The organism is Bradyrhizobium sp. HKCCYLRH1034, from assembly GCF_051168375.1.
GTDB lineage: Bacteria > Pseudomonadota > Alphaproteobacteria > Rhizobiales > Xanthobacteraceae > Bradyrhizobium.
Genome location: NZ_JBNPUW010000012.1, coordinates 113,343 through 169,708, shown reverse-complemented (window position 1 = coordinate 169,708; position 56,366 = coordinate 113,343). Strand labels below are relative to the sequence as shown.

Here is a 56,366-nt window from a genome sequence, read left to right as displayed (position 1 = left end):
GCTCTCTACCCAACTCGGGCTCCGACCGGTCACGAACGCGCCCGTGCCTTGCAAGATCTGTGACGGTCCTGCCTCGCTCTACGGCGTGGTCGACATGAACCGCCCCTGCCAGACGGCCCATGCCCATCGCCCGCCGCTGGCCGGCGTACCAATCTACTACCGGCGCTGCGCGGATTGCGGCTTCCTGTTCACGGACGCCTTCGACGACTGGAGCATCGAGCAGTTCAAGACCCACATTTACAACGACGGCTACGAAGCCGTGGATCCGGACTATCGGATCAAGCGGCCAACCGACAATGCGGCGGCCGTGGCCCGCTTCTGGGCGCCACACAAGGCCGGAATGCGGGTGCTCGACTTCGGCGGCGGCAACGACTTGTTCTGCACCGGCCTGCGCGCTCAAGGCTTCGCGGAAGCGGTCACCTATGATCCGATGGTGGCCGAGCACGCAACCCAACCCGATCGCAAGTTCGATCTCGTCACCTGCTTCGAGACGCTGGAGCACGTGCCCGATCCGCTGGCGACGATCGGAGCCATGGCAGCCTGCGTGGCCGAACCGGGCGCGGTATTCTACTCGACGTTGACCCAGCCGGACGACTTCGAAAGCCAGGGCATGTCCTGGTGGTACATCGCGCCGCGCAACGGCCACATCTCGATCTACACCCAGCATGCGCTGGCGCTGGCCTGGCACCGGTTCGGCTTCAAGACGGCGCCGCTGAATGCCGGCACGCATCTGGCGTTCCGCACGCTGCCGCCGGAATGGGGATTGGCCGAGGCACCGACCGCGGCGTAGGCCGTCCGCAGCACGACGGCCGATGCCGGAGATCAGGAAGCGGGTGGGCGCAGGGAGGCTGAGCGGCGATGATGGCCACATCATCACATCAGGTTCCTCTTCATGACTCCCTCGCCCGCCCTGCCCGCCGCCTTCCACCGCCTCGCCTGGTCGAACCTCACCGCGCAATCGGCCGAGCAGATCGCGCTCGCCGCAGCGCCGATCGTCGCGGTGCTCGCGCTCGGTGTCGGCGAGGGCGAGACTGGACTCTTGCAGACGGCGCTGACCGCGCCCTTCGTGCTGTTCGCGATCCCTGCGGGGCTGCTCGCCGACCGGATGTCGCGACGGCTGCTGATGGCGCTGGCAGAGATGCTTCGCGCGCTGGCGCTGCTCGCGATCCTCATCGCCTTCGCGGCCGGCGCGCTCACGCTGCCGTTGCTGGCGGCGCTTGGATTCGCAGCGGTGTGCGGCACGGTGGTGTTCAGCGTCGCCGCGCCGGCCCTGGTGCCGAGCCTGGTCGCCCCCGCCCAGTTGGCGCCTGCGAATGCGCGCATCGAGCTTGCCCGTACCGTCGCCTTCGCCGCGGGGCCCGCGCTCGGCGGCGTGCTGGTCGGCTGGATCGGCGGCGCGCCCGCCTTCGGCTGCGCCGCTGCGCTCTCGCTGGTCGCAGCCGTCTGCCTGGCCGGCATCGCCGAGCCCGCCCGCGCGCCCGTGCCGCGCCGCCATCCGCTGGCCGACATCAGGGAAGGCGCCGCCTTCGTGCTGCATCATCCGCTGCTGCGGCCGGTGTTCGCAACCCAGTTCATCTTCAACACGGCCCATTTCCTGCTGCTCGCGGTGTTCGTGCCCTATGCAGTCCACCGGCTCGGCCTGTCGGCAGGAGGCGTCGGCTCGGTGCTGTCGATGTTCGGCGTCGGCATGGTGTGCGGCGCGCTGCTGGCGACGCGCATCATGCGGCTTCTGCCGTTCGGCACCGTCATCGGGCTCGGCCCCGTCACCGGCTTCGCCGCGGCGCTCGTGATGGCACTGACCACGTTCGTTCCCTCGCCTGTCCTTGCCGGGCTCAGCTTCTTCCTGCTCGGCGCCGGGCCGATCCTCTGGGTGATCTCGACCACGACGCTGCGGCAGTCGGTGACCCCGGCCGGCCTACTCGGGCGGGTGTCGGCCATCAACATCCTGAGCTACGGCGCCCGTCCGCTGGGCTCGCTGCTCGGCGCGGTCGTCGGCGGCCGCTACGGCGCCGACACGTGTCTCTACCTCGTCGCCGCCATCTTCGGCCTGCAGGCGCTCGTCATCCTCGCCTCGCCGGTCGTCGCGATCGCGCGCCAGCCGGAGCCGCAGCCCGCCTAGCGATAGACCAGGATCGGCACGGTCGAATGCGTCAGCACCTTCAAGGTCTCGCTGCCCAGGATCGCCGAGACGCCGCGCAGCCCATGCGAGGCCATCAGCACCAGATCGCAATGCTGCTTGCGGGCGGTCTCGACGATCGCCTCATAGGGCTTGTCGTGCTCGACGCAGAGCGTGGCGCAGGCGACGCCGGCCCGCTCGGCATCGTCCTTCACATGATCGAGATATTTCGCGGTCTGATCGGCCACCAGCGACTTGTATTGCGCGAGCGCCTTGGTCGCAGCGTGAGGATCGACGACCAGCGAATGCAGCGGCGTCGACACCACCAGCGCCGTGACCTTTGCGCCGGTCGCCTTGGCGAGCGCAATGCCGTGCTTGATCGCGGCCTTGGACAGATCGGAGCCATCGGTCGGCAGCAGAATATGTTTGTACATGAGCTTTCATCTCCCGGCAGAGGGATGCTGGGCAGACTCGCTTCGGCTGGGCATTGACGTGGGTCAAGGGTGCGACATCTCGTCCGCCAAGTAGTTCTCGTAGGCCCGCGTGGCCGAGGCGCTGCCGGCAATTTCCGGATCGAGCGTGAAGAGATCCTGCGCGCGGCCGATGCCGCGCAGCGCGTAGCGGCCGGTCGACACCAGGTAGCGGCGACCTTCGTCGTCGAGCCCCTCGCAGAATTCGGCGGACGCCAACAGTTCGCGATCGACCGAGCGGCACATCGAGGCGATGCGGCTGACCTCGTTGACGGCCGGTCCCACCACGGTGAAGTCGAGCCGGTCCTCGCTGCCAATATTGCCGTAGAACACCTCGCCGACATGCAGGCCGACATAGGCCGAGGTGACGGGCCGTCCCTCGCCGGCGCGCCGTGCGTTCAGCTTCAGGATGTTCAGCCGAAAGCGATGCTCGGCACGCAGCGCAGCCCGGCGGGCCGAGGCCATGTCGCCCCCGGTGAAGATCGCCAGCACGCCGTCGCCGATCAGCTTCAGCACGTCGCCGCCGGACTCGTAGATCGCGTCGATCGAGGCTTCCGCATAGTCGTTGAGCAGCGGGATGATCTCGTCCGGCGATATGCTCTCACTGATCGCGGTCGAACTGCGCAGGTCGGAGAACCACAACACCGCATTGATGCGCTCGGTGACACCGCGGGAAATCCGGCCGCGCAGCACCTGTTCCGACGCATCGCGGCCGAGATAGACGCGGCCAAGGGTTCGCACGATGTCGACCTGCTGCGCGGATTTGATCGTCAGCGCGAGCAGCGGGACCAGGTCGCGCAATGCGCCGACCTGCGTGTCGGTGAAGCCGCCGTCACGCCGCGTCAGCCAGTTCGAATAGAAGCAGTCCATCTGGCCGAGCGTGCCGGCTTCCCCGAACCGGTGCACGAAGGCGAGATAGTGCCGATGTCCCTGTGCGGAAAGCTCCTCGATGATCGGAAAATCGAGATGCGCACAATTCATGAAGTCAATGCTGAACTCGTCATGGCCGTTCTCCAGCATGTGGTGGAAGACCGAGCGCCGCCAATTCTGTGCCGCCTCTCCCTCATTGCTGGAGCCATATTCAAAGCTGTCGGCTTCGTTCGTGTCGAAATCGTTCCAGCGGAAGCCGCGCCCCTCGAAAATCGGATGCAGCGTATCGATGATCGCAAGGCTGCGCGACAGTTCAAGCCCGGCCGCGCGACAGCGCTCGCAGAAGCCGCGCAGGATCTCGTTCTCCGGCATTCCGGTCAGGCTCTGACCTACGAGCCAGTTCGCCACTTCGAGACGGGTCGCCGTATCCATGGTTTCAACTCACCAACGCGTCACGATCCGGAAAGCTTCAGGCAGGCCGGCTCACCACCTCGCCGTCCTCCTTGGTGAAGGAGGAGACGGGATGATCGAGCAGGTCGAGCACAAGTTCGGACGGGCGGCAGAGCCGCGCCCCCCTGCTGGTCACCACGATCGGCCGGTTGATCAGGATGGGATGCGCGAGCATCGCCTCGATCAGCTGGTCGTCGGTCCATTTGGGATCGCCCAGCCCAAGCTCGGCATAGGGCGTGCCCTTCTCACGCAGCACGTCGCGCACCCTGACGCCCATCGCGTTGATCAGCGCAATCAGCTGTTCGCGGCTCGGCGGCGTCTTCAGATATTCGATCACCTCAGGCTCCTCACCCGAGGCGCGGATCATCGCGAGCGTGTTGCGCGACGTGCCGCAGGCCGGATTGTGAAAGATCGTCACGGGCATGGGCTGTCCAGTCGTTGCGTTCCGAAGGCACATTCCCGTGCCGTGCGTCTCACCCCAGACATCGTGTCCCTGATGGTGCGGCCGCGATGCGGGAGATGGTCACTGTTATCACGGCGCCGCCGCCGGCCGGAATGGGAACTCCGCCGGTCGAGGGAAATCGCCAGCGCGATGTGCAGACTGGCAGGAAGGAGCTGCCCCATCGCGGCTCACACCACGTCGGCAGGAGCGAGCTTGCAGGCGCAGCCATCGGCCTCGATCTGCAGGGTCGGATGCTGGATGTTGAAGCGATGTGACAGCTCGGCGCAGACGCGATGCAGGAACGCATCATCCGTTCCGCCTGCCCGGACCAGATGCGCCGTCAGCGCGGTCTCGTTGGTGCTCATCGCCCAGATGTGAAGGTCGTGCACCTCGCTGACGCCGTCGAGCGAGGCGAGATAGTCGCGCACCTCCGGCAGCGCGATGTCGCGCGGCACGGCGTCGAGCGCCAGATTGACGCTGTCGCGGGCGAGATCCCAGCCGCTCAGGAGCACGACGAGCGCGATGACAAGGCTGACCACCGGATCGACCCACAGCCACCCGGTCCAGATCGTGACCAGTGCCGCTACGACGACGCCGAACGACACCGCGGCGTCGGCGGCCATGTGCAGGTAGGCGCCACGGATGTTGAGGTCGGTGTCGCGGCCGCGCATGAACAGCAGCGCGGTGGCGCCGTTGATGGCAATGCCGAGCGCGGCGACCCACAGCACGGTGATGCCGGCCACTTCGCCCGGATTGCGCAGGCGATCGAACGCCTCGACGGCGATGCCGCCGACCACCAGCAGCAGCAGCCCCGCATTGATCAGCGCCGCCAGGATCGAGGCGCGGCGATAGCCGTAGGTATGGCGGTCGGTCGGCCGCCGGCCCGACAGCCACAGGGCGCCCCAGGCCAGGAGCAGCGACATCACGTCGGACAGATTGTGGACCGCGTCCGAGATCAGGGCCAGTGAATGCGCGGCGTAGCCGAAAACGAGCTCGGCGATGACGAAGCCGGTATTGAGCGACACGCCGATCGCAAAGGCCGCGCCGAAGCTCGCCGGCGCATGGCTGTGGCCGGCGTGGCCATGGGCATGTGGGGGACCATGATCATGAGAATGGCCATGGACGTGATGATGAGAATGCGAGTGCGCCATCCAACGTGTCCCCGGGCGATCGCGCACCTCGCGATCGCCCGCTGTCTGATATAGACGGCCGCCGGACGGATACTATTACGTCGCTACTCGATCGGCCGGTTGAACTTGTTCGACTTCGGCAGCCCCTGCGCGATGCGGCCGGCGTCGGCGCGGTTGCCCCGGTAGTCGGCCAATTCCTTCCAGCTCAGGCCCTGATCGCGGCCGGCGGAATCCTTCCAGGCCAGCCCCTGCTTCTGCTCGAAGGTGGTGACGTCGGACAGCTGCGCGCTGGTGTATTTCTGCAGCCGGACGCCGCGGCCACGCGCCATCTCCGGCACCTGGTCGAGCCCGAACACCACCATCTTGTGGTTGGTGCCGATGACCGCGACCTGATCGCCCGCGACGGTGGTGATCGCGCGCGCTTCCGCTGGCGCGGTCACGTTGAGCACCTGCTTGCCCTTGCGGGTGTTGCTGACGCAGTCCTCTTCCTTGACCACGAAGCCCTGGCCGTCGGAGGCCGCCACGAGGAACTTGCGCTCGCCCTTGGCGACGAACATCGACACGATCGAGGCGTCCTGGTCGAGGTCGATGAACATGCGGATCGGCTCGCCATGGCCGCGGCCACCGGGCAGCTTGCCGACGTCGAGCGAGTAGAACTTGCCATTGCTGGCGAACAGCAGCACCTTCGAGGTGTTCTCGGCGAAGAACGCCTGGCCGAGCTGGTCGTCGGTCTTGAACTGCAGGTTCGACAGGTCGGCGACGTGGCCCTTCAAGGTGCGCACCCAGCCCTTGTCGGAGACGACGACCGTAACCGGCTCGCGCTCGATGAAGGCCTCCTCGATGGCGGCGAGATCGTGCTCGGGCGCGTCGGCGAAATTGGTGCGGCGCTTGCCGAGCGGCGTCTTCGGCCCGAACATGTCGCGCACCGTCTTGACCTGCTCGCCGACCTTGGCCCATTGCAGCTGCTCGGATCCCAGCAGCGCATTGATGCCCTTCAGCTCGCCGCGCAGGTTCTTGTCCTCGGTGCGGATCTCCATTTCCTCGAGCTTGCGCAAAGAGCGCAGGCGCATGTTGAGGATGGCCTCGGCCTGGACCTCGGTGAGCTTGAACGTCTTCATCAGGACCGGCTTGGGCTCGTCCTCGGTGCGGATGATCCGGATCACCTCGTCGATGTTGAGGTAGGCGATCAAATAGCCGCCGAGAATCTCCAGCCGGTTCTCGATCTGATTCTTGCGGTAGTTCGAGCGTCGCAGCAGCACGTCGCGCAGATGGTCGAGCCATTCGCGCAGGCACTCGGCGAGACCCACCACCTTCGGGATCTTGCCCTTGATCAGCACGTTGAGGTTCAGCGGAATCTTGCTCTCGAGATCCGTGAGCCGGAACAGCGATTCCATCATCAGCGCCGGATCGACGTTCTTCGACTTCGGCTCGATCACGAGCCGCACGTCCTCGGCGGATTCGTCGCGGACGTCGCCGACCAGCGGCAGCTTCTTCTCGTTGAGCAACTCTGCGATCTTCTCGACCAGGCGCGACTTCTGCACGAGATAGGGAATCTCGGTGATGACGACGATCCAGGTGCCGCGGTTGCCCTCCTCCTGCTTCCACTTGGCGCGGACACGGAACGAGCCGCGGCCGGTGGTGTAGGCCTCGATGATCGATTCCTTGGAGTCGATCACGGTGCCGCCGGTCGGGAAGTCCGGGCCCTTCACCCAGCGCAACAGCGCGCGCGACTTGGCATCGGGCTTCTCGATCAGATGCAACGCGGCGTCGCACAGCTCGGCGGCGTTGTGCGGCGGGATCGAGGTGGCCATGCCCACGGCGATGCCCTGGGCGCCGTTGGCGAGCAGGTTCGGGAAGCCGCCGGGCAGCACCACCGGCTCCTTCGACTGGCCGTCATAGTTCGGCCGGAACTCGACGCCGTCCTCGTCGATGCCGTCCAGCAGCAGACGCGCGACGTCGGTCATGCGCGCTTCGGTGTAGCGATAGGCCGCCGGATTATCGCCGTCGATGTTGCCGAAATTGCCCTGGCCGTCGACCAGCGGATAGCGCGAGGAAAAATCCTGCGCGAGGCGGACCATCGCGTCGTAGATCGCCTGGTCGCCATGCGGATGGAACGAGCCCATCACGTCGCCGACGATCTTGGCGGACTTCTTGAACGCGGTGCCGGGATCGAGCCGCAGCAGCCGCATGCCGTAAAGGATGCGCCGGTGGACCGGCTTGAGGCCGTCGCGCGCGTCCGGCAGCGCGCGGTGCATGATGGTCGAGAGCGCGTAGGCGAGATAGCGCTCCTCCAGCGCCTCGCGCAGCGCGACCTCGTGAATCTCCGCCGGCTCCGGCGGAATCAGTGATTTTCCCATTAGCGTTTAGCTTTCAGTGGGTTAGCCCAGGAGCTTGAGCTGGCGTGAACGATTTGGGAACAGGCTTTATGCGATGACGCGCCGGCGCGCAATGACGGCCCTGCCCGGTTCCAGAAGGAAAAGGCCGGGTGTCCGGCCGCGGAACCGCAAAGTAGCCCGCAAATCATGCAGATCACGCGCCGCAGATGCATGCGGCTCCGCTCACGGATTGAGCAGCCAACGCGGGTCCCGTTGAGGTGCAACGCTGTCGCACACGAGTCTGTGTTGCTGAGATCGTCACGCTCCGTCGCTAAGGTGGCAGCGGGCATCCTTCGTTGCGTACCGACGCGACGAGGCGCGCCATCACGCCGCGCCTTGAACGCGGCAGATTCCATCCAGTGAGAAAGGCAGACACTCCATGAGCTCAGGATTCGTGACGACATCGGACGGCACGCAGATCTTCTACAAGGATTGGGGCTCGGGCCAGCCGATCGTCTTCCACCACGGCTGGCCGCTGTCGTCCGACGACTGGGACGCGCAGATGCTGTTCTTCCTCGACAAGGGCTTTCGCGTCATCGCGCATGACAGGCGCGGTCACGGTCGCTCCAGCCAGACGGAGACCGGCAATGAGATGGACACCTATGCGGCCGATGTCGCCGCGCTCGCCGCCAAGCTCGACCTGCGAGACGCGGTCCATGTGGGCCACTCGACCGGTGGCGGCGAGGTCGCGCGCTACGTGGCGAAGCACGGCAAGGGCCGCGTCGCCAAGGCTGCCCTGCTCGGCGCGGTGCCGCCGATCATGCTGAAGACGGAGAGCAATCCCGGCGGGCTGCCGATCGAGGTGTTCGACGGCTTCCGCGCGGCGCTCGCCGCCAACCGCGCGCAATTCTTCCTCGAGATTCCGACCGGCCCGTTCTACGGCTTCAATCGCAATGGCGCCAAGGTTTCCGAAGGCGTGATCCGCAACTGGTGGCGCCAGGGCATGATGGGCGGCGCCAAGGCGCATTACGATTGCATCAAGGCGTTCTCCGAAACCGACTTCACCGAGGACCTCAAGGCGATCGACGTGCCGGTGCTGCTGATGCATGGCGAGGACGACCAGATCGTGCCCATCGACGACTCCGCGCGCCTCGGCATCAAGCTGCTGAAGCATGGGACGTTGAAGACCTATCCGGGCTTCCCGCACGGCATGGCGACGACGCATGCCGACGTGATCAATGCGGACCTGCTCGCGTTCGTCAGGGGGTAGCTCGATCATTGCACTTCGCCGAATGCGCATTCCGATGCCGATGAAGCGATAGATCTCAAATCTTGCTCGTCATGGCCGGGCTTGTCCCGGCCATCCACGCAGCACTGCACACGCCGAACGACGTGGATGCCCGGGACAAGCCCGGGCACGACGAGTTCGGGGCTACCATTGATCCACTATCTCAATTTCCGCGTTGGAGACGTCGTCCTGCCTTCTCGCGACGCGCTCCGCGCCCGAGCTATCAAGATCGATTACCCTCTTCGGACAGAGGGCACAGGGAAGGCCGGACCTCGACTGAGGCCCGTGGCCCGCCTGCTCAAAAAATGCAGGCGGCAGGTACCACAGGTTCAGCCGGACGACCCGGCCCTCCCTGTGCGATGGGCTTACGAGTTATACGCGGTCTCCCCGGTGTCCGGCTTGTGAGCCACCGTCGCCCCTGGGATCATCACCCACGGACTTGGCGCCAGCATCGGGGCGCCAGGACGCTGCGATTTCGTCGTCCTGCTGGACTCGTTCGTCCGCGCGCACATGCGCGCTGCGATCCGGCAGGCCACCGCTCCCCGCTTCCTACGTCTCGTGACGATCGCGATGCGCCCCTCCTGTGGAGGCGGGATGCCGGGAAACATCGTCCTGATTTGCCCGACGACACAAGGCGAGCCCCCTGCGGCAGATTGGCTCGACGGGCAATTGGCGCATGGGAGATCGCGCCATTCTGCATATCAGAAACCGGACCGGCTGAGGCTCGGCGCGACCGCGGGAACCGATGGCGCCCGAGGCGCGTTCTCTCCGCATCAACGTAATGCGTATGCGATATCAACCGAAGCACGACCTGCTGGCGGGCATCTTTGCATGAAGAATTTTTCCGATGCATCCTTTTCGCCTGATGTCATCGCGCTGATGACCGAAGCCCTCAACGCGTCGGTCGCCGCGCTGCCTGAGCCGGTGAGTTCGACGAACGTGAACCTGCTTGCGGAAGCCGTGCTGCGCGCCGCCAAGGCCGGCGAGCGCGACGTCACCGCGATGCAGCGGCTCGCGCTGCTCGAACTGCAGATCATGCCGCGCATGTAGAGCGGATCACAGGCTTTCCTACAGTCGTAGAGCATTCCCAACGCGCTCACTTCCGGACCTCCTGGTTCGAGATGCGCCGCACGCGGCGCTCCTCACCATGAGGATGTCGGATCGCGCCTGACGCGCCGCCGGCCTCCCGCGTCCATCCCCCCAGCCCCTGCGCCACGTCCCACCCGTTCGCAATTGACAAATCTATTCGTCAATGTCTAACTCCCGTCGCCGCCGACAGAGCGGAGCAAAACGGGGAGGATCTTCATGCGACGGCAGCTGCTCGCCTGCGCGTTCCTGGCAACGACATCATTCATCGCGACAGGCGCTTCAGCCCAGGTTTCTGACGACGTGGTGCGGATCGGCGTGCTCACCGATCTCTCGAGCTGGGGCCGCGACAACAGCGGCCCGGGCTCGGTCGAGGCGGCGAAAATGGCGGTCGAAGAGTTCGGCCCCACCGTGCTCGGCAAGCCGATCGAGATCATCAGCGCCGATCACCAGATGAAGACCGACGTCGGAACGACGGTCGTGCGCGACTGGTTCGACAACGGCAAGGTCGACGCGGTCGTCGACATCCCCAACTCCGGTATCGCGATCGCCGTGCACAACATGGTGCGGGAGCGCAACAAGATCGCGCTGCTGTCAGGGCCCGGCGCGAGCTCGCTGACCGACGAGCTGTGCAGCCCGAACACCGTGCATTTTACCTACGATACCTATGCGCTGTCCAAGGTGACGACCTCGGCCGTGATCGGCCAGGGCGGAAAATCCTGGTACTTCATCACCGCGGACTATGCCTTCGGCCAGCAATTGGAGAAGGACGCCACGCGCTTCATCAAGGAGCTCGGCGGCACCATCCTCGGCGGCGTCAAGCATCCGACCAACACTGCCGACTTCTCCTCCTTCGCCTTGCAGGCGCAGAGCTCGAAGGCCGACGTCGTCGCCTTCGCCAATGCCGGGCAGGACACCGACAACGCCATCAAGCAGTCCGGCGAGTTCGGCCTGGTCAAGGGCGGCCAGAAGCTGGTCGGCCTGTTGATGTTCGACACCGACGTGCATGCGATCGGGCTCGAGGCCGCGCAAGGCACCTACATGACCACGGCGTCGTACTGGAACATGGACGACAACACCCGCGCCTGGTCGAAGAAGTTCTTCGCCCGCGCCAAGGTGATGCCGACGATGATCCAGACCGGCGTCTATGGCTCCGTGCTGCACTATCTCAAGGCCATCAAGGCGGCCGGTACCGACGATCCGAAGGCGGTGATGGCGAAGATGCGCGAGCTGCCGATCGAGGATACGTTCGTTCACGGCGGCAAGCTGCGCGAGGACGGCCGCGTCATCCGCGACATGTATCTGGCCCGCGTCAAGAAGCCGTCGGAATCGAAGGAGCCGTGGGACTATCTGGAGATCGTCAAGACCGTGAAGGGCGAGGATGCGTTCCGGCCGGTCTCCGAATCCAAGTGCCCGCTGCTGAAGAAGTAGGAGCGCGCACATGAGCGGAGCAGATCACCCGGCCGGCGACACCCATGATTGCGACGTGCTGGTGGTCGGCTCCGGCTGCGCCGGGCTGTCGGCGGCGGTCACCGCCGCCCATGCCGGGCTGAAGGTCATCGTGACCGAGAAGGAGCCGCGCTTCGGCGGCACCACGGCGCGATCCGGCGGCTGGCTGTGGATTCCGGGCACATCGCTCGCCAAGGCCTGGGGCATCGATGAGCCGCCAGAGCTGGCACGCACCTATCTGCGCCATGAGGCCGGCAACAGTTTCGATGCGGCGCGCGTCGACGCGTTCCTGACCAAGGGGCCGGAGGCCGTCGACTTCTTCACCAGCAAGACCGCGCTGAAGTTCGACATGCCGCTGACCTTTCCGGACTACCACGCGGAGGCGCCGGGCGGCACCCAAGGCGGCCGCTCGATGGTGACCCGGCCGTTCGACGGTCGCGAGCTTGGGCGTCACATCGAGGATCTCGGCCAGCCGCTGCCCGAGCTCACCGTGTTCGGCATGATGCTCGGCTCCGGCAAGGAGATCATCCACTTCATGCGCGCGACCAAGTCGCTGGCGTCGGCGTTCTACGTCGCGAAGCGGCTGTCGAAGCATGCGCTGGACGTGCTGCGCCATGGCCGCGGCATGACGCTGACCAACGGCAATGCGCTGGCGGGGCGGCTGGCGAAATCCGCGTTCGATCTCGGCATTCCCCTGTGGCTGTCGTCGCCGGTGGCCGAGCTGATCCGCGACGGCGAGGCCGTGCGCGGCGCCGTGGTGACGCGGCAGGGCAAGCGTATCAGGGTCAATGCGCGGCTCGGCGTGGTGCTGGCCTGCGGCGGCTTCCCGCATGACGTCGAGAGGCGCAAGGCGATGTTTCCGCATGCGCCGACCGGACAGGAGCATGTGTCGCCCGGCCCCGTCGGCAACACCGGTGACGGCCTGCGGCTGGCGGAGGCCGTCGGCGGCCGGGTCGAGGACGGCCTGCCGCACGCGGCGGCCTGGGTGCCGGTCTCCGTCACCACGCGCAAGGACGGCAGCAAGGGCGTGATGCCGCACTTCATCGACCGTGCCAAACCCGGCGTGATCGCAGTGACCGCGGACGGCGTGCGCTTCGCCAATGAAGGCAATTCCTACCACGACTTCGTGCAGGCGATGGTCAAGGCGGCGAAGCCCGGCCGCGAGATCGCGGCCTGGCTGATCACCGATCACCGCTCGTTGCGCCGCTACGGCCTCGGCTGCGTGCCGCCGTTCCCGATGCCGCTCGGGCACCATCTGAGCACCGGCTATCTCAAGCGCGGCGCGACGCTCGCCGAGCTCGCGAGCACGACGGGCATCGATCCGCGGGGGCTCGAAGCAACCGTCGCCGCGTTCAACGCCGATGCCGCGCTGGGCCAGGATCCCACGTTCGGCAAGGGCTCGCGCGCCTACAATCGCTATCAGGGCGATGCGCTGCACGGGCCGAACCCGTGTGTGGCGCCGATCAAGGACGGGCCGTTCTACGCCATCAAGATGGTGATCGGCGATCTCGGCACCTATGCCGGCATCCGCACCGATGCGCATGCCCGCGCGCTCGACGCCCAGGGCCACCCGATCGAGGGGCTCTATGCCGCCGGCAACGACATGGCGAGCATCATGGGCGGCAACTATCCGGGCGCCGGCATCACGCTGGGACCGGCGCTGACCTTCGGCTACATTGCCGGCCGCCATCTCGCCGAACGCGCTGGCCAAAGGAGCGCCGCATGAGCGACAGTCAGATGTTGGCCGGCAAGCTTGCGCTGGTCACAGGGGCGGCGCACGGCAATGGCCGCGCGATTGCGCTCGGCCTCGCCGGCCGCGGCGCCGATGTCGTCATCACCGACATCGACTTGGAGGGTGCCGAGCGTTGCGCCGCCGAGATCCGCGAGCACGGCCGCCAGGCGTGGGCGCATCGGCTGGATGTCACCGACGCCGCCGGATGCACCGCATTGGCGGCGCAATTGCGCGCCGAGGTCGGCGCCATCTCGATCCTCGTCAACAATGCCGGCATCATCATTCGCGAGAACATCGACTCGCCGCGTGCGCCACAGAACTGGCAGCGCGTACTCGACGTCAATCTCAACGGCGTGTTCAACGTCACCTACGCCTTCCTTGCCGCCTTGCGCGCGACGCGCGGCACGATCGTCAACATTGCATCCGTCGCCTCCTTCGTCGGCATCAGCAACACGCTCGGCTATTCGCCGTCCAAGGGCGGCGTGAAGTCGCTGACCCAGGCGCTGGCGCGCGAGCTCGCCGCGGACGGCATCCGCGTCAATGCCATCGCCCCCGGCGTGATCGCCACCGCGATGACGGAGTCGACCCGCAACGATCCCGAGCGGCTCGCCGGCTTCATGAGCCGCACGCCCCTCGGCCGCGTCGGCCAGCCCGAGGAGCTCGCTGGCCCGGTGGCGTTCCTGGTCTCCGACATGGCGTCCTACGTCAACGGCGTCACGCTGCCGGTCGACGGCGGCTTCCTGGCGGTGTAGGCACGGCGCCGGACCAGGGGCACAACAAGACATGGGACGAGAGAGCCGCGGCATCCAGTCGATCGAGGTCGGCGGCACCTTGCTGCAGGCACTGGCGCGCAGCGGCGAGCCGATGATGCTGCGCGACCTCGCGCGCGAGGCCGGGCTGCCGCCGGCCAAGGCGCATCCCTATCTCGTCAGCTTCTCGCGCATCGGTTTGATCGAGCAGGACGAAACCACCGGCCGCTACGAGATCGGCCCGCTGGCGCTCGAGCTCGGCCTGATCAGCCTGCGGCGGCTGTCGGCGGTCCGGATCGCCACCCCGAAGATCGCAGCGCTCGCCGGCGCGATCGATCACGCGGTATCGCTCGCGGTGTGGGGCACCAATGGCCCAACCGTGGTGCGGCTTGAGGAGCCGAGCCATCCGGTGCACATCGTGATGCGCGTCGGCTCGATCATGGCGCTGCTGGAGACGGCGACGGGCCGCGCGTTCGCGGCGTTCCTGCCGCCGAAGACCGTGAAGGCCGCGCTCGACACCGGCCTCGATCATCTCGGTGTCGGCTACAATCCGAAGCGCGCACCGAAGAGCCCGAAAGTGGCGGAGATGCTGGCCGAGGTGCGCGCACAGGGCCTGGCGCGCGCCATCGGCGATCCGCTGCCCGGCGTCAATGCCTTCGCCGCACCGGTGTTCGATCACGCCGGCCACGTCGCACTGGTCATCACCGCGATGGGCCCGGCCGGCACCTTCGACGCCGGTTGGCAGTCCCCGCTCGCCAACCGCCTGCGCGCGTGTGCGGCCGAGATCTCCAAGCAGCTCGGCCACGGCATCGCGCAGCCGTGACGCTCAGGCCGCGACCGAGCGTTTCTCCGGCCACGGCTCGGCCCACGCCGGCAGCCGCATCAGGCCATCGAGCCAGCGCACGATGTTCGGAAACGCCTCCATCGGCATCTCGGCCTCGCGCCAGTCGGTCGCCATCGAGGCGGCCGCGAAATCGGCGATGGTGAGCCGGTCGCAGGCGACGTGGCCGCGCGCCCGCAGATGCGCATCGAGCACGGCGGCGAAGGTCTTCAGGTTGGCGACCTTGCCGGCCAGCGCGGCACGGTCGGGCGCCCCGAGGCCGAACGTCTTGCGGACGATGTGCTCGAAATAGAACGGTCCGACCGCCGGCGCCCAGTGGCAGTCGTTCCACGCCAGCCAGCGCAGCACCTCGATCTGCTCCTGCGGATTGCGCGCCGGCCACATGTCGCAGCTCTCGCGGATGCAGAGGTGCGCCATGATGGCGGTCGACTCCCACAGCACGGTGTCGCCGTCGACCAGCACCGGCGCCTTCATATTCGGGTTGAGCGCGGCGAACTCCGGCGTCTTCAGGCCGCGGCTGATGTCGATGAACTCGGCGGGCACGCCGAGATGCTTGACCAGCGCCAGCACGCGGCGCGGCGCCTGGGCCTTGATCCAGTAGATCTTCATGACGGGTCTCCATCTCCTGTGCCTTGAAGACGAACGTCGCAGCACCGGATCGACAGTGACGGAGCAAAAATTCAGCGGCGGTTCCGCCGACTCCTACGGTTCCCGTAGCCGTCACATCGCGCGCACCGCCGCCCGTGCGGTGAGAATGCAACCCGGCAGGAACGTGCCCTCCAGCGAACGCTTGCCGGACGCGCCGCCGCCGCCGAAGCCGGCGGCTTCGCCGACCGCATAGAGCCCGCCGATCGGCGCACCCGTGGTGTCGAGCACCCGGCTCTGCAGATCGGTCTTGAGGCCGCCGAGGCTCTTGCGGGTAATCAGTTGCATATGAATGGCGATGTAAGGCCCGGCGCCCGGGGCCTGCAGCGGCGCAGGCTTGCAGGTGCGGAGCTTGTCGGGGCCCCATTGCCGCGCGTGCAGGATGCGGCGCAGCTGATCGTCATTGTGGAGCTTGTCGCCATTCCCAAAGTTCGCATCGAAGGCGTCGGCGGTGGCCTGCAGCACCTCCGGCTTCACGTCGCCGGTGCCGGTCAGCGCATTCATCTTGGCGGCAAGACCGGTCAGCGTCTCGTCGACCAGGAAATGCCGGCTCTCGCGCTGCATCTGCCTGACCAGGCGATGATTGCCGAGCAGGGTCTCCTTGAGGAACATCGGCATCTGCCGGTCGCGGATGCGCGGATTGTGCTCGGCGCCGGAGATGGCGAACTCCTTGGCGCCGATGCGCCAGTTCAACAGATGCCATGTATACGGCTTCTCCTGCGCCGCGACGCGCTGGCACAGATCATGGGTGTCGAAGCCGGTCACCAGCGGCTCGGGCCCGATGCGCTCGCCCCTGTGATTGAGCCACAGCGCCGATTTGCACGGCACCAGCGACAGGCCATGGCCCTCGAAATGCGGAAACGGATGCGGGATGCCGGCGGCGTAGTTCCACATCTCGCCGGCATGCGTGATCTCGGCGCCGAACACCTCGGCCGCGTGGTGATGCAACTTGCCGTCGGAGAACGGATGCGCGCCATTCAGCATCGCCGCCGGCAGCGGCCGGCCCTTGATCCAGTTGGCGCGGGCCTCCGCATGGCTGCCATTGAGGCCGCCCATCGCCAGCACCGTCAGCGGCGCGGCGATGCGGATTTCGGCGCCCGTCTCCTCGTTGACGGCGACCACGCCCGATACCGCGCCGGCAGCGCGATCGAGGCTGACAACGCGATGACGGTGCAGCACCGTCAGCCTGCCGCCACCGTCGGCCGCGCGCATCGCTTCGATCATTACGCGCGTGAGCCGCTGCGAGGTGCCCCAGACGATGTGATAGCGCGGCAGCGCATTGCCGTCGCCGTACCGGCCGCGCTCGACCCAGTTCACTGCCGGCATGAACGTCACGCCGTGCGCCAGCAGCCAGTCGTAGACCTCGCTGCGGGAATGCGCGACGTAGTAGCGCGCCCATTGCAGCGGCCAGTGCTCGGCGGCATCGAGCTCGCCGAACCTGATCCAGTCGCGCAACGCGATCTCCGGCGTATCCGGGATCTTCATGCGCGCCTGCAACGGCGTGCCGATCAGCGCCATGCCGCCGAATGCCCACAGCGCCAGCCCGCCGAGCCGCTCGGGCGTGTCCCGGTCCACGATCGTCACCGACTTGCCGGCGCGCAGTGCCTCCAGCGCGGTGACGATGCCGGCAAGACCGCCGCCGGCGATGACAACATCGGATTGCAGCGTCGCGCTCATGTCACGGCGCGATCTTGCGCTTGAGCATCCGCGCCACCGGCAACGGAACGCGGTCGAGCGATCCCAGGAGGTGCGGCAGGAGCTTCAGCTTGAGGCCGGTCAGCGCCGGCGGCACCATCGCCTCGATCAAATGGGGCCCCGGCCGCGCCAGCGCCCCCTGCAAGGCGCTGGTGAGTTCGTCCGGCGTGGTGACGCGGGTCGATCGCACGCCCATGCCGTCGGCGATCTGCGCGAGCTTGAGGACCGGCCCGTGCAGGTCGAGCTGCGCCCGCGCCTTCGGTCCGATCTCCTCGGCGCCGACACGTTCCAGCTCGACGTTGAGCACCGAGTAGGAGGCGTTGTTGAAGATGATGGCGGTGACGTTGAGCCGCTCGCGCGCGATCGTCCACAGCGACTGGATCGTATACATCGAGCTGCCGTCGCCGATCAGCGCGATGACCGGCCGGTCGGGACAGGCGATCGCCGCCCCGATGGCATTCGGCAGCCCCTGCCCGATGGCGCCGCCGGTCAAAGTGATCAGATCGTGGCGCGGCGCGCCCGCGGTGAATTTCGACAGCATCAGGCCGGAGCTGATCGCCTCGTCGATGATGATGGCGTTCTCGGGCAGGAGATGACCGACGGCCTTGCAGACCTTTTCCGCGGTCAGCTTCTTGCCGCGCGGACGCCCGGGCCGCGAGGCCGGCGACAATACCGGCGTGGCGCGCCCGGCCTCCAGGGCGGCGGCAAGCCTGGTCAGGCTGCACGCAGCGTGCTGCGCCGGCGTCGACAAGGTCAGCACCTTGCAGCCGTCATGTGGCAGATAGCTCTTCTTGCCGGGATAGGCGAAGAACGACACCGGCGCCTTGGCGTCGACCAGGATCAGGGTGTCGATCTCCTTGAGCTGGATCTGCGCCATCTCGGCGAGATAGGCGATCCGCTCGACGGCCGGCAGGCCCGTTCCACGCTGCATGCGTGTTGGAAACGTTTCGGCGTAGACTTTCACACCGCAGGTCGCGGCGATGCGCGCGGCCGCCAGCAGCGACTCCTCGTGCAGCGCCGTGCCTCCGAGTAGAAGAGCGCTGCGGCCGCCCGCCCTGATCGCCTCGGCGACGGCCTGCACGGTCGCATCGTCCGCAGGCGCCGGCGGCTCGATCACCGGCGCCGGCTCGGCGACGCCGCCCTCCCCCCAGGACACGTCGGCCGGCAGGATCAGCGTCGCGACCTGTCCGGGCCAGGAGCACGCCGCCTTCACGGCCGCCACCGCGTCGCGGCACAGCTCCGACGTCACCTGCGAGGTCCAGACGAATTCCGGCGAGACGTTGCGCGCGACGGTCTCGATATCGGACTGGAGCTGCGCGTCATAAGGGACATGATAGGTGGCGTGGTCGCCGACGATGTTGACGACGGGCACCTTGCCCTTGCGCGCATTGTGCAGATTGGCGAGGCCGTTGCCGAGGCCGCAACCGAGATGCAGCAGCGTTGCCGCAGGCGTGCCGGTCATTCGGGCGTAGCCGTCCGCCGCACCGGTCGCCACCCCTTCGAACAGGCACAGCACGGCGCGCATCTCCGGCGCGGAGTCCAGCGCCGCGACGAAATGCATCTCGGAGGTGCCGGGATTGGTGAAGCAGACCCGAATGCCGGAATTGACCAGGGTCCGTATCAGAGCTTGTGCGCCGTTGGGCATGAGAAAAGCCTGTTGCGGGGAAACTGCCGCAGCTCGGGGCGACTTGGCCGGCCCCGCCATGGCATTTCCCCTGTTTGTATTTGTGCCATTTTGGAATTGACGGTCTCAGAAATCCAATGAATTGTTATGCTTTGATCAATGAGCTGGGATCATCGATGCACACACCAACGTTGCGTCAGTTGCAGCAGCTGGTCTACCTCGCGGAAGAGCGGCATTTCGCCCGGGCCGCCAAGCGCGCCCATGTCACCCAGTCGGCGCTGAGCCGCAGCCTGCAGACCCTGGAGGACGAAGCGGGGATGCGGCTGTTCGACCGCAGCTCGCGCTCGGTGGAGATCACGGCGGTCGGCGAACGGCTGGTGGCGCGGGCCCGCTCGCTGTTGTCGGGCGCCGACGATCTCGGCCGCGAGATGCGGCTGTTGCGCTCGGGCGATGCCGGCCAGGTGACGGTGGGCGTCGGCGCGTTCACGGGCCTAGTGCTGCTGCCGGATGCGATGGCGCAGCTGTATGCCGAGCATCCATCCGTGCGCATCAAGCTGGTGCAGGACAATTGGCGCGCCCTGATGGACGTGCTGCAACAAGGCAAGCTCGATTTCTTCCTGGCGCACATCACCGACATCAGGACCGACGACAGCCTGGACCTCGAGCCGCTCGGAAGCCTTCCCGGCTACTTCTACTGCCGGCCGACCCATCCGTTGGCGGGGCGACGGGAGCTGTCGGCGCGCGATCTGGCCGGCCAGCACTTCGCCTCCGTCGCGCTGCCGCCGGACTTCAGCCGGCGGCTGGACGACCTGATCGCCGCGCCACGGGGACGCGGTTTCAATGTCGCCCTCGAATCCGAGAACGCCGGCCTGCTGGTGCAAATGGCGGTCCGCTCGGACGTCGTGCTCGTCGCGGGGGATGCGGTCGTCACCCACGAGCTGGCCTCCGGTCAGCTGGTCCGGCTCAATGTGGCCGAGCTGAAAGAGCCGCGCGCATCCGACCTGCTGCTGGCGCAGTTCGGCATCCTGCGCCTAAAGGGCCGCACCCTGTCGCCGGCGGCGATGATGCTGATGGACATGGTGCGCGCGCAAGCCGCGCAAATGCTGACCGGACCGCGCCGGCCGCCGGCTCCGCGCGCCGCACGCAACGCGCATCGATCTCGGCCGAGATCACGCAAGAAGCCGGGTGCACCCCAGCGCAACCGGTCGCGAAGTCATACCAGGAGCAAAGCCTGACCGGGGCGTGGCCCTGCGCCATCATCCGACGGCCGCGCGGCGCGACATCTCCTCCAGAACCCGCATTGCCTGCTCTGCCTGCGCTTCGGGTACGAACAGGTGATCATGATGAAAGGCCGAGACCGCGTTGACACTGATGCCAGCAGCAGCCAGCGCCGCTGTCACCCTGGCGAGGAAGCCCACCGCGTCGAGCGCTGATAGCACCGACAGCGTGATCAGGCGCGAGGTGAAGCGATACGCCAGCCCTGCCCGTTCGGCGTCCTCGCGCCGGACGATGAGAGTGTCACCCTCGCGCTCCCGGAACAGCATCAGCGGCGACAGCATCGCGGCCATCGCATCGCTGGCGCTGAGCGTGCAGAACACGAAGACGCCATCCTGCAGCTCCGGCGACATCGTGCGCAGCAGCGTGTCGAGATCGCGCTCGCCGGACATCGGAGCTCGTCAGGACCCGGCGAGGCGCGCACGGTCGTGCGGCGCGGTGAAATCCTGCCACGGCCCGACCGGGACGATGCCGGTCGGATTGATGGTGCGATGGCTCTCGTAGTAGTGCCGCTTGATGTGCTCAAAATTCACTGTCGCGGCGATCCCCGGCCATTGGTAGAGATCGCGCGTGTAGGCTGAAAGATGCCGATAGTCGGCGATGCGGCGGATGTTGCACTTGAAGTGGCCGACATAGACGGCATCGAAGCGGATCAGCGTCGTGAACAGCCGGATGTCGGCCTCGGTCATGGTGTCGCCGAGCAGGAAGCGGCGCGCCGACAGCCGCTCCTCCAGCCAGTCGAGCGTGGCGAACAGCGGGCCGATCGCCTCCTCATAGGCGGATTGCGTGGTCGCGAAGCCGCATTTGTAGACGCCGTTGTTCAGCGTATCGTAGACGCGCGCATTGATGGCGTCGATCTCATCGCGCTGGGCTTGCGGATAATAGTCGCCTTGCCTGGCGCCGACGCCGTCGAACGCCGAGTTCAGCATGCGGATGATCTCTGACGACTCGTTGTTGACGATGGTGCGGTTTTGCTTGTCCCAGAGCACGGGCACGGTGACGCGGCCGGAATAACGCGGCTCCGCGGCGGTGTAGACCTGATGCAGAAGGCCGGCGTGATTGACGCTGTCGGCCACGACGCCCGGACCCTCGGCAAACGTCCAGCCCTGCTCGCGCATCAGCCAGTGCACGACCGATACCGAAATCATGTCATCGAGCCCCTTCAGCGCGCGCATGATCAGGGTGCGGTGAGCCCACGGGCAGGCCAGGCTGACATAGAGATGATAGCGGCCCGCTTCGGCCTCGAAGCCGCCGGTGCCGGATGGGCCCGGACGGCCGTCAGCCGTGATGAAGCTACGGAACGCCGAATCCTTGCGGATGAAACGGCCGCCGGACGCCGCCGTGTCGTACCAGACGTCGTGCCATTGGCCGTCGACCAGGACTCCCATGACGCTCTCCTCTCACACCGTGGCCTGTGCGCAGGACTGCAACCTGCAGCCCCTTCGCCTGGGCCCTTACGTGACAGGAGTACACGTCACCCCGCCGCTGCGCCAGCAGAGAGCACGCTCCGAGAAGACGGCTCCGCCGAACACGCGGTCACGACTGGAACGGGATGGTGCGCCCCGGCTGCGCCGCCTGTTCCCGCGTATAGGAGACGCCGTGCACCTTCACGCCCGCGGCATTCAACAGCGTGATGATGCCGCCCCGGTTCGACAGCGCGACCGGCGCGACGATGGGCACCACCAGGGTGGCGCCGCGCCCGATCATGCCGCTCAGTTGCATGGCGTTCTTCTGCTTGTCCTTGATCTGCCAGCCGGTGAGATCGACGTCGACATCGGCGGTGTTCAGCAGCGTGACCGTCTCGTGCTCCGGCGTGCGCACGTCGTTGACATAGGCCGCGATGATCCGCACCAGCCCGTCGGGCACGTCGAGCGGCGGAATGTGGTCGCGGTCGGGAGGCGTATGCGGCGCGTTCGGGTAATCGGGATCGGGCGGAAGGATGACCCCTCCGCTGGCATCGTCCGAATGCCAGGCCTGGGTCTGGAATTTCAGGAAGATGGCGACCCATTGCTGCTGGTCGGGAAACTCGAAGAGCAGTCCGCCATCCTGCCAGGGACCGTTGTCCTTGGCATATTGGCCGGGCGGATTGCCCTGGTTGAAATGGATGTCGTGGATACCGCGGCCGGGCTTGAAGCCGAAATAGCGGTCCGCCTTCTCCTCCGGTCCCCATGCGACGCCGAAGGCATAGATGAGAGCCGTCTCGTCGGACATGGCGCGCTGAACGTAGGCGTCGATCTTCTCGTTGAGATCGTTGTCGGGGCCCGCGGCCGACAGCGGCAGCGGCTTCAGCTCCCATGGCTGCATCAGATTGCCCCGGATGAAATCGAGCGCCACGCCGCCGGGCTTGCTCTCCAACGGATGCAGCCCTTCCGAAAACGCCTTCAGGTCGTCGACGATTGGATGTTCGAAGCGCGAGCGAACCAGGAATTCGACCTCGCTGCCATCCTGGGAGCGGACATTGATGGCGATACGATAGAGCTCACCGCCGGCCGAGACCTGCACCTGATAGTGCGGACTGCTTCCCGTCGCCAGACGATTGTTGATGGGCCGCCCCTTGAGAAGCGAATAGTCATTCAATGGCATGGTCGTCTCCAACTCTGTCCGTAGCGATATCTAGGACGAGAACAGCAATCGATCGCGTTCAGCCTGCGACCCCTCGACATAGAAGCGCTCGAACCAGGCCGGCTTGCCGGACAATGCGGTCGGCTTGCGCAGCGTGATCGCGGCAGGCGCGGATGCAGCGCGCTGCCGCTCGGACTTGCCGTGGAACGCGTCGCGCATCCGGTTGCGAAACTGCAGGTGATCGAACACGCGGGTGGCCTCGATCGCATAGGACGTCGCGATCTTTCGGTCCTCGATCATGATGAGATGGTCGCCGTTGCCCTTCTCGCCGCTCGGCGAGAAGTTGCTCGATCCGGTGAACACTTTCGCGGTCGGCAGGCTGAAATCGGTCACCAGGAACTTGTGATGGATGTTGCGGCCCTTGCCGCCGGACCATTCGCTGCGGAACGGCTCCGGCGCCTTGCTCGCGAGATAGGCGAAATCGACGAGACCGATCGAGCCGTCGGGCTTGCGCAGCTCCAGGGCGCCGCGCTTGTCGACCGTGCCGTAGCTGAAGATCGGCCGCTCCATCACGCGGTCGAACGCCTCCTTGGTCGGACCGTCGCCGAGCTGGCTCAGAAACGCGACCGAGTAGAACACCGACGAGGAGGCCTGATCGATCGCGGCCCGGATCGGATTGAGCGAGAGATCGGTGGCCTGGTGCGGCGAGAAGCAGAGCTGCACGGTGGGCTTTCCCTCGGAATGGACGGCGTGCCATTTCTTGGAGAAATCATTCTTCCGGAAGAGCGAGGGGTCCTCGAAGGCGATGTCGAACATCTCGCCGAACAGCCCGGCGACATCAGGCGAATGAAAGACCAGCATGTTGTTGGCCTGAATATAGAGGCCGCGGAACGTGAAATTGGTCGAGCCGCACAGCACCTTCTCGGGCTTGCCGTTGCGGCGCGTGATCAGGACCTTGTTGTGCTGGAGATTGCTGAAATGCGTGCGCAGCACGGCAGCACCCGCCTGCTTGAAGCGCTTGGCGCTGCGCGATTCCGCGCTGCCGGGCAGCTTGTGGCTGTTATCCTTGGCGTTGGAGTCGTCGATGATCGCGCGCAGCCGCGGGCCGAACTGCTCCAGCAGGCCGATCACGTCGGGCTCATTGAGGTCATAGGCCATCACGTCGAGCGTGAGCCCGGGATCCGCCAGGGCGTCTTTCAAAAAGCCGAACAGGAGGTCGTAGGCCTCGAACCCCAGCCACTCATAGACGCTGTCGCCGGCCTCGTTGGCGAGGTCGAGCTTCTCGAAGCTCGGCCCGTCGCGGCTCTCGACGGGGATGATCTCGGCATTGTTGCCGAACTGATCGCGATAGGCCTGAGACGAGGCGAAGTTGCGGGTGAAACCGATGTCGATGAGGCCATCATAGGTGACCGCGCTCTGCGCAATGTCGAGCGTGAGGCTGGTCCCTGCCACGAGCGTGCCGTCGTTGCGCATGTGCTGCTTGGCGACGCGATACGTATAGACGCCATCCTTGGGCCGGTAGGGAAAGTGGATCCAGCGGAATTTCTGGAACGGTGCCTCGGTCGACGGGAAATTCCGGTTGCCGTCGACCTCCGCGCCGGCCCCGGCCGGATAGGAAAACGCGATCCTGTTGCGCAACTGGGAAAAATCCCGCGCGCCCGGCGACTTCACCTCGATCGAGAATCCGACAAGATCGGGTTCGGGCTCGGCGACGTCGAAGCCGATCATCGTCATGCGCTCTCCACGCCACAGCTTGGACGTGAACCCGTTGCTGGATTTGCTGTTCTCGAAATCGCTCATGATCGAAATGCCCCACGGTGATGAAAAAAGGCGCGCACGAAACGCATCTCGCCGAAGGGCTGCAATCTTCGCCATGAGCCGCGGACGACGCAACTTCAAAATGATGTGAAAATGTTCATCAACCAGGATTGTTGCATGATCCTACGTCGGTCATGTGAAGGCGGATGTGAATGACGTCACAGTCGGAGACGGTATCCGGATCAGCTTTGCCGTGATGCCGGCGCGTGTGTCGTCAGTCTCGACGTTGGCGAACGAGCGCGCGGGCGCATGACGACGAACGTCGAAAACGAGCCCTATCGCGAGGCGGGCCTTGCCCGCGTCACGGCGTTGATGAAGCCCTCGCGGGCGTCGGAATGGCCCTGCCCGCGCGGCTCCAACACGTGACGGAGAAGGAACATGCCGGTCAGCCGGAAACCGTCGAGCAGATCCTGCTGCGACCAGCCATGGCCCTGCTCGCTCTCGCGCAGGAAGGGCGGCAGCGGCAGCAGCCGGTCGGCCCATGGCGCCCCGGCCGTGCGCGACACCGCGCCGCCCGACTTCGGCGATACGTAGATCAGGTCCGAGGTCTCGCCGGTCGCAGCGCAAGAGTCGAGATCGAGCCCGAAGCCGAGTTCGGCGAGGATCGCCAGTTCGAAGCGCACGATGTGGGCGGCGGCGCCGCCCGCATCCTCGAAATCATCGAGCGCATGTTCGAGCCGCAGGTACATGTCTTCGTGCGGATCGCGCTCCGGCAACAGCCGGGCCAGCGAGGCAAGATGCGTCACGCCGTAGGCGCCGTGTTGCGCGGAGATCAGCCCCGCCGCCCGCAAGGTCAGCGCGTCGATGGCGTACATGCCGAGATGCTCGTCGAGCCGCGCGCGCCAGATAGCGCGCACCGTGTTGCCCGGCTGCAGCACCGGCCGCATGCGCTTGCCGCTCGCCCCGCGCACGAGACCGAGATGCCGGCCATGCTCGCGGGTCAGCAGCTCGACGACCGCCGAGGATTCGCCGTGCCGCCGCACGCCCAGCACGATGCCATCGTCGGTCCATTCCATGAAGCGAGCGGCCCCCCGGCAAACACCGTCATTGCGAGCGAAGCGAAAGCATCCAGCACGGCGCAGGACGTCTGGATCGCGTCACGCGCGAGGCGTCGCGCGCGGTCGCAAATTCCGCATGATCGGCGACATCAGCCCAGCCGTGTCACGCGTTGAACCAGCCGCGCGCATCGCCCGTGAACGAATAGTACAAGCCCATCGTCGTCAGCGCGCAGGAAATGACCTCGATGCCGGCATCGAGCGTCATGCCCTTCTGCCCGATCACCTGCACCAGGAAGATGTCGGACAGCACCAGCGCCCCCAGCAGCACCCAGCGCGGCCAGTTCCTGCGGCGCTGCGCCGCCAGATAGACGAAATAGAACAGCAGCAGGATGACCACCCCGTTGAGCACGGTCTGCGTGGTGATCATGTCCTCGGTTACGTCGAAGGTCGGCGTCCGGTCGGAGACGGCAACCGACAGCGCGTCCAGCATCAGCGAGATGTAGAGCAGCACTTCGAACCACAACACGTTGCGCGGCACGCTCATTGTCATTCCCTGGGGAACTCGAGCCCCATCTCCCGGTAGCGGTCGGGATCATCGCCCCAGTTCTCACGCACCTTCACGAACAGGAACAGGTGCACCGGCACGCCGGTGATCTCTGCGATTTCCTTGCGCGCCTGCGCGCCGATCGACTTGATCGTCGCACCGCCCTTGCCGAGCACGATCTTGCGCTGGCTGTCCCGCTCCACGAAGATCGTCTGCTCGATGCGGATCGAGCCGTCCTTGCGCTCGGTCCAGCTGTCGGTCTCGACCGTGGACTGGTAGGGCAGCTCCTGATGCAGATGCGAATAGATCTTCTCACGGGTGATCTCGGCCGCGAGGTGCCGCATCGGCGCGTCCGACATCTGGTCCTCGGGATAGTGGAACGGACCGGGCGGCACCATCTCCGCCAAGGCCCGCCTGAGATCGTCGACCCCGTCGCCGGAGATCGCCGAGATCATGAAGGTGCGCGCGAACGACAGCTTCTCGTTGGCAGCCGCGACCAGCGCCAGCAGCTTCTCGCGCGGCACCAGGTCGACCTTGTTGACCACCAGGATCTTCTCGTGCGCGACCGCAGCCGCCTTGTCGATGATGGCCTGCGCCTCATCGTCGATGCCCTTCTTGGCATCGAGCAGCACGCAGACGAGATCGGCATCATGCGCCCCGCTCCAGGCCGTCGTGACCATGGCGCGGTCCAGCCTGCGCTTCGGCGCGAAAATGCCGGGGGTGTCGACCAGGATGATCTGAGACGCGCCTTCGATGACGATGCCGCGGATCAGTGCCCGCGTCGTCTGTACCTTGCGCGAGACGATCGTGACCTTGGAGCCGACCAGCGCGTTGACGAGCGTCGATTTGCCGACATTGGGCGCGCCGATCAGCGCGACGAAACCGCAGCGGGTCCCGGCAGCCGGCACCGATTGTTGTTCAGCCGTCATTGCTGCCGCCGCTGACGCCTTCGCGCTCGATCATGACCGATGCCGCCACCTTTTCTGCCGCCCGCTTGGAGCCGCCGATGCCTTCGGCCGGCTCCAGCCCCGGCAGGTCGACGGCGACACGGAACTGCGGATCGTGATGCGGGCCGGTGCGCTCCACCTCCCGGTACACCGGGGTCGGCAGGCCCTTGCCCTGCGCCCATTCCTGCAGCACCGTTTTCGGATCGCGGAGCGGGCGCCGCGGCTTGTGCATGCGCTCGGTCCAGTTGCGCTCGACGAATCCAGCGGCGGCCGTGTAGCCGCCGTCGAGGAAGATCGCGCCGATCACCGCCTCGCAGACGTCGCCCAGCACCGACTTGCGCAACCGCGCCCCGGCGCCGGCGCCGACCGCGCCGAGCTTGATGTCGTCGAGCAGGCCGAGCGACTTGGCGACGTCGGCACAGCTCTCCTTGCGCACGAGATCGGCGAGCCGCTTCGACAGCTCGCCCTCGTCCGCGCTCGGAAACGAGCGGTACAGCATGTCGGACACAATCAGGCCGAGCACGTGATCGCCGAGAAATTCGAGCCGCTGATAGCTGTCGCCGCGCTTCTTGGACGATTTCAGCGCCGAGACGTGGGTAAAAGCGGTGCTGAGCAGCGACGGATCGACAAAGTGATGGCCGATGCGCGCCTCGATCGCGGCATTGGCGGCCTTGTCCGCGGCCTTGGCGCCCTTGGCGGCGCTGGTCCCCGCGCTCTTGGTACGGCGACCGCCCTTCGCCTTGCTGCGCGGCTTGCCGTCGGAATCGGCCTCGGCAACGAGCGCGGTCGGGTCCGCCCCATCCTCGGTCGGGCGAGCGGGCACCGATTCGGACTCGACGGTCTTCATGTCTGGCTTGGAGACCGGCTTCGCGTCGGTCTTGGAATCGGCCTTTGGCTCGGTCTTGGGCTCGGCCTTGGGCTCGCTCTTCTGCTCAGGCTTGATCTCGGACTTCGGCCGCGACGCGGCCTTGGGCGTTGCCTCCAGCGCACCCGTGCCGGGTTGCGGGCTCGATGCGGCAGCCTGCGTGGTCTGGATTTCGGGTGAGTCGTCGATCATCGCACGAATTTGAAGATTCGATTCCAGCGCACCGATACCGGCCAGCGCCAGAACGCCCAGGCATGCTCGCCTTCGGCAATGGAAAAGAAGATCAGCTGCGCACGGCCGACGATGTTCTCGAACGGCACGTAGCCGACCTGGCTGAGGAAGCGGCTGTCGGTCGAGTTGTCGCGGTTGTCGCCCATCATGAAGAAGTTGCCGGCCGGCACGGTATACACCGCGGTGTTGTCGACATAGCCATTGTCGACGCAGTCCAGCGTCTCATAGCTGACGCCGTTCGGCAGGGTCTCCTTCCAGCGCTTGACGCGCGCGGTCGAGTCCGGCTGCCCGCAGGGATCCTCGCCGATGAAATCGGAGAGCCGCTCGCGCTGCACCGGCTTGTCGTTGATGTAGAGCAGCCCTTCGCGCACCTGGATGCGGTCGCCAGGCAGGCCGATCACCCGCTTGATGTAGTCGGTGGTGTCGTCCTTGGGCAGACGAAACACGACGATGTCGCCGCGGTTCGGCTCCGAGCCGAAGATGCGGCCCGAGAAAATCGGGGGCGACAGCGGAATCGAGTAGTGGCTATAGCCGTACGAATATTTCGATACGAACAGATAGTCGCCGACCAGCAGGGTCGCCTTCATCGATCCCGAGGGGATGTTGAACGGCTGGAATAGGAAGGTGCGGATCACCAACGCGATCAGCAGCGCATGAACGACGACACGAACGGTTTCACCGAGGCCGCTCTCAGTCTTGGTTCCGGAGGTCACGCTCATCGCTCTTTCAATGTCCCTTGGCGAATGGTCCGACGATTCGCCAGCCGTTGCCGAACACCCCTCCGTCCGCGAACACCATACCGTTCCGCGGCTTAAGGGAGTCTGTCCTGATTCTGGTGGTTAAGGCCAACTCCGGTTTGACCCAGAATCCGCCCGTGATGCAGCCGGTTCGATCCCGGCGGGTTTTAGACGACTGCGCGGGGCCGCGCAATCAATCGCCGTATCAAAACTACATAACTCGCTGGAATCGATCGCATTTTTGTTTTTCCTGCGGGGCGGCCGCCCTTCAGGATGTCTCGCGGCGCACCGCCGAAATTATGACGAAGGCTTGCGCCAGCGGCCAGTCGTCGGTGATCGACAGGTCGATGCGCGGCTCGTGGCCCTCGGGGGTCAGCGCCTTCAGCCGTTCGGCCGCGCCACCCGTGAGCTGCATGGTCGGCCGGCCGCCGGGCAGATTGACGACGCCCATGTCGCGCCACCACACCCCGTGACGGATGCCGGTGCCGAGCGCCTTGGCGCAGGCCTCCTTGGCGGCGAACCGCTTGGCGTAGGTGGCGACCACCATCTTCTCGTTCTTGGCCCGCCGCTCGGCCTTGGCGCGCTCGGCCGCGGTGAAGATCCGGTTCAGGAAGCGCTCGCCGTGCCTGTCCATCACCTCGGCCACGCGGCGGATGTCGATCAGGTCGGAGCCGATGCCGATGATCATGCCGATGTCCCCAGCCGCGCCCGGCCACGATCCATGGCCGCGCGCATGGTCCGGACGGTCTCGGCGAGGCCCACGAACAGCGCCTCCCCCATCATGAAGTAGCCGATGTTGAGCTCGACGATCTCCGGCAACGCCGCGATCCGCTCGGCGGTGACATAGTCGAGCCCGTGGCCGGCATGGACCTCGAGCCCGGCCGCATAGGCCTGCCGGGCGCCGGTCACGATCCGCTCCCACTCCACCTCCGCCTTGTCGTGGTGGCCGTCGGTGATGGCATCGCACCAGCCGCCGGTGTGGATCTCGATCACGGGCGCGCGCAGTCGCGCCGCCATCTCGATCTGCGCCGGGTCGGCGGCGATGAACAGCGACACCCGGATGCCGGCATCGCTCAGCCGGGCGATCGCCGGCGCCAGCGCCTTGTGCTGGCCGACCACGTCGAGGCCGCCCTCGGTGGTCAGCTCCTCGCGCCGCTCCGGCACCAGGCAGCAGGCATGCGGGCGCGTCGCCAGCGCGATCCGCACCATCTCCTCGGTGGCCGCCATCTCGAAGTTCAGCGGCTTGGAGATCTCGGCCTTCAGCCGCGCCATGTCGTCGTCGCGGATGTGCCGGCGGTCCTCGCGCAGATGCGCCGTGATGCCGTCGGCCCCGGCCTCGATCGCGAGCAGCGCGGCGCGCACCGGATCGGGGCTGCGGCCGCCGCGGGCATTTCGCAAGGTGGCGATGTGGTCGACGTTGACGCCGAGGCGCAGCTTCGGAGGATGTGACTTTGACGGATCGGACATGGGCCGGCTCGCAGGACTTTCGAATAGACTACGGCTTGTTTAGCGCATCCCGAAGCAGAACGCCGCAGCCATCCCCGCAGATTAGCCATTCACCCGGTCGACCCGCGCCACGATGGTCTTGGCGCGCAACTGGTTGATGATCGCCGAGAGATGCTTGAGGTCGTAGACCTCGAGATCGATCGTGAGCTCGGTGAAATCAGGCGAGCGGCGGCTCATGCTGATGTTGTCGATGTTGCCGTCATGCTCGGCGATCACGGTGGCGACCTGGGCGAGGCTGCCGGGCTCGTTGACGTTCTCGACGCGAATGCGCGCCGGAAAGCGCTGCGGCGAGGTCTCATCGACATCCCAGCGCACGTCGAGCCAGCGCTCCGGCTCCTCCTCGAAATCCTTCAGCGCCGGCGACTGGATCGGATAGATCGTGATCCCCTCGCCCGGCGTCACGATGCCGACGATGCGGTCGCCCGGCACGGCGCCACCGTTCGGCGCGAACTTCACCGGCAGGCCGGAATTGAGCCCGCTGATCGGGATGGCGAACGGGCCGCGGTGGGGCTCGGCCGCGGGCGCGGCAGCCTTGGCCGCCGGCGCGGCGGCCGTCTTCTTGGCGCCATAGCGCACGACGCGCTCTTCCTTGTAGTCCGGATACATCGCGCGCGCGACGTCGGAGGCCTTGATCTCGCCGCGGCCGACCGCCGCCATCACGTCCTCGATCGAGGCGCGCGCCAGACGCGGCAGCGCGCCCTTGAGCTTGTCGTCGGCATATTCGAGCTTGGTCCGTTCGAACAGACGTTCGACGATGCGCCGGCCCAGCCCGGCATATTGATCGCGCACGGCGGTTCGGGTGGCGCGCCGGATGGCGGCGCGTGCCTTGCCGGTGATGGCGAGCGTTTCCCAGGCCGAGGGCGGCGCCGACTGCGCATCCGAGGTCAGCACTTCCACCTCGTCGCCGTTCTGCAGCTCCGACGACAGCGCCGCGAACTTGCCGTTGATCTTGCAGCCGACGGCGCTGTTGCCGACGTCGGTATGCACCGCATAGGCGAAGTCGATCACGTTTGCGTGGCGTGGCAGCGCGATCAGCTTGCCCTTCGGCGTGAAGCAGAACACCTGATCGTGAAACAGCTCGAGCTTGGTGTGCTCGAGGAACTCCTCGGGGTTGGCGCTCTCCGAAAGGATGCCGATGGTGTGGCGGAGCCACGCGAAGGCGTTCGATTCGCGCTTCAGCCGTTCCGTCGGCGAGGCGAGGTCGTCCTTGTAGAAGGCGTGGGCGGCGATGCCGAGCTCGGCGATCTGATCCATCTCCTCGGTGCGGATCTGCAGCTCGACGCGCTGCTTGCCCGGGCCGATCACGGTCGTGTGGATCGAGCGATAGTCGTTCTGCTTCGGCGTCGAGATGTAGTCCTTGAAGCGGCCGGGCACGACAGGCCAGGTCGTATGCACGATACCGAGCGCACGATAGCAGGATTCCAGATCCGGCATGATGACGCGAAAGCCGAAGATGTCGGACAGCTGCTCGAAGCCGATGGATTTGCGTTCCATCTTGGTCCAGATCGAGAATGGCCGCTTGCGGCGGCCGAACACCCGCGCGGTGAGGCCGTGCTCGCGAAACTTGCGGGCCAGCTGGCTCTCGATTTCGCCGATCAGGTTGCGGTTGCGCTCCGCCAGCGCATCGAGCCGCTGCATCACCACGCTGTAGGCCTGCGGGTCGAGCGTCCGGAACGAGAGATCCTCGAGTTCCTCGCGCATCTCCTGCATGCCCATCCGGCCCGCCAGCGGCGCGTAGATGTCGAGCGTCTCCTCGGCAATCCGCCGCCGCGATGCCTCCGGCACGAACTCCAGCGTGCGCATGTTATGCAAGCGATCCGCGAGCTTGACCAGCAGCACACGCACGTCGTCGGCGATCGCCAGCAGGAGCTTGCGCAGATTCTCGGCCTGCTTGGCCTCGCGCGAGACCAGCTCGAGCCGCTTCAGCTTGGTCAAGCCTTCGACGAGCGCACCGATCTCGGGGCCGAAGAAGCGGTCGATCTCGGCACGGGTCGCCTCGGTGTCCTCGATCGTGTCGTGCAGCAGCGCCGCGACGATGGTGGCGTCGTCCAGCTTCAGGTCGGTCAAAATGGCCGCGACCTCGAGCGGATGCGTGAAATACGGGTCGCCCGACGCGCGGGTCTGCGACCCATGCGCCTTCATGGCGTACACGTAGGCGCGGTTGAGCAGGTCCTCGTTCGTATCCGGATTGTAGGAGCGGACCCGTTCCACGAGATCGTACTGCCGCATCATGCGGGAGCGCGGCTTCGGCGGCCGCGGCCGCTCAGCCGGCGGCGGAGGCGCCAACGCGGCCGATTCGGCCGCCGCCTGCATCTGCTGAGGAGTGTGGCCCGAAACCACCATGGAAAATGACTAAACCTTTATCTTCGTGACCAAATCTGCCGGATGGCAGGCGCTTGGCGCAGCCCTATGGTAATCACGGAATCACGTTCAAATGCAAAGGCCCGGACGTGGTCCGGGCCTTCACATTCTCACAAGTTAGCTGGAGCTCGCGCTGACGGTGACGAGACCGTCACTCGTCCTCTTCCGGCTGCTCTTCCGGCGGAGCGAGGCCCTCGAGGCCCTTCAGCAGCTCTTCCTCGGTCATGCGCTCGACGGCCACCTCGGTGTCGTCGGCATCGACGCTGGCACCGGCCGAGCCGATCAGCGGCACCGTGTCCGGCTCCGGCTCGTCGACCTCGACGAACTTCTGCAGCGAATGCACCAGTTCTTCCTTCAGATCCTCGGGAGAAATGGTCGAATCCGCAATTTCCCGGAGTGCGACGACGGGATTCTTGTCGTTATCTCTATCAATTGTAAGTTGCGATCCTGATGAGATCATGCGCGCGCGATGCGCGGCCAGGAGAACCAGGTCGAACCGGTTGTCGACTTTATCGATACAATCTTCCACAGTGACGCGCGCCATTGTCGCTCCGGTCCTTTGTGTGCTTAATATGCTGATTATGCTGGGCTAGTTATAGAGGCTGGCCGGCTTTCGCAAGGCAAAACTGGCGTCAGGGTTCGGTAAGGGGCAAGGAGTACCGAATTCGGCAACCTTGACTGGCGCTCCGTCCAGACCCGCGGAATTCGGGCCTTGGACAAGAAAACGCTTCATTACGTCGTCACAAGTGCGCCTTTGTTGCCCCGACCACTCCTGTTTGCGGTAACCTCACACCAGATGGACCGCCGACGCCTTGGCAGTATCTTGAAATGGAATGCGCGACCGACTGGAGTCGCGCCAAAAATAGAATCTAACTGAACGCGAGACACTGAATGTCATCTTCGACCAACAAGATTGCGCTCTTCATTGACGGCGCCAACCTATACGCCACGGCCAAGACGCTCGGCTTCGACATTGACTACAAGCGCCTGCTCAAGGAATTTCAGAGCCGCGGCACGCTGCTCCGCGCGTTCTATTACACCGCGATCATCGAGGATCAGGAGTACTCGTCGATTCGGCCCTTGATCGACTGGCTCGACTACAACGGCTATACGGTCGTCACCAAGGCGACGAAGGAATTCATCGACGCCAGCGGCCGGCGCAAGGTCAAGGGCAACATGGACATCGAGCTCGCCGTCGATGCCATGGAACTCGCCGAGCATATCGACCAGATGGTGCTGTTCTCGGGCGACGGCGACTTCCGTTCGCTGGTCGAAGCGATGCAGCGCCGCGGCGTTCGCGTCACCGTGATCTCGACCATCTCCAGCCAGCCGCCGATGATCGCCGACGAGTTGCGCCGCCAGGCCGACGTCTTCACCGACCTCATGGAGTTGCAGTCCAAGCTCGGCCGCGACCCGTCGGAGCGCCCCGCCCCGCGCGAGCCGCGCCACCATTCCCCGCAATTCCTGCAGCGCTCGACCACGGCGCCCGCCCGCGCCACGACCACCACCACCACCACGCCCAACGATGACGATTTCGAGGACTAGGCGGACGGGCACTCAGCCTGCGCCGCCTGCCCCGTCTTCGACCAATCCCGATCGAGACTGTCCGCTGTGCCCTCGCCTCGTTGAGTTCCGCGAGGCGCAGCGCGCGCGTGAGCCGTCATGGTTCAACGCCCCGGTGCCGTCGTTCGGCGATCCCGACGCGCGCCTCCTGATCGTCGGCCTCGCGCCAGGGCTGCAGGGTGCGAATCGCACCGGGCGCCCGTTCACCGGCGACTATGCCGGGGAGCTGCTCTACGGGACGCTGCTGCACTACGGATTTGCAAAAGGCCGCTTCGAAGCCCGCCCCGACGACGGGCTGACGCTGGTGGACTGCCGAATCAGCAACGCGGTGCGCTGCGTGCCGCCGCAGAACAAGCCGCTGCCGGCCGAGATCAACCAATGCCGGAGCTTCCTCGGCGCCACCATCGCCGCGATGCCTCGGCTGCGCAGCATCGTCGCGCTCGGCCGCATCTCCCACGACACGCTGCTGAAGCTGCTGGGCTTGCGCGCGGTCGCGGCGCCGTTCGCCCATGGCGCCGTGCACCAGGCCGGCGGGATCCGGCTGTACGACAGCTATCACTGCTCACGCTACAATACGAACACCGGCGTGCTCACGACCGAGATGTTCCACGCCGTGTTCGCGCGCGTGAAGGCGGATCTGGATTAGTTCGGCCCGCCCTTATCCTCACGCGGCAGATGCGCGGTTGTCCTTCAGCCACGCCAGCACGTCGCCCGCGTTCCTGTCCGGTGGAAACACCGGATAGAACACGTGGGTGATGCGGGCGTCGTCCACGATCATGGCAAGCCGCTTGATCATGGTCAGCCCGGCGATCTCCATCGTCGGCAACCGCAGGGCATTGGTCAGCTCGAGCTTTTCGTCCGACAGCACCGGAAACGGCAGGTGCAGGCGCGAGGCCATCTCGGTCTGATAGGCATTGCTCTGCGTCGACAGGCCGAACACATGCGCGGCGCCGGCCGATTTCAACTCGCCGAACAGGTCGCGGAAGCTGCAGGTCTGCGGCGTGCAGCCGCGCGCACCCGGGATCATGTCCCAGTCCTCGACGAGCGACACCTTGCCGGGTTCGCCGGTCCGCGGATAGGCGAACACGACGGTCCGTCCTGGCAGATCGGACAACGTGACCAGCGTGTCGTCGGTCGCACGCAGTCCGATCGCGGGAATGATCATCCCGACCAGATGATCAGCTGCGCCGTCGTCGGTCGGAGCCGGAATCCGGCTCCAGTCGACGTCCAAGAGGTTCTTCTGATTCATCGGATGCTTTCCCAAGGCTCAGGCGTGCCGCCGAGGAGCGCGCGGCAAAGGTCTCGTTAGCCGCGCGCCCGCAGCAGCCGGCCCTTCTCGCGGCCCCAATCGCGCTTCTTCTCGCTCTCGCGCTTGTCGTGCAGCTTCTTGCCCTTGGCGACGGCGAGCAGCAGCTTGGCGCGGCCCCGCTCGTTGAAATAGAGCTTCAGCGGGATCAGCGTCATGCCTTCGCGCTCGACCGCGCCCATCAGCTTGTTGATCTGCTTGCGATGCAGCAGCAGCTTGCGCGGCCGCTTCGGCTCGTGATTGAAGCGATTGGCCTGCAGATACTCGGGAATGTTGGCGTTGATCAGCCAGATCTCGCCGTTGCGCGAATCCGCATAGGATTCCGCGATCGTCGACTTGCCGCCGCGGACCGACTTCACCTCGGTGCCGGTCAGCGCGATGCCGGCCTCGATGGTGTCCTCGATCGCGTAGTTGAACCGCGCCTTGCGATTCTCGGCGGCGACCGTGATCTTGGGTTCGTTCTTTTCAGCCATCAGGACTTTTTCAGGAGATCACGGATCTCGGTCAACAGCTCGACCTCGGCCGAGGGCTTCGCCGGCGCCGCGGGGGCTGCCGCTTCGTTCCGCTTCAACCTGTTTATCACACGGATGATCATGAACAGCACGAAAGCGATGATGAAGAAGTTCAGGGTCAAGGTCAGGAACTGTCCATAGGCCAGCACGGCACCCTGCTTCTTCGCGTCCGCCAGGTTGCTCGCATTGACCGTCTTGGACAGCGGGATGAAGTAGTTCGAGAAATCGAGGCCGCCCGTGATGGCGCCGATGATCGGCATGATGACATCGGCGACGAGCGAGGTGACGATGGCGCCGAAGGCCGCGCCGATGATGACGCCGACGGCGAGGTCGACGACGTTGCCCTTCATCGCGAATTCACGGAATTCCTTCAACATGCTCGCGTCCCCCTCAGATACGTCGGCTCAGTTGATCAGTCCGGCATGAACCATCGCCTCGCGCACCGCGACCCGGGTCGGCTCCGACACCGGCACCATCGGCAGCCGCAGCTTCTCCTCGATCTTGCCGAGCAGCGACAGCGCGTATTTCACCGGGGCCGGGTTGGACTCGATGAACAGATTGGTGTGCAGCGGCATCAGCTTGTCGTGGATCTTCAGCGCCGTTGCGACATCGCCCTTCTGCCAGGCCTGGTGGAATTCCGAGCACAGCCGCGGCGCGACGTTCGACGTCACCGAGATGCAGCCATGGCCGCCATGCGCCATGTAGCCGATGATCGTCGCATCCTCGCCCGAGAGCTGGTTGAACTCCTCGCCCATCGCGGCGCGCTGCTGCGACACCCGCACCATGCTCGCGGTGGCATCCTTCACGCCGGCGATGTTCTTCAGCTCGAACAGGCGCTTCATGGTGTCGACGGACATGTCGATCACCGAGCGCGGCGGAATATTGTAGATGATGATCGGAATGCCGATCGCGTCGTTGATCGCCTTGAAGTGCTGATACAGGCCTTCCTGCGTCGGCTTGTTGTAATAGGGCGTCACCACCAGCACTGCGTCCGCCCCCGCCTTCTCGGCGTGCTGGGCGAGCTCGACCGCCTCCTTGGTCGAATTGGAGCCGGCGCCGGCGACGACGGGCACGCGTCCCCGGGCCTCGGCGATGCACCACTCGACCACCCGCTTGTGCTCGTCATGACTGAGCGTCGGGCTCTCGCCCGTCGTGCCGACCGGCACGAGGCCGTTGGTGCCCTCGTCGATCTGCCAGTTCACAAGGCTGCGAAAAGCGGCCTCGTCCACGGACCCGTTCTTGAAAGGAGTGACCAAGGCGGTGAAAGAACCCCGGAAATTCGTCTTGGCTGCCATGAAACTCCCTCCCAAACGCCGTTTGGCCCCTGTGCGAGCCACTTCATACCGGGTCTGCCGACGGGGCGGAAGGCCCGCCCGCGGCTGGGCTGCCTTCTCAACAGGCACACGAATCGCGCGAATCGCTTTGCCGAGGCCCGCGATCACCCTTCGCTGAAGCCCCACGGCCCGCACGCCGCCCTTCGGTCGTGATTTCGCCGCGGTGTTGGCGCAGGTTGCAGTCCTTCCCGGTATATTTAGGATTTGTTCACCTTTTCGATAGACCCATGTTGGTCAGGGGATCGAAGTCATCCGCCGCAAAAGGAACGCCGTGCCCTTTTCTGCCCGCGCCACTGCATTGCGATCGACCGCCCTGTCGGTGTCACTCTCGGTGTCCTTGGCCGCCGGCCTGACACTCGGATGGGCTCTCGCCGGACATAGCGCTCTCGCCAAGGACCAGGCTGCTGGGTCCAAGGTTTCGGGATCCAAGGCTCCCGCGACCAAGGTTCCGGTGCCGAAGGCGCGTCCGATCGCGCGCAGCGCGGTTCCGAAGACGAACACCCACGAGGCCGCCGGGACCAAGAGCGAGGTCGACGCGCGGGCCGAGGCGAAGGCCGAGGTCAAGAGCAGCCCCAAAGGCGCCGGCGAGACGCCGCGCGCGGCCCCGAGGGACATCACCCCCAGCGCGGCGGCTGCAAGCCTGCCGGCCCGCCAGCATGCCGCCCTGCCCGCCTCCCGCAAGCTCGTGGTGCCGGCTGCGATCGCCGTGACGTCCTCGACCTCGCAGTCCGACAAGGACGCGCTCGAAAACGTGATCGAGCTCGTCCGCAAGCGCAAGCCCAGCGATGCCACCGAGGTCGTGCAGGCGATCTCGGATCCCGTGGCGCGCAAGCTCGCGGAGTGGGTGATCCTGCGCAGCGACAACAACAATGCCAGCGTGGAGCGCTACCGCGCGTTCATCGCCGCCAACCCGTCCTGGCCGTCACAGACCTTCCTGCGGCGCCGGCTCGAGGCCGCGTTGTGGGACGACAAGCGCGACGATGCCGTGGTGTGGTCCTGGTTCGAGAACGAATCGCCGCTGTCGGCCAAGGGCAAGTTCGCGCTGGCCCGGGTGATGCTCAATCGCGGCGACCGCGCCAATGCCGAGCGCCTGGTGCGCGATGCTTGGCGCAACGACGCGATGTCCGAGGAGACCGAGAACAACATCCTGGACCAGTATGGTGCCCTGCTGTCCGGCGGCGATCACAAGGCGCGGATGGACACGCTGCTGTATGGCAGCGAGCACGAGGCCGCCATGCGCGCTGCCCGGCGGCTTGGCTCGGGCCACGTGGCGCTGGCAAAAGCGCGAATCGCGGCCTACCGCAAAGCCTCCAACAGCCAGAGCCTGCTCGAAGCCGTGCCGCGCGAACTCCACGGCGATGCAGGCTACATCTTCAGCCGCATCCAACTGCTGCGGCGCGATGAAAAATTCGCCGAGGCGGCGCAGCTGATGCTGAACGCGCCCAAGGATCCCGGCCGCCTGCACAATCTGGACGAATGGTGGATCGAGCGCCGGCTGCTGGCGCGCAAGATGATCGACACCGGCGAATATCGCAACGCCTACCTGATCGCGCGCGACGCGGCGCTGCCGAACCGCGACATCTACAAGACCGAGCAGGAATTCACCGCGGGCTGGATCGCGCTGCGTTTCCTCAACGATCCGGCCACCGCGGCCCAGCACTTTGCACGGATTGGCGTCGGCAGCGTCAATCCGACCACCCTGGCGCGGGCCGGCTATTGGCAGGGCCGCGCGGCAGAAGCGATGGGGCGCATGCAGGAGGCGCGCGCGGCCTATACGTCGGCCGCCGAGCAGTCCACGAGCTACTACGGACAGTTGGCGCGCGCGAAGCTCGGCCTGCCGCAGCTCGGCCTCAATGCCGCGCCGAGCGGCCGCGGACGCGGCGTCGAACGGCTCGAGGTGGTGCGCGCGGTGCAACTGCTCTACGAGCTCGACGAGGGCGAGGTCGCGATCCCGATCTTTGCCGACATGGGCGACAACGGCGACCCCGACGTGCTGGTCGGAATCGCGGAAATCGCCGCGCGAAACAGCGATGCGCGAGCGATGCTGCTGGTTGGCAAGGCCGCGCTCAATCGCGGACTGCCGTTCGATCATTACGCCTATCCGGTCACGGGCATCCCCGCGTTCCGGGCGCTCGGGCCGGAGGTCGAGCAGAGCGTGATCTTCTCGATCGCGCGCCAGGAGAGCGCCTTCAACCAGGCCGTGGTCTCGCCGGCTCAGGCCTACGGGCTCATGCAGGTCACGCCGGATGCGGGTCGCTACGTCTGCAAGCGCGCCGGCGTCAGCTTCGATCTGAACCGGATGAAGACCGACCCGGTCTACAACGCGCAGCTCGGCGCGGCTGAGCTTGGCGGCCTGCTCGAGGACTATCGCGGCTCGTACATCATGACGTTCGCGGCCTACAATGCCGGCCGCGGCAGCGTACGGAAATGGGTCGAGCGGTATGGCGACCCACGCGATCCGAAGGTGGACGCGGTGGATTGGGTCGAGCTGATTCCGTTCGCGGAGACCCGCAACTACGTGCAGCGGGTGATGGAGAACCTGCAGGTCTATCGCGCCCGCTTCGGCGGCGGCTCGCGGCTGCAGATCGAGGCCGATCTGCGCCGCGGCGCTGTGGTGGAGTAGCGAGTAGCGAGTAGCGAGTAGCGAAGCCTGGGCTCCGCTCCGTCGTCAACTGCTGTTCGTTACTCCCTATTCGCCATTCGCCCGCACTTACCAGTTGCGCTGGGCACGCACCAGCAGCGAGACCGAGTCCTGGTCCTTCAACTGGTAGGTCGTGGCCGGCTTGGCGACCGCCGCGACCGCCGGTGCGTTCGCCACGCCGGTGAACTTCTGGTCCAGCCGGGTCCAAGCGACGTCCGCAGAGAAGGTCAGATTCTTGACCGGCGTCCAGCGCGTGATCACACCCACCGTCGAGATGTTGAAGTCGGGGTTGCAATTCGCAGGCGTGATTCCGAGAGCGACCATGCCCGCACCGTTGCAGATCAGTCCCTTCGCGGTGTTGTTGTATCTGACGCCGCTCCAGGAGCCGTAGACCGCCGTGTTCCAGAACGGATCCCAGTTGTGGGTAAAGGCACCCCGGAAGCCGTAGGTGGTGGTCAGCTGCTGCTGGGTATTCGCCCCAAACACCGAATCCGACACGCCGGCGAAGCCCAGGCTCTGGAAAGCGCCGGCCATGTTGCTGCCGCCGTACATCGCGTAGTTGATCGGCGCGAGGCTCTGGAAGTTGTAGCGGCTGGCACCGTTGGTGTAGACGCCCTGCAGATTGATGGTGTCGCCGGCGCCGGTCGGGATGTTCTTGATCGACAGGGCGAGCTGACCGGCATAGCCCCATTTGTCGGCGGGATGCCCGGTCGTCTCGCTGGCACCGAAGAAGGCGGCGTGATTGTCGTGTGCCGCGAAGGACGCCTGGAACAGGCCCCAGGCCTGATCGACGCGCACCATGCCGACGATGTCGGGCGCGACGTTGCCGCCGAAATTCGACGTGCCATAGCTGCCGGTGAGCACGCCGGCGGCCGTCTGTCCCGCCGTATTCCAGATCTGCGACTGCGAATACTGCGTCGCATCCTGGGCCGAGATCGCGGCCGTGATGCCCGAACCGAAGTCCGCGGTGTAGGTGAACTGGTTGACGCCGGTGATGGTGCCGCCGCCTCCGGTCAGACCGTCGAAATTGTTGCCGGGGTAGTTGGCCCAGGGCGCGTCGAACTGCGACACGGCCTTACCCATGGTGAAGCCGGCGAACTGGATGAAGGCATAGAAGACGCCGATCCCGCCTTGTGCGATGTTGCCGTCAGCCTGCGCTCCAGGCGCGCCCGCCGTCGAATAGGCAGTTGCGCCCGTGGCGGAGCCGGTCCCGGCATAGCTGCCCCCGGTCCACTGGAAGACACCGTCGAAGAAGGTGCGCACGACGCCATATTCGGTCGCGGTGCGGGTGTCGATGTTGAGGTCGGCGCGCGAACGCGTCGTGTAGTAGTTGCTGAGACGATTTCGCCCGCCGGCGACGCCGTTCACGGCATTCTGGAAGATCGTATTCGTGCCGAAGCCGGCCTCGACCCGCAGATAGCCGCCGAGCTTGATGCAGGTGTCGGTGCCCGGAATGTAGAAAAATCCGGCGCCGTACATCGAGCAGACCCTGACATACTCAACCGCTTTGGCCTTGATCGGAAGGTCGGCGGCCTGAGCCCCACCCATGGCGAGCAACGCCGCCCCTGAGCCCAAAACAAGGCTCCTCACAGTCTTCATACTAACCTCCAAATTGCTCAGTTCAGACCGGCCCGGCTCGACATCGAACGACCGCCCCAACGGTCAGCCCGTCTCCAGCTGCACCACAGTGCCCGCGCATAGCGTTGCAGTGGGAACGATCGCGAGGCAGAGTTGGTGCTTTATCGGACCATTCTCGTGACCGGCCGGATCACGCATGTGGCACGGCCGCGGCACGGCACGCGGTCGCCGGATCTCCAAGAGTAATGTGTCGGGGAAGACTTTCGCCGCCGAATGCGTGTCGCGGTCGTGGCGGGAATGCAGCAGGACGGACGTCGAGAACCGCGGCGAGCGCGAGGCTCAAACTCTCTGGCCCCGTCATCCCGGCGATCGTGGCACGGGCCCTCGCCCGCCCGAGATCACGCAGGCCAAGCTTGGCTCAAACGCGCGGTCGAACCGAGCGAACCCGCTGACCGCCTCTCACGGATGTTTGAGCCGCATGGCCACGAGGCGGTCGCGAAATTCCATCCAGATCGTATTGCGTCGCGTGGCCGCGCGGTGTGGTTCTCGGGCGGGTCTGCAGCATGTTTGTCAGCGACAAAGCGGCACGGTGAGGAATGCGGGTCTCGGTGCTGGAGCACGCGCTGGCGAGGCAAAGAAAAACCCCCGGCAGTTGCCTGCCGGGGGTTGGTCAAACCGTCGTGAGACGGTCTGGATCAGAAGTTGCGCTGAGCGCGGAGCAGCAGGACAGCCGACTGCTGATCCTTCAGCTCATACACCGCAGCCGGCTTGGCGACAGCGGCGGCAGCCGGGGCCGTGACCGAACCCGAGTGCTTCTGGTCGAGCCACGAGTAGGCGAAGTCGGCCGAGAAGGTCAGGTTCTTGACCGGGGTCCAGCGCGTGATCAGGCCGATGGTGGCCAGATCGAAGTCCGGATTACAGGTCGAACCCGCGTTGAAGGTCGCAACCACGCCGGGGCTGGTGCAGATCAGGCCCTTGGCCGTGCCGTTGTAGCGGACGGCAGCCCAAGACCCGTAGATCGCAGTGTTCCAGGCCGGGTTCCAGTTGTGGGTGTACGCACCGCGCACACCGTAGGTCGTGGTCAGCTGCTGCTCGCCACCCGTGGTGAACACCGAGTCGCCCACGCCGGCAATGCCGAGGCTCTGGTAGGCACCAGCCAGACCCGTGCTGCCGTACATCGCGTAGCTGTTCGGCATCAGGCTCTGGATGTTGTAGCGGCTCGCACCGTTGGTGTAGACGCCCTGCACGTTGATCGTGTCGCCAGGTCCGGTCGGGATGTTCTTGATCGACAGGGCCAGCTGAGCCGCCCAGCCCCACTTGTCGGCCGGGTGGCCGGAGGTCTCGGACGCGCCGTAGTAAGCGACATGGTTGTCATGCGCCGCGAACGACGCCTGGAACAGACCCCAGGCCTGGTCGACACGGACCATACCGACGAAGTCCGGAGAGACGTTGCCGCCGTAGTTGCTGGTGCCGTAAGCACCGCCGATCACGCCAGCCGCCGTCGAACCCGCCACGTTCCAGAGGTTGTTCTGGTAGTAGGCGGTCGCATCCTGAGCCGAAACGGTGGCCGTGATGCCGGAGCCGAAGTCAGCGGTGTAGCTGAACTGATTGACGCCAGTGACCGTGCCGCCGCCGCCGGCGAGACCGTCGAAGTTGTTGCCCGGATAGTTCACCCAGGGCGTGTCGAACTGCGACACGGCCTTACCCATGGTGAAGCCGGCGAACTGGATGAAGGCATAGTACACGCCGACCGAACCCTGCGCGATATTGCCGTCAGCCTGTGCGCCCGGCGCACCAGCCGTCGAGTAAGCGGTCGCACCGGTGGCCGAACCCGTGCCGGCATAGCCGCCGGAGGTCCAGCTGAAGGTCAGGTCAGCGAAGGTACGGACCACGCCGTACTCGGTCGCCGTGCGCGTGTCGATGTTGATGTCCTGACGAGCGCGGGCCGTGTAGTAGTTGCTCAGGCGGTTATGCGCACCACCCTGGCCGCTGAACGTGCCGTTGAAGTCGCTGTTCGTGGCGATCGCCGTTTCAGCGCGGAGATAGCCGCCCAGCTTGATGCAGGTGTCGGTGCCGGGGATGTAGTAGAAGCCCGCACCATACAGGGAGCAAACCTTCACATACTCGACCGCTTTGGCCTTGATCGGAAGGTCGGCCGCCTGAGCCGCGGACATGGCGAGCAGAACTGCCGCCGAGCCGAGGACAAGGCTCTTAACCGTCTTCATTTAAACCTCCAAGTTGCTCTTTTGAGAAAGAACCGGACCAAGATCCCCCAGGACGATCCGCTTCCTCTGCTCCCGAAAAACCGCTTCAGCCGCTTCGCGCCATCGGACACACCCGCATCACGCGAGGGACTTAAGCGAACCACCTGTCACGGGACGATCGAGTAACCCCCCACCGTCATCAGGAACTATGCCTTCGCTCATTCAGTAAGCAAAATAGTTTATGCAGTCAGGTAATTGAATGAAGCCGAAATGTGTCTTGGGGGCAACACAATGGCAGCTTGTTGTGCAGCGCACGGGGGACGGCCGATGTCCTCCTAGATAAGTGATTTTGTTGCGGATTTTTTTTCTTTAGGGTCGAGCTTCGTACCGGAACTCCTGAGCAATGGCGCCCTTGAAGAACATGTCTGCCGCACCTGTGGAAGCGGACGCGCAACCGAAGACTGTCGAACATCTGCCGAAGAATCGCGACGCCATTCTTCGCTTCGCCCGGGAGATCTCCACGATCAACGTCCATCTGGAGGAGCTGAGGTACTTCTGGGCCAAGAGAATCGGCATCAGTGGCCCGCAATGGATGATCCTGATGGCGATCTCCGAGCTGGATCAAGGCGAGGGAGTCGCCGTGAATGCGGCAGCCAAGCGGCTGCACGTCGACCCTTCGTTCGTCACGACGCAGTCGAAGCTGCTCGAGAAGAAGGGCTTCATGGAACGCAAGCCCGCCCCCAACGATGCGCGCGTGGTCCGGATGTCGCTCACCACCAAGACCTCGGAGCAGTTCGCCGAGCTGGAAGCTCAGCAGGCGCAGATCTTTAGCTTCATCTTCGAGGAATTCGACGCTCGCGAGCTGGCGACCTTCACGGACAAGCTGGCTGGCCTCAAGGACCGTTTCGAGAAGGCCAGCGCGCGACTCACGATGGGACTCTGAGGCCCCCGAGGCGGTCACGGCCCGACCGCCTCCTACGGGGGAGCTGAAGCAGACATGCGGTCGCGTCAGCCTGGAGGCCGCTGAGACCCCGCCAGACGCTTGGCGATCCAGTCGAAGACGAAGGCATCGGCCTCGAGCCAATCGGCGCCCGCGCTGGAGACGATCTTCAGAGTGATGTCCGGGTGCTCGCGCTTGATCTGCGCGATCAGCCGGGTCGCGATGTCGGCCCGCAGCCAGCCACGCTCCGGCACCGTCACCAGCAGCGGACACATGATCTGCCGCGCCGCCAGCCCATCGCTGGCGATCGACAGCCTGCCCCGCTCGCCCGCACCGGGTCGGCGTGACAGGAAGACGCGCTCGTGAATATCCCACAAGCCGGCGTCGCAGACCGCCGCAGCATAACGCGGATCGAGTGCGATGCCGCGCGCGACGAAGGACGAGCTCCAGTCATCCGCCAGGATGGCGATCCGGCCTTCGTCCACGTCGTCACGGGACGTCGCGTAGTCCATCACGCTTGCGATGGCTGATTCGAGATCGCGACGGCCGACGATCTCCTCGAAGCGGCAGTCCGGTCCGCTGCCCAGCAGATCGACCACCAGCAGCGCCAGGCCGCGCTGCTCCGCATGGGCTGCAAGCTTGAACAGGGAGGTTTCCTTGCGACGGCCGGGCTCACCGATGCAGATGACGGTGGGCGCCCTGCCTGCCTCGCAACGCGCCGGCAGGAAATAGGCTTCGAGCGGATAGTCGGCGCGCCAGTGAATTGTGACGACCTCTCCTTGCGGATCGGCACCGCGCAGGAATTCGCGCGCACATTCGCGCATGCGGGACAGCACGACGGCCTGGCGGGAGCGTGAGCTGCTGAACGGACAGGCCGCAGCCTCATAACAATCGATCGCGCGCGACCATTTGCGAAACGCCAGCTCGGGACGGCCGCTGCTCACGGCGTCGGCGGCGGCAGCCTTCATCGCATCCGCGCATTGCATCCACTCGCGGTACCACGACTCGTCGTCGCTGGCCTCGATCCGCTGCGCAACCGCCAGACATTCCGCAAGCTCGGCCCGGCCCTCGGGCCGCGCTTCCAGCAGCCGCGTGATGGCGCCCGCCAGATCGTCTTGGTCGGACCACGGACGCAGCACTCCCACAGAGCCTTCCGAACTCATCTTTGGACTCATTCCTCGCTGGCGTGACGGTGTGGCCCCGTCATCTGGCGGTCATGGTGACCATCCGGCATTTCCCGGTCAAGCCGATGCGCAACGATTTTGGAGAGACGATCGATGTTTGCGCTGACGGCACGGCCTGCGGAGATCACGCCGAGGCTCTGCAATCGAGACGCAACGTCAGATGCTGGGCGGCGAGGAGATCCCGACATGAAGAAGCCTCCGGCGGGGCATCGCCAGAGGCTTCCTGGGGTCTAACATCGTATGATCGTCGTCTTGCGTAGGTGGTGAATGATTACTCAGGCATGACAAAATTAGCTTATCAACTCATCTGTTTTCAACACCATTTTTAAAAAAATACCAGCATGCAGCCAAACTACTGAAACGAATGCGATTTTCGAGCCACAGGCAATCGGATCCCTTGCTCAATTGCCTCGATCCGCCGATTTGGCATCGATCGCTGCTTGAGCGAACCAGACCCGGTGCCGCGCCGGAATGAGCGCCCGCACACAAGCAAAAACCCCCGGCAGTTTCCTGCCGGGGGCTCTTGAACCCGATCAGACGATCAGGATCAGAAGTTGCGCTGAGCGCGGAGCAGCAAGGACACCGAGTTCTGGTCCTTGAGCTGATAGACCGCAGCCGGCTTGGAGGTCGTGGTCGTGGCCGGAGAAACGATGTTGCCCGAGTACTTCTGGTCCAGGTTGGTCCAGGCCACGTCGGCCGAGAAGGTCAGGTTCTTGACCGGGGTCCAACGGGTGATCAAGCCGAGCGAGGAGATGTTGAAGTCGGGGTTGCAGGTGAAGCCTGCGCCCGCGATCGCACCCATCGCCGCGCTGCCGCAGATCAGGCCCTTGGCAGTGTTGTTGTAGCTCACGGCAGCCCACGAACCGTAGATCGCCGAGTTCCAGGTCGGGCTCCAGTTGTGGGTGTAGGCGCCACGGAAGCCGTAGGTCGTGGTCAGCTGCTGCTCACCGCCGGTCACGAAGACCGAATCGCTGACGCCAGCGAAGCCGAGCGTGCCGTAGACACCAGCCGTGCTGCTGCCGCCGTACATCGCGTAGGTGGTCGGCACCAGGCTCTGAGCGTTGTAGCGGCTCGCACCGTTGGTGTAGACGCCCTGGATGTTGATGGTGTCGCCGGGGCCGGTCGGGATGTTCTTGATCGACAAGGCCAGCTGAGCAGCCCAGCCCCACTTGTCAGCCGGGTGACCGGTGAGCTCGGTGGCGCCGTAGTAGCCGGTGTGGTTGTCATGCGCCGCGAACGACGCCTGGAAAAGACCCCAAGCCTGGTCGACACGAACCATGCCGACGATGTCCGGAGAAACGTTGCCACCGAAGTTGTTGGTGCCATACGAGCCGCCGATGATGCCGGCCGCGGTGATGCCCGACACGTTCCACATGTTGGTGGTGTAGTACTGGGTCGCGTCCTGCGCCGAGATCGCCGCAGTGATGCCCGAGCCGAAGTCGGCGGTGTAGGTGAACTGGTTGACACCGGTCACGGTGCCGCCGCCGCCCCACAGGCCGTCGAAGTTGTTGCCCGGGTAGTTGGTCCAGGGCGCGTCGAACTGCGACACGGCCTTACCCATCGTGAAGCCAGCGAACTGGATGAAGGCGTAGTACACGCCGATGCCGCCCTGGGCGATGTTGCCGTCGGCCTGAGCGCCAGGAGCGCCAGCCGTCGAGTAGGCGGTCGCGCCGGTCGCGGAGCCCGAGCCAGCGTAGGTGCCGCTGGTCCAGGTGAACGTCAGGTCAGCAAAGGTGCGGACCACGCCGTACTCGGTCGCGGTGCGCGTGTCGATGTTGAGGTCCTGACGAGCGCGGCTGTAGTAGTAGTTGCTGTGACGGTTCATGCCGCCGGCAACGCCGTTGACGGCGTTGTTGTACTGGCCGTTGCTGGCGAACGACGTTTCAGCACGCAGGTAGCCGCCCAGCTTGATGCAGGTGTCGGTGCCGGGGATGTAGTAGAAGCCAGCGCCGTAAAGCGAGCAGACCTTCACATATTCGACCGCCTTGGCCTTGATCGGAAGGTCAGCTGCCTGAGCCCCAGACATGGCGACGAGAGCGGCCGCCGAGCCCAGGACAAGGCTCTTGATCGTGTTCATAATGTTAAACCTCCAAGTTGCTCAGTCAGGGAAGGTTCCGCCTCCGCTGGGTGAGAGACACCCTTGGGGTTGGACCCGTTATCCCTCTTCGACCCGTCGCTCAGCCGCTTCGCGCTATCGGACACACCCGCATGAACGCGAGGGACTTGAGCGAACGACCTAAACGGGACGACGTTGGGATGCCCCCCTTCGTCGTGCGAGCAGAATTACCGAAGGCCTTTGCACACGCAACAAAGGAACCATCATTGCGGCGCTCAAGCGGCGCCTTTTCGGACCGGTGTTGCACAAAAGGCACGGAACCGTGGTTCTGCGGGAACACCTAAGTGGCTGTTTATGTTGTCGTTTTGTGACAACGCAATTTGGGGTGCTTAAGGCCGCGAGCACTCGCCCGCCAGGAACCCGCCCCAAGTCAGGCGTCTGGGCCACGAATCCAGCCCACGCGCTGAACGAGAATCGGGCTGGAGGACGATGCCGTCTGCGCCCCCTGCCACCGGCCGCCTTTGCAGACGACCCTCTATATTAGGGGGCCTCCGTGTCAGGGACCATCGAGAGGGCCGGCGCCGCCCGTCGACTTCCACGCCGTGCCGCCGCCGATCAACGGCAGGCTCCGCTCGCATCGATGGCCGAAGGTGAAGAGCACCGTCCGCACCGGTCCAGCGAAGCCGCGGCCCTGTGAGGATTTCGAAACCGCATGCAATCTGCCGCTTGCGGCTCAGCGCGGCGTCGGGCATACCGACGCTCGCCGGAGACGTGGCCGAGTGGCTGAAGGCGGCGGTTTGCTAAACCGTTATAGGGTTGTAAAGCCCTATCGAGGGTTCGAATCCCTCCGTCTCCGCCAGCCGTCCCTGCGCGGCCAACAGCCCCCCCTGATCATCTCAACGCCGAGCCGTTCACGCACCTGCCGGATCGCAACGGACCGTGACCGTCGTGATCACGGTTGCCGCTCAATCACGCGCGGTTCAATCGAACAAGCCACGGCTGATGTTGATCACGAAGGCGGCGGGCACGCCGATGATGGTGCCGACGAACCCATAGCCGAGCACAGCCCACCATGACGCTGCGCCTCCCGCTCCCATCACGGCACCATAGATGGCGCCGAGACCCGCACAGAGGGCGGTCACCACGACGAGGCGGCGGTCATTATGGGCCTCGACCCGCAGACGCTTCAACTCGCGACGGCTCTGCACCGCAGGCCCGGCCGGCTCGGTCGATCCACAATGCGGGCACGCCACTGCGCTGAAGGAGACACCGCTGCCGCAGTCATGGCAGTCGATCAGCTCTTGCCGCCGCGCCTGTCGCCGTGCCTGGCCCATGCCGTCAATCCCGCTTGTCTGCCTCACACCGAACGACAGATAGGAGATTTATCGGCGCGCGACGAGGCCCGCTTCCGACGAGAATGAGCGATCGGGCGCGGGTCACCCCAGCACCCCGGTTCGCGGCCGGCAACTCTGGCGCGTGCGGCATGCTCGCGCCGAAAGCGAGATCCGCCAAGCCGCGGCTTAGCTCGCTCAGTGCGCGGTCATCCAGGCGCGCGCCTCGCGCTGCGCGGTCGCGATCTCGGCATCCGACATCTGCTCGGCGACCTCGCGGCGCATTGCCACGGCGTCGACGCGCCCCCTGAGGGCGGCGAGATTGAACCATTTGTGCGCGGCGATCAGATCGACCATACCGTCGCGACCGCTCGCATAGAGCATGCCGAGCTCGAACAGCACATCGCCGCTGGCGCCCTGCTCCGCGGTGGTCACGTCATCAAAATTGAGTTGTCCTTGAAACATCGTCGCTCTCCTTCGCTCGAGGAGGCGGCCGGTCAACCCGAGCACGCCCCCGTCCAACTGTTCAACGCCTGGTTATCCCCATGCCGTCTCGCGGCTTATGCGCGAAGGATGACCGATCAAGTTTGAAAGGCAGTTTAAACATCGTGCTGAACGAGCCCTGAACGCGGAGCCCCGCATTTTCCCGGGCCGGCTTCAATGCATTGATTCGAAATGGATTCTTCAACTCGGCAAAGAGCGGTTTACCGTTCTGTTTGGCAAACTCATAACCATCCGCGAAAGCGCCTCACCGCGCTGGCGCGGAGCGCACCACGCCGTTGGTCAACAGCCGCACCGGGACTGGACACGTCTCGACAGCACGTGCGGGGGATTGCGCAGCGCGGTACGAGCACGGCTGCGCCGAGCTGCTGATGATGATGCCGTTCGTCTATGGGAAGGTTGGAGGCACACAGTCGCCAAAGGCGCGGTGCTCAAGGATCGAGGGCGTCGGCGAACACGTCAGGATCAGATCCCACTCTGGCTGATAGCCGCTCGTGAGATTGCAGACCGGAAACGCGATCTGCACCGAACGAAGAAATCCTGTTTCTTCTGCCGGACCGTACCGCGAGCGAAGCCGCCCTCGAGTTCGATCCGACCGTTGACCTGATGTCTCGCCGACACCCTCTATCGTCTGTTGGAGCTTCAGGAGATCCGCCCGGCTCTCGAGGAGCTATGCCGACCTGCGTTCCAACGACGTGCCGGCATCAGTTGCCGGACTCATCTCGCAGAGGACTGCGAGAGTTACTTCTTCTTGGCGACCTTCTTGGTCTTCTTGGCAGTCTTCTTCGCCGCGGTCTTCGCGACCTTCTTCACTGCCTTCTTCGCCTTCTTCGCTTTCTTGGCCATGTTGCCCTCCGATGTGAGATGGCTTAGTCGATGCGTGCACTCGGGAATCGAGCTGCACTCCTCATCGATACACCAACGAGTGAAAAAAAACAGCTTCCGGCTTAAGGAAGTGTTGACAGGCGCGCGCGTGTGCGGCTGACGAAACGCGCGAAGCAGCGCGTCGATCGATCGAGAAAATACAAACGTCTCCCCGCGCAAGGCCGCGATCGCAACTAATCGAGATTGCGCAAAAAGCCTGTGCTGCAAGTATTTTTCTGAACGGCTGAGCGGCACGTCGCACGCGACGACGCCGGCGTGTCGGCGTGCAGACTCGCATGGTGAGAGCAACGCGCGGACTCTGAGTCGTAAATTTTGGCAATGAAAAAATTTTCATTGCACACGCCCTCGTGTGCGTTCGAACGCTCGGCAATGGTGGCTTTTTTGCGAATCGCGTGCGGCGATTCGCCGGACCGCGACGCCAAGACAAACGGCGCGCACCATGTGCGCGCCGCTGGAACGAAGACGGGCGATCGTCGTTCAGATGCCGAGCTTGCTCTTCAGGAGATCGTTGACCGCCTGCGGGTTGGCCTTACCGCCCGACGACTTCATCACCTGACCGACGAACCAGCCGGCGAGCTGCGGCTTGGCCTTCGCCTGCGCGACCTTGTCCGGATTGGCGGCGATGATCTCGTCGACCACCTTCTCGATGGCACCAAGGTCGGTGACCTGCTTCATGCCGCGGCTCTCGACCAGCTCGCGGGGGTCGCCGCCCTCGCTCCAGACGATCTCGAACAGATCCTTGGCGATCTTGCCGGAGATGGTGCCTTCGCCGATCAGCGCGACGATCGCCGCGAGCTGGGAAGCCGACACCGGCGAGGACGCGATGTCGCGGCCCTCCTTGTTGAGCCGGCCGAACAGCTCGTTGATCACCCAGTTGGCGGCGAGCTTGCCATCGCGTGCCCGCTCGGACAGCGCCTCCAGGACGGCCTCGTAGAACGCAGCGCTCTCGCGCTCGGCCACCAGCACGGAGGCGTCATAGGGCGACAGGCCGAAATCCGCGATGAAGCGCGCCTTCTTCTGGTCCGGCAGCTCCGGCAGCGCAGCCTTCAGCTCGTCGACGAAGGCCTGGCTGAATTCGAGCGGCAGCAGGTCCGGATCCGGGAAGTAACGGTAATCGTGCGCCTCCTCCTTGGAGCGCATCGAGCGCGTCTCGCCCTTGTCGGGATCGAAGCGGCGGGTTTCCTGCTCGATCACGCCGCCGTCCTCGATGATCTCGATCTGGCGCCGCGCCTCGGCCTCGACCGCCTGGCCGATGAAATTGATCGAGTTGATGTTCTTGATCTCGCAGCGGGTGCCGAGCGGGCCGCCCGGCTTGCGCACGGAGACGTTGACGTCGGCGCGCAGGCTTCCCTTCTCCATGTCGCCGTCGCAGGTGCCGAGATAGCGCATGATCGAGCGCAGCTTGGTCACATAGGCCTTGGCCTGCTCGGCGTCGCGGATATCAGGCTTGGAGACGATCTCCATCAGCGCCACGCCGCAGCGGTTGAAGTCGATATAGGACAGCGAGGGCGACTGGTCGTGCAGCATCTTGCCGGGATCCTGCTCGATGTGCAGGCGCTCGATGCCAACAGTGGCGGTCTTGCCGCCGTCGAGCTCGACCGTGACCTCGCCCTCGCCCACGATCGGGTCCTTGTACTGGCTGATCTGGTAGCCCTGCGGCAGGTCGGGATAGAAATAGTTCTTGCGGTCGAACACCGAGCGCAGGTTGATCTTGGCGTTCAGACCAAGCCCGGTGCGCACGGCCTGGCGCACGCACTCCTCGTTGATGACCGGCAGCATGCCCGGCATCGCCACGTCGACCAGCGAGACATGGCTGTTGGGATCGCCGCCGAACGCGGTCGAGGCGCCCGAGAACAGCTTCGACTTCGAGGTGACCTGGGCGTGGATCTCCATGCCGATCACGACCTCCCAGTCGCCGGTGGCGCCCTTCATCAGCTTGCCGCTGGTTGCCGTCATGGCCCTCAACTCCCCATCAGCGCGGAGACGATCCGCTCAAATTCGATATCCAATGCATCCTTGGCGACGGGCTGCCCGGCCTGCCGATACCAATAGGCGGCATTGCCGAGATCGCCTTCGACGCGATGCAGATGCGCGTGCGCCCAGGCCGCGTCGCGGCCGGTCTCGTCCTGAATGATCTTGTGCGCCCGGTCCCAGTCGCCCTTCGCCAGCCACCACAGGCCGGTGAGCACCGGCGTCAGGCCGGCCGCGGGCGCGTCGCCCGCGAGGCTCGTCTTGAACTCGGCGACGCTTACCACCACCGGACCGGCGTGAAGCGTCCCGCCGCCTGCTCGATGACCTCGCCGAGCGAGAACAGCGTCTCCTCGTCGAACGGACGGCCGATCAGTTGCAGCCCGAGCGGCAGCCCCTGTCCGTCCTTGCCGGCCGGCACCGCGATGCCCGGCAGGCCCGCCATGTTCACCGTCACCGTGAAGATATCGTTGAGATACATCTCGACCGGATCGGCGCCGCCCTTCTCCCCGATGCCGAACGCGGCCGACGGCGTCGCCGGCGTCAGGATCGCGTTCACGCCCCTCGCAAAGCAGTCCTCGAAATCCTTCTTGATGAGGGTGCGGACCTTCTGCGCCCGGATGTAATAGGCGTCGTAATAGCCGGCCGACAGCACATAGGTCCCGATCATGACGCGGCGCCGCACCTCGGGCCCGAAACCTTCGGCGCGGGTGTTCTCGTACAGCTCGCCGATCGACTTGCCGGGCACGCGCAGGCCGTAGCGGACGCCGTCGTAGCGGGCGAGGTTGGAGGACGCCTCCGCCGGCGCCACGATGTAATAGGCCGGCAGAGCGTATTTGGTGTGCGGCAGCGACACCTCGACGGTTTCTGCGCCGGCGGCTTCCAGCCACTTGCGACCCTCACTCCAGAGCTTCTCGATTTCGGCCGGCATGCCGTCGAGCCGATACTCCTTGGGAATGCCGATCTTCATGCCCTTCACGGACTTCCCGATCGCAGCCTCGTAGTCCGGCACGGGGATGTCGACCGAGGTCGTGTCCTTCGGGTCGTGGCCGGCCATCGAGCGCAGCAGGATGGCCGCATCGCGGGTCGAGCGCGCGATCGGCCCGGCCTGGTCGAGCGAGGAAGCGAAGGCGACGACGCCCCAGCGCGAGCAGCGGCCATAGGTCGGCTTGATGCCGACGGTGGCGGTGAACGCGGCCGGCTGGCGGATCGAGCCGCCGGTATCGGTTGCGGTCGCGCCCATGCAGAGCAGCGCCGCCACCGCCGACGCCGAGCCGCCGGACGAGCCGCCCGGCACCAGCGTGGTGTTGGAGCCCTCGCGGCGCCAGGGGTTGCCGACCGGGCCGAAGTACGAGGTCTCGTTCGACGAGCCCATCGCGAACTCGTCATTGTTGAGCTTGCCGAGCATCACCGCGCCATCGCGCCAGAGCTGCGAGGTCACTGTCGACTCGTAGGTCGGCACGAAATTACCGAGGATCTTCGAGCAGGCCGTGGTGCGGACGTCCTTGGTCGCGAACAGGTCCTTGATCCCGAGCGGAATGCCGGCCAGCGGCCCACCCTCGCCTCTATTGATCTTGGCGTCGGCGTCGCGCGCCATCGCGCGCGCCTGGTCCGGCGTCTCCATCACGAAGGCATTGAGCGCCCGCGCCTCCTCGATCGCCTTGAGATGGGCGTCGGTGAGTTCCAGCGACGTGAAGGTCTTGCTCGCGAGACCCTTGCGGGCCTCGGCGAGCGTCAGGGACGTCAAATCGGTCATTTGTTGATCGGGCTGCAGAAGAAAGGGGAAAGCGTCTTGTCGTCGGCCGCGTCGTCCGCGAAGAACTTGTTCTTCGCAGGGGAGGCTTTCTTGGTATTGGCGGCCGCTTCGAGCTGGTCGAGGATCTCGTTGACGGTCTTGTCCGGATCGGCGGCCTTGCCCTGCCGCTCCATGGCGTCGAGATAGTCCATATAGGCCTTGTAGGCCGCTTCATCGTCGCAGAGCAGGCACATGGCGTTGGCTCGCTTGTCGGTTTGAAGGAGCGGATCACGCGCGATAAGCGCGGACCTGCCCTGGCTATTCCACGACCTTCGGCACGAGAAAGAAGTTGTTCTCGGTCATGGGCGCGTTCTTGACGATGTCGTCGGCGATCTCGCCGTCAGTGACGACGTCCTGGCGCTTCTTCATCGCCATCGGTGTCACCGAGGTCATCGGCTCGACGCCCTCGACATTGACCTCCGACAGTTGCTCGACGAAGTTAAGCATCGCATTGAGCTCGCCCTGCAGATGCGGGACCTCGGCGTCAGTGACAGCGATCCGCGCCAATTGCGCGATCCGGCGGACGGTGGCGGCATCGACCGACATTATATAGGGCCTCACGGGACAAGGTGAACCCGCCCTATAGCAGAGCCCGCTTTCGCGCCGCAACCGGCAGCCTCCGGACTTTCTGGGGCAGCGCCCTGCCCGCAGCGTCAGCCCGCCATCCGCCGCAAGCGCGCCTGGGCCTGTTCGGCCAGTGTCCGCGTCAATTCGGCGGCCGGTAGCGCGCGCCCGAGCGGCAGCGCCTGCCCGGCCCAGAGATTGGTGAAATCGACCCTTCCCTGCTTCTCCGCGGCGGCCTTGAGCGGACCGAGCGCGGTGGCGGCATGCGGAAACGCCGGCGCATCCGGCGAGATCGGCCCGACCTCGCGCATCACCCGGTTGGCGACGCCGCGGGCGAGCCGGCCGGTCATCACGTTGGTGATGACGGTGGATTCGTCATCGGCCGCGGCAAGCGCGGCGCGGGCCATCGCGCTGACCTTGGACTCGGGGCAGCGCAGAAACGCGCTGCCGATCTGCACGCCGCTGGCGCCGAGCGCGAACGCCGCGGCGATGCCGCGCGCATCGGCGATGCCGCCGGCGGCGATGACAGGCAGCTTCACCGCATCCACGATCTGCGGCACCAGCGCGAACGTACCGACCTGCTCGGCAAGCTTGTCGGTCAGGAACATGCCGCGATGACCGCCCGCCTCCGCACCTTGCGCGATGATGACGTCGACGCCGTTCCGCTCCAGCCACACCGCCTCCCGCACCACGGTCGCGGACGCCATCACGACCGCGCCTGTCGCCTTCACGCGCGCCAACAGCGACGGCTCAGGCAGGCCGAAATGGAAGCTGATGACCTCCGGCCCCAGTTCCTCGACGACGGCGCACATCGCGGCATCGAACGGAGCGCGGTTCGCGGCCGTCACCGGAGCCGCCGGATCCACGCCATACTCCTGGTAATAGGCGCCGAGCCTCTGCTTCCATGCGGCCTCACGTGCCGCATCGGCCTCGACCGGCGTGTGGCAGAAGAAGTTCACGTTGATCGGCGCCGACACGCGCTGGCGGATGATGTTGACCTGCTCGCGCGCCTTGTCTGCGGAGAGCATGGCACAGGGAAGCGAGCCGAGCCCGCCGCCTTGCGCCACCGCGATGACGAGATCGGCATCCATCACGCCGGCCATCGGCGCGAGCACGATCGGGTGCTCGGTCTTGACGAGATCCAGGAAGCGGCGATCGGGCCACATGGGCTGCTCCTATTGCTTGGCGAAGACGGCGGACGAGTTGCGCCGCCCTTGCAGGATCTGCTCGGCCTCATCGACGATGCGCGCGACGATCT

At 65.6% G+C, this 56,366-nt stretch carries 51 protein-coding genes and 1 tRNA gene (2 of these 52 cut by a window edge); 14 read left to right on the top strand and 38 right to left on the bottom strand.

Annotated features, from left to right (window positions below; genetic code table 11):
• Both ACQR0W_RS25940 and ACQR0W_RS25935 read left to right on the top strand, forming a co-directional pair.
• Positions 1-790, top strand: partial view of a class I SAM-dependent methyltransferase gene (locus ACQR0W_RS25940; RefSeq protein WP_316172059.1) — the 3' portion only. 2 nt of this gene lie to the left of the window's left edge; only the last 790 of its 792 coding nucleotides appear in the window; its start codon straddles the left edge of the window (only 1 of its three bases is visible, at position 1); the stop codon is at positions 788-790.
• 102 nt (positions 791-892) lie between these two features.
• Entirely contained in the window at positions 893-2,119 is a 1,227-nt protein-coding gene (locus ACQR0W_RS25935; RefSeq protein ID WP_315711428.1) for an MFS transporter, read from the top strand.
• Here ACQR0W_RS25935 and ACQR0W_RS25930 read toward each other — a convergent pair.
• From ACQR0W_RS25930 to parC, 5 genes are all read right to left on the bottom strand, one after another.
• Positions 2,116-2,550 (bottom strand): universal stress protein, encoded by a 435-nt coding sequence (locus ACQR0W_RS25930; RefSeq protein WP_315711427.1) that lies wholly within the window; start codon positions 2,548-2,550, stop codon positions 2,116-2,118. The genes ACQR0W_RS25935 and ACQR0W_RS25930 overlap by 4 nt on opposite strands.
• A 63-nt stretch (positions 2,551-2,613) precedes the next feature.
• Positions 2,614-3,888: an adenylate/guanylate cyclase domain-containing protein gene (locus tag ACQR0W_RS25925; RefSeq protein WP_316187299.1), complete on the bottom strand. Its 1,275-nt coding sequence runs from the start codon at positions 3,886-3,888 to the stop codon at positions 2,614-2,616.
• Between the two features lie 37 nt (positions 3,889-3,925).
• Positions 3,926-4,330 (bottom strand): arsenate reductase (glutaredoxin), encoded by a 405-nt coding sequence (gene arsC / locus ACQR0W_RS25920; RefSeq protein ID WP_315711425.1) that lies wholly within the window; start codon positions 4,328-4,330, stop codon positions 3,926-3,928.
• Positions 4,331-4,536: 206 nt separating this feature from the next.
• A complete protein-coding gene (locus ACQR0W_RS25915) occupies positions 4,537-5,499 on the bottom strand; it encodes a cation diffusion facilitator family transporter (protein ID WP_316187300.1) in 963 nt (320 codons plus the stop codon).
• An 83-nt stretch (positions 5,500-5,582) separates the two neighbouring features.
• Positions 5,583-7,835 carry a DNA topoisomerase IV subunit A gene (parC, locus tag ACQR0W_RS25910; protein ID WP_315711422.1) on the bottom strand — a complete coding sequence of 751 codons (2,253 nt, stop codon included), beginning with the start codon at positions 7,833-7,835 and terminating at the stop codon, positions 5,583-5,585.
• A 397-nt stretch (positions 7,836-8,232) separates the two neighbouring features.
• Here parC and ACQR0W_RS25905 point away from each other — a divergent pair, with 397 nt between their 5' ends.
• The 6 genes from ACQR0W_RS25905 to ACQR0W_RS25880 all read left to right on the top strand — a co-directional run bounded on the left by ACQR0W_RS25905 (position 8,233) and on the right by ACQR0W_RS25880 (position 14,920).
• Positions 8,233-9,063: an alpha/beta fold hydrolase gene (locus ACQR0W_RS25905; RefSeq protein WP_316187301.1), complete on the top strand. Its 831-nt coding sequence runs from the start codon at positions 8,233-8,235 to the stop codon at positions 9,061-9,063.
• Between the two features lie 612 nt (positions 9,064-9,675).
• The gene (locus tag ACQR0W_RS25900) at positions 9,676-10,131 is read left to right on the top strand and encodes a hypothetical protein (RefSeq protein WP_410051258.1); all 456 of its coding nucleotides are present in this window, start codon (positions 9,676-9,678) and stop codon (positions 10,129-10,131) included.
• Positions 10,132-10,386: 255 nt separating this feature from the next.
• Positions 10,387-11,598 (top strand): ABC transporter substrate-binding protein, encoded by a 1,212-nt coding sequence (locus ACQR0W_RS25895; RefSeq protein ID WP_316187302.1) that lies wholly within the window; start codon positions 10,387-10,389, stop codon positions 11,596-11,598.
• 10 nt (positions 11,599-11,608) lie between these two features.
• Positions 11,609-13,342 (top strand): FAD-dependent oxidoreductase, encoded by a 1,734-nt coding sequence (locus tag ACQR0W_RS25890; RefSeq protein ID WP_316187303.1) that lies wholly within the window; start codon positions 11,609-11,611, stop codon positions 13,340-13,342.
• Positions 13,339-14,100: an SDR family NAD(P)-dependent oxidoreductase gene (locus ACQR0W_RS25885; protein WP_316175187.1), complete on the top strand. Its 762-nt coding sequence runs from the start codon at positions 13,339-13,341 to the stop codon at positions 14,098-14,100. Before ACQR0W_RS25890 ends, ACQR0W_RS25885 begins: the two co-directional genes overlap by 4 nt.
• Before the next feature lie 31 nt (positions 14,101-14,131).
• Positions 14,132-14,920, top strand: coding sequence for an IclR family transcriptional regulator (locus ACQR0W_RS25880; RefSeq protein ID WP_316165159.1), 789 nt, complete (start codon positions 14,132-14,134; stop codon positions 14,918-14,920).
• A gap of 3 nt (positions 14,921-14,923) precedes the next feature.
• Here ACQR0W_RS25880 and ACQR0W_RS25875 read toward each other — a convergent pair whose 3' ends face one another.
• The 3 genes from ACQR0W_RS25875 to ACQR0W_RS25865 all read right to left on the bottom strand — a co-directional run bounded on the left by ACQR0W_RS25875 (position 14,924) and on the right by ACQR0W_RS25865 (position 18,923).
• Complete coding sequence (locus ACQR0W_RS25875; RefSeq protein ID WP_316187304.1) at positions 14,924-15,547, bottom strand: glutathione S-transferase family protein; 624 nt, start codon at positions 15,545-15,547, stop codon at positions 14,924-14,926.
• 111 nt (positions 15,548-15,658) lie between these two features.
• Entirely contained in the window at positions 15,659-17,260 is a 1,602-nt protein-coding gene (locus ACQR0W_RS25870; RefSeq protein WP_316187305.1) for an FAD-binding protein, read from the bottom strand.
• Between the two features lies 1 nt (position 17,261).
• On the bottom strand, positions 17,262-18,923 hold the full coding sequence (locus tag ACQR0W_RS25865; RefSeq protein WP_316187306.1) for an acetolactate synthase large subunit: 1,662 nt from the start codon (positions 18,921-18,923) through the stop codon (positions 17,262-17,264).
• 155 nt (positions 18,924-19,078) lie between these two features.
• Here ACQR0W_RS25865 and ACQR0W_RS25860 point away from each other — a divergent pair, with 155 nt between their 5' ends.
• Positions 19,079-20,137, top strand: a complete 1,059-nt coding sequence (locus ACQR0W_RS25860) for a LysR family transcriptional regulator (RefSeq protein ID WP_315827218.1) — start codon at positions 19,079-19,081, stop codon at positions 20,135-20,137.
• 21 nt (positions 20,138-20,158) lie between these two features.
• Here the strand turns inward: ACQR0W_RS25860 and ACQR0W_RS25855 are convergent, their stop codons facing one another.
• From ACQR0W_RS25855 to rpoZ, 13 genes are all read right to left on the bottom strand, one after another.
• The gene (locus tag ACQR0W_RS25855) at positions 20,159-20,569 is read right to left on the bottom strand and encodes an ACT domain-containing protein (RefSeq protein WP_315827219.1); all 411 of its coding nucleotides are present in this window, start codon (positions 20,567-20,569) and stop codon (positions 20,159-20,161) included.
• 9 nt (positions 20,570-20,578) lie between these two features.
• On the bottom strand, positions 20,579-21,565 hold the full coding sequence (locus ACQR0W_RS25850; RefSeq protein ID WP_316171397.1) for a glutathione S-transferase family protein: 987 nt from the start codon (positions 21,563-21,565) through the stop codon (positions 20,579-20,581).
• Between the two features lie 148 nt (positions 21,566-21,713).
• Positions 21,714-22,760: a DUF2278 family protein gene (locus ACQR0W_RS25845; RefSeq protein WP_315827221.1), complete on the bottom strand. Its 1,047-nt coding sequence runs from the start codon at positions 22,758-22,760 to the stop codon at positions 21,714-21,716.
• A gap of 30 nt (positions 22,761-22,790) precedes the next feature.
• Positions 22,791-24,539: a phospholipase D-like domain-containing protein gene (locus ACQR0W_RS25840; RefSeq protein ID WP_316165154.1), complete on the bottom strand. Its 1,749-nt coding sequence runs from the start codon at positions 24,537-24,539 to the stop codon at positions 22,791-22,793.
• A gap of 293 nt (positions 24,540-24,832) precedes the next feature.
• Positions 24,833-25,573 (bottom strand): DNA repair protein RecO, encoded by a 741-nt coding sequence (recO, locus tag ACQR0W_RS25835; protein WP_315827223.1) that lies wholly within the window; start codon positions 25,571-25,573, stop codon positions 24,833-24,835.
• 145 nt (positions 25,574-25,718) lie between these two features.
• A complete protein-coding gene (locus ACQR0W_RS25830; RefSeq protein WP_315711402.1) occupies positions 25,719-26,099 on the bottom strand; it encodes a hypothetical protein in 381 nt (126 codons plus the stop codon).
• Positions 26,100-26,101: 2 nt separating this feature from the next.
• Positions 26,102-27,028: a GTPase Era gene (era, locus tag ACQR0W_RS25825; RefSeq protein WP_315711401.1), complete on the bottom strand. Its 927-nt coding sequence runs from the start codon at positions 27,026-27,028 to the stop codon at positions 26,102-26,104.
• Positions 27,018-28,103, bottom strand: coding sequence for a ribonuclease III (rnc, locus tag ACQR0W_RS25820; RefSeq protein WP_316171398.1), 1,086 nt, complete (start codon positions 28,101-28,103; stop codon positions 27,018-27,020). The genes era and rnc overlap by 11 nt, the downstream gene beginning before the upstream one ends.
• Complete coding sequence (gene lepB / locus ACQR0W_RS25815; protein WP_315711399.1) at positions 28,100-28,861, bottom strand: signal peptidase I; 762 nt, start codon at positions 28,859-28,861, stop codon at positions 28,100-28,102. Before lepB ends, rnc begins: the two co-directional genes overlap by 4 nt.
• Before the next feature lie 286 nt (positions 28,862-29,147).
• On the bottom strand, positions 29,148-29,567 hold the full coding sequence (gene acpS, locus ACQR0W_RS25810) for a holo-ACP synthase (protein WP_315711397.1): 420 nt from the start codon (positions 29,565-29,567) through the stop codon (positions 29,148-29,150).
• Positions 29,564-30,346: a pyridoxine 5'-phosphate synthase gene (locus ACQR0W_RS25805; protein ID WP_315827226.1), complete on the bottom strand. Its 783-nt coding sequence runs from the start codon at positions 30,344-30,346 to the stop codon at positions 29,564-29,566. The genes acpS and ACQR0W_RS25805 overlap by 4 nt, the downstream gene beginning before the upstream one ends.
• 81 nt (positions 30,347-30,427) lie before the next feature.
• Positions 30,428-32,728 (bottom strand): RelA/SpoT family protein, encoded by a 2,301-nt coding sequence (locus tag ACQR0W_RS25800; protein WP_315711393.1) that lies wholly within the window; start codon positions 32,726-32,728, stop codon positions 30,428-30,430.
• Between the two features lie 169 nt (positions 32,729-32,897).
• Entirely contained in the window at positions 32,898-33,290 is a 393-nt protein-coding gene (rpoZ, locus tag ACQR0W_RS25795) for a DNA-directed RNA polymerase subunit omega (RefSeq protein ID WP_006612728.1), read from the bottom strand.
• Between the two features lie 347 nt (positions 33,291-33,637).
• Between rpoZ and ACQR0W_RS25790 the strand changes: the two genes are divergently transcribed.
• Positions 33,638-34,291 (top strand): NYN domain-containing protein, encoded by a 654-nt coding sequence (locus ACQR0W_RS25790; protein ID WP_315711390.1) that lies wholly within the window; start codon positions 33,638-33,640, stop codon positions 34,289-34,291.
• Positions 34,272-34,955 (top strand): uracil-DNA glycosylase, encoded by a 684-nt coding sequence (locus ACQR0W_RS25785; protein WP_315711389.1) that lies wholly within the window; start codon positions 34,272-34,274, stop codon positions 34,953-34,955. Before ACQR0W_RS25790 ends, ACQR0W_RS25785 begins: the two co-directional genes overlap by 20 nt.
• A gap of 18 nt (positions 34,956-34,973) precedes the next feature.
• Here ACQR0W_RS25785 and ACQR0W_RS25780 read toward each other — a convergent pair whose 3' ends face one another.
• The 4 genes from ACQR0W_RS25780 to dapA are packed head-to-tail and all read right to left on the bottom strand — an operon-like array spanning position 34,974 to position 37,422.
• Complete coding sequence (locus ACQR0W_RS25780) at positions 34,974-35,558, bottom strand: peroxiredoxin (protein WP_316171400.1); 585 nt, start codon at positions 35,556-35,558, stop codon at positions 34,974-34,976.
• A 56-nt stretch (positions 35,559-35,614) separates the two neighbouring features.
• A complete protein-coding gene (gene smpB / locus ACQR0W_RS25775; RefSeq protein ID WP_315711387.1) occupies positions 35,615-36,088 on the bottom strand; it encodes an SsrA-binding protein SmpB in 474 nt (157 codons plus the stop codon).
• Positions 36,088-36,504, bottom strand: coding sequence for a large conductance mechanosensitive channel protein MscL (gene mscL / locus ACQR0W_RS25770; RefSeq protein ID WP_315711385.1), 417 nt, complete (start codon positions 36,502-36,504; stop codon positions 36,088-36,090). The genes smpB and mscL overlap by 1 nt, the downstream gene beginning before the upstream one ends.
• Before the next feature lie 27 nt (positions 36,505-36,531).
• Positions 36,532-37,422, bottom strand: a complete 891-nt coding sequence (gene dapA, locus ACQR0W_RS25765; protein ID WP_315752947.1) for a 4-hydroxy-tetrahydrodipicolinate synthase — start codon at positions 37,420-37,422, stop codon at positions 36,532-36,534.
• A 310-nt stretch (positions 37,423-37,732) separates the two neighbouring features.
• Between dapA and ACQR0W_RS25760 the strand changes: the two genes are divergently transcribed.
• Positions 37,733-40,084 carry a lytic transglycosylase domain-containing protein gene (locus ACQR0W_RS25760; RefSeq protein WP_434840840.1) on the top strand — a complete coding sequence of 784 codons (2,352 nt, stop codon included), beginning with the start codon at positions 37,733-37,735 and terminating at the stop codon, positions 40,082-40,084.
• An 87-nt stretch (positions 40,085-40,171) separates the two neighbouring features.
• Here ACQR0W_RS25760 and ACQR0W_RS25755 read toward each other — a convergent pair whose 3' ends face one another.
• Complete coding sequence (locus ACQR0W_RS25755) at positions 40,172-41,701, bottom strand: porin (protein ID WP_315827232.1); 1,530 nt, start codon at positions 41,699-41,701, stop codon at positions 40,172-40,174.
• 674 nt (positions 41,702-42,375) lie between these two features.
• Positions 42,376-43,905: a porin gene (locus ACQR0W_RS25750; RefSeq protein WP_315752949.1), complete on the bottom strand. Its 1,530-nt coding sequence runs from the start codon at positions 43,903-43,905 to the stop codon at positions 42,376-42,378.
• A gap of 400 nt (positions 43,906-44,305) precedes the next feature.
• On the opposite strand from ACQR0W_RS25750, the gene ACQR0W_RS25745 reads away from it, so the two are divergent.
• Positions 44,306-44,827, top strand: coding sequence for a MarR family winged helix-turn-helix transcriptional regulator (locus tag ACQR0W_RS25745; protein WP_316165147.1), 522 nt, complete (start codon positions 44,306-44,308; stop codon positions 44,825-44,827).
• 65 nt (positions 44,828-44,892) lie between these two features.
• Here ACQR0W_RS25745 and ACQR0W_RS25740 read toward each other — a convergent pair whose 3' ends face one another.
• The gene (locus ACQR0W_RS25740) at positions 44,893-45,987 is read right to left on the bottom strand and encodes an alpha/beta hydrolase family protein (RefSeq protein WP_315827233.1); all 1,095 of its coding nucleotides are present in this window, start codon (positions 45,985-45,987) and stop codon (positions 44,893-44,895) included.
• A 568-nt stretch (positions 45,988-46,555) separates the two neighbouring features.
• Entirely contained in the window at positions 46,556-48,085 is a 1,530-nt protein-coding gene (locus ACQR0W_RS25735) for a porin (RefSeq protein ID WP_434840841.1), read from the bottom strand.
• 744 nt (positions 48,086-48,829) lie between these two features.
• On the opposite strand from ACQR0W_RS25735, the gene ACQR0W_RS25730 reads away from it, so the two are divergent.
• Positions 48,830-48,923 (top strand) — tRNA-Ser (locus ACQR0W_RS25730).
• A 121-nt stretch (positions 48,924-49,044) separates the two neighbouring features.
• Here the strand turns inward: ACQR0W_RS25730 and ACQR0W_RS25725 are convergent.
• The 9 genes from ACQR0W_RS25725 to ACQR0W_RS25685 form a co-directional block, all read right to left on the bottom strand.
• On the bottom strand, positions 49,045-49,398 hold the full coding sequence (locus ACQR0W_RS25725) for a hypothetical protein (protein WP_434840842.1): 354 nt from the start codon (positions 49,396-49,398) through the stop codon (positions 49,045-49,047).
• A gap of 195 nt (positions 49,399-49,593) precedes the next feature.
• On the bottom strand, positions 49,594-49,860 hold the full coding sequence (locus ACQR0W_RS25720; RefSeq protein WP_315711373.1) for a hypothetical protein: 267 nt from the start codon (positions 49,858-49,860) through the stop codon (positions 49,594-49,596).
• 1,398 nt (positions 49,861-51,258) lie between these two features.
• A complete protein-coding gene (gene gatB / locus ACQR0W_RS25715) occupies positions 51,259-52,737 on the bottom strand; it encodes an Asp-tRNA(Asn)/Glu-tRNA(Gln) amidotransferase subunit GatB (RefSeq protein ID WP_315752953.1) in 1,479 nt (492 codons plus the stop codon).
• A 5-nt stretch (positions 52,738-52,742) separates the two neighbouring features.
• Positions 52,743-53,039, bottom strand: coding sequence for a hypothetical protein (locus ACQR0W_RS25710; RefSeq protein WP_315827235.1), 297 nt, complete (start codon positions 53,037-53,039; stop codon positions 52,743-52,745).
• A complete protein-coding gene (gene gatA, locus ACQR0W_RS25705) occupies positions 53,030-54,505 on the bottom strand; it encodes an Asp-tRNA(Asn)/Glu-tRNA(Gln) amidotransferase subunit GatA (RefSeq protein WP_315752955.1) in 1,476 nt (491 codons plus the stop codon). The genes ACQR0W_RS25710 and gatA overlap by 10 nt, the downstream gene beginning before the upstream one ends.
• Positions 54,502-54,738 (bottom strand): hypothetical protein, encoded by a 237-nt coding sequence (locus ACQR0W_RS25700; RefSeq protein WP_315711368.1) that lies wholly within the window; start codon positions 54,736-54,738, stop codon positions 54,502-54,504. Before ACQR0W_RS25700 ends, gatA begins: the two co-directional genes overlap by 4 nt.
• A gap of 64 nt (positions 54,739-54,802) precedes the next feature.
• Positions 54,803-55,090, bottom strand: coding sequence for an Asp-tRNA(Asn)/Glu-tRNA(Gln) amidotransferase subunit GatC (gatC, locus tag ACQR0W_RS25695; RefSeq protein ID WP_315711367.1), 288 nt, complete (start codon positions 55,088-55,090; stop codon positions 54,803-54,805).
• A 107-nt stretch (positions 55,091-55,197) separates the two neighbouring features.
• Complete coding sequence (locus ACQR0W_RS25690) at positions 55,198-56,274, bottom strand: NAD(P)H-dependent flavin oxidoreductase (protein ID WP_316171407.1); 1,077 nt, start codon at positions 56,272-56,274, stop codon at positions 55,198-55,200.
• Between the two features lie 9 nt (positions 56,275-56,283).
• Positions 56,284-56,366, bottom strand: the final stretch of a protein-coding gene (locus ACQR0W_RS25685; protein ID WP_316171409.1) for an NAD(P)H-dependent flavin oxidoreductase. 904 nt of this gene lie beyond the right edge of the window; only the last 83 of its 987 coding nucleotides appear in the window; its start codon lies off the right edge, out of view; its stop codon occupies positions 56,284-56,286.

What these genes read in the sequence shown, in the direction of transcription:
- ACQR0W_RS25935 (WP_315711428.1), top strand. Translation starts at nt 893, where the DNA reads ATGACTCCCTCGCCCGCCCTGCCCGCCGCCTTCCACCGCCTCGCCTGG.
- ACQR0W_RS25930 (WP_315711427.1), bottom strand. Translation starts at nt 2,550, where the DNA reads ATGTACAAACATATTCTGCTGCCGACCGATGGCTCCGATCTGTCCAAG.
- ACQR0W_RS25925 (WP_316187299.1), bottom strand. Translation starts at nt 3,888, where the DNA reads ATGGATACGGCGACCCGTCTCGAAGTGGCGAACTGGCTCGTAGGTCAG.
- arsC (WP_315711425.1), bottom strand. Translation starts at nt 4,330, where the DNA reads ATGCCCGTGACGATCTTTCACAATCCGGCCTGCGGCACGTCGCGCAAC.
- ACQR0W_RS25915 (WP_316187300.1), bottom strand. Translation starts at nt 5,499, where the DNA reads ATGGCGCACTCGCATTCTCATCATCACGTCCATGGCCATTCTCATGAT.
- parC (WP_315711422.1), bottom strand. Translation starts at nt 7,835, where the DNA reads ATGGGAAAATCACTGATTCCGCCGGAGCCGGCGGAGATTCACGAGGTC.
- ACQR0W_RS25905 (WP_316187301.1), top strand. Translation starts at nt 8,233, where the DNA reads ATGAGCTCAGGATTCGTGACGACATCGGACGGCACGCAGATCTTCTAC.
- ACQR0W_RS25900 (WP_410051258.1), top strand. Translation starts at nt 9,676, where the DNA reads ATGCCGGGAAACATCGTCCTGATTTGCCCGACGACACAAGGCGAGCCC.
- ACQR0W_RS25895 (WP_316187302.1), top strand. Translation starts at nt 10,387, where the DNA reads ATGCGACGGCAGCTGCTCGCCTGCGCGTTCCTGGCAACGACATCATTC.
- ACQR0W_RS25890 (WP_316187303.1), top strand. Translation starts at nt 11,609, where the DNA reads ATGAGCGGAGCAGATCACCCGGCCGGCGACACCCATGATTGCGACGTG.
- ACQR0W_RS25885 (WP_316175187.1), top strand. Translation starts at nt 13,339, where the DNA reads ATGAGCGACAGTCAGATGTTGGCCGGCAAGCTTGCGCTGGTCACAGGG.
- ACQR0W_RS25880 (WP_316165159.1), top strand. Translation starts at nt 14,132, where the DNA reads ATGGGACGAGAGAGCCGCGGCATCCAGTCGATCGAGGTCGGCGGCACC.
- ACQR0W_RS25875 (WP_316187304.1), bottom strand. Translation starts at nt 15,547, where the DNA reads ATGAAGATCTACTGGATCAAGGCCCAGGCGCCGCGCCGCGTGCTGGCG.
- ACQR0W_RS25870 (WP_316187305.1), bottom strand. Translation starts at nt 17,260, where the DNA reads ATGAGCGCGACGCTGCAATCCGATGTTGTCATCGCCGGCGGCGGTCTT.
- ACQR0W_RS25865 (WP_316187306.1), bottom strand. Translation starts at nt 18,923, where the DNA reads ATGCCCAACGGCGCACAAGCTCTGATACGGACCCTGGTCAATTCCGGC.
- ACQR0W_RS25860 (WP_315827218.1), top strand. Translation starts at nt 19,079, where the DNA reads ATGCACACACCAACGTTGCGTCAGTTGCAGCAGCTGGTCTACCTCGCG.
- ACQR0W_RS25855 (WP_315827219.1), bottom strand. Translation starts at nt 20,569, where the DNA reads ATGTCCGGCGAGCGCGATCTCGACACGCTGCTGCGCACGATGTCGCCG.
- ACQR0W_RS25850 (WP_316171397.1), bottom strand. Translation starts at nt 21,565, where the DNA reads ATGGGAGTCCTGGTCGACGGCCAATGGCACGACGTCTGGTACGACACG.
- ACQR0W_RS25845 (WP_315827221.1), bottom strand. Translation starts at nt 22,760, where the DNA reads ATGCCATTGAATGACTATTCGCTTCTCAAGGGGCGGCCCATCAACAAT.
- ACQR0W_RS25840 (WP_316165154.1), bottom strand. Translation starts at nt 24,539, where the DNA reads ATGAGCGATTTCGAGAACAGCAAATCCAGCAACGGGTTCACGTCCAAG.
- recO (WP_315827223.1), bottom strand. Translation starts at nt 25,573, where the DNA reads ATGGAATGGACCGACGATGGCATCGTGCTGGGCGTGCGGCGGCACGGC.
- ACQR0W_RS25830 (WP_315711402.1), bottom strand. Translation starts at nt 26,099, where the DNA reads ATGAGCGTGCCGCGCAACGTGTTGTGGTTCGAAGTGCTGCTCTACATC.
- era (WP_315711401.1), bottom strand. Translation starts at nt 27,028, where the DNA reads ATGACGGCTGAACAACAATCGGTGCCGGCTGCCGGGACCCGCTGCGGT.
- rnc (WP_316171398.1), bottom strand. Translation starts at nt 28,103, where the DNA reads ATGATCGACGACTCACCCGAAATCCAGACCACGCAGGCTGCCGCATCG.
- lepB (WP_315711399.1), bottom strand. Translation starts at nt 28,861, where the DNA reads ATGAGCGTGACCTCCGGAACCAAGACTGAGAGCGGCCTCGGTGAAACC.
- acpS (WP_315711397.1), bottom strand. Translation starts at nt 29,567, where the DNA reads ATGATCATCGGCATCGGCTCCGACCTGATCGACATCCGCCGCGTGGCC.
- ACQR0W_RS25805 (WP_315827226.1), bottom strand. Translation starts at nt 30,346, where the DNA reads ATGTCCGATCCGTCAAAGTCACATCCTCCGAAGCTGCGCCTCGGCGTC.
- ACQR0W_RS25800 (WP_315711393.1), bottom strand. Translation starts at nt 32,728, where the DNA reads ATGGTGGTTTCGGGCCACACTCCTCAGCAGATGCAGGCGGCGGCCGAA.
- rpoZ (WP_006612728.1), bottom strand. Translation starts at nt 33,290, where the DNA reads ATGGCGCGCGTCACTGTGGAAGATTGTATCGATAAAGTCGACAACCGG.
- ACQR0W_RS25790 (WP_315711390.1), top strand. Translation starts at nt 33,638, where the DNA reads ATGTCATCTTCGACCAACAAGATTGCGCTCTTCATTGACGGCGCCAAC.
- ACQR0W_RS25785 (WP_315711389.1), top strand. Translation starts at nt 34,272, where the DNA reads ATGACGATTTCGAGGACTAGGCGGACGGGCACTCAGCCTGCGCCGCCT.
- ACQR0W_RS25780 (WP_316171400.1), bottom strand. Translation starts at nt 35,558, where the DNA reads ATGAATCAGAAGAACCTCTTGGACGTCGACTGGAGCCGGATTCCGGCT.
- smpB (WP_315711387.1), bottom strand. Translation starts at nt 36,088, where the DNA reads ATGGCTGAAAAGAACGAACCCAAGATCACGGTCGCCGCCGAGAATCGC.
- mscL (WP_315711385.1), bottom strand. Translation starts at nt 36,504, where the DNA reads ATGTTGAAGGAATTCCGTGAATTCGCGATGAAGGGCAACGTCGTCGAC.
- dapA (WP_315752947.1), bottom strand. Translation starts at nt 37,422, where the DNA reads ATGGCAGCCAAGACGAATTTCCGGGGTTCTTTCACCGCCTTGGTCACT.
- ACQR0W_RS25755 (WP_315827232.1), bottom strand. Translation starts at nt 41,701, where the DNA reads ATGAAGACTGTGAGGAGCCTTGTTTTGGGCTCAGGGGCGGCGTTGCTC.
- ACQR0W_RS25750 (WP_315752949.1), bottom strand. Translation starts at nt 43,905, where the DNA reads ATGAAGACGGTTAAGAGCCTTGTCCTCGGCTCGGCGGCAGTTCTGCTC.
- ACQR0W_RS25745 (WP_316165147.1), top strand. Translation starts at nt 44,306, where the DNA reads ATGTCTGCCGCACCTGTGGAAGCGGACGCGCAACCGAAGACTGTCGAA.
- ACQR0W_RS25740 (WP_315827233.1), bottom strand. Translation starts at nt 45,987, where the DNA reads ATGAGTTCGGAAGGCTCTGTGGGAGTGCTGCGTCCGTGGTCCGACCAA.
- ACQR0W_RS25735 (WP_434840841.1), bottom strand. Translation starts at nt 48,085, where the DNA reads ATGAACACGATCAAGAGCCTTGTCCTGGGCTCGGCGGCCGCTCTCGTC.
- ACQR0W_RS25725 (WP_434840842.1), bottom strand. Translation starts at nt 49,398, where the DNA reads ATGGGCCAGGCACGGCGACAGGCGCGGCGGCAAGAGCTGATCGACTGC.
- ACQR0W_RS25720 (WP_315711373.1), bottom strand. Translation starts at nt 49,860, where the DNA reads ATGTTTCAAGGACAACTCAATTTTGATGACGTGACCACCGCGGAGCAG.
- gatB (WP_315752953.1), bottom strand. Translation starts at nt 52,737, where the DNA reads ATGACGGCAACCAGCGGCAAGCTGATGAAGGGCGCCACCGGCGACTGG.
- gatA (WP_315752955.1), bottom strand. Translation starts at nt 54,505, where the DNA reads ATGACCGATTTGACGTCCCTGACGCTCGCCGAGGCCCGCAAGGGTCTC.
- ACQR0W_RS25700 (WP_315711368.1), bottom strand. Translation starts at nt 54,738, where the DNA reads ATGTGCCTGCTCTGCGACGATGAAGCGGCCTACAAGGCCTATATGGAC.
- gatC (WP_315711367.1), bottom strand. Translation starts at nt 55,090, where the DNA reads ATGTCGGTCGATGCCGCCACCGTCCGCCGGATCGCGCAATTGGCGCGG.
- ACQR0W_RS25690 (WP_316171407.1), bottom strand. Translation starts at nt 56,274, where the DNA reads ATGTGGCCCGATCGCCGCTTCCTGGATCTCGTCAAGACCGAGCACCCG.